The sequence below is a fragment of the Paenibacillus thiaminolyticus genome (assembly GCF_003591545.1).
GTDB lineage: Bacteria > Bacillota > Bacilli > Paenibacillales > Paenibacillaceae > Paenibacillus_B > Paenibacillus_B thiaminolyticus_A.
The window spans coordinates 115,344-173,014 of record NZ_QYZD01000005.1; the positions used below are offsets into that span (position 1 = coordinate 115,344).

The following is a 57,671-nucleotide window of genomic DNA, read 5'->3' on the forward strand; positions in this document are numbered from 1 at the left end:
GGATGGAACATATAGTTGTACAAATTTCCCTGACACTTGATCCGTAAATCGGTCAAGAAAAGAGGTGTTTCGCTCTGCATCCGTACCAACTGTCAAGTCCTCTAGGCTGCTGTGGCCAAGTACAGCAGATACGTCGCATGTTTGCATCACCTTACAGAATAAACGGACATCCGGCTCATAGACGTAATATCGCTTGCCAGGGAACCTATTCATTAACGCTTCCAGATGATAGCCGCATCCGAATCCGGTTAAAAGGACATATAATGACTCCGATACAGAATCGGACACCTGTTCTAGCCAAAGAGAAACTTCGCGTTCCACATTATAGGCGCTGTAAATATGATGCATTCGACCATCAATCTGAACAACGGGATGAAGTCGATTGTCTTTCGATACAACCATCTCCAATGAGTCCGGAATACTAGCTCCATGATCTATGATGGAGGCAAGATGGGGGAAGCGGTGGTGAATAACTTTAGCGTTAGTTTTTAATGCTTCCAATCGGAAGTTCAACCTCCTTGCTCTTGCAAAAATATTCTTCAATAATTGGGATAAACTCGTATTGAATAATATCGGCAAATCCGATCAAATTTCCCCACTCTATTTCCCCGGTCAACAACTCGAGAATCGGCTTGATCTGTGCTGTTGTATCGTCAATTAGATCCAGCGCCTCCCGTCCGACCCCTATCTCATTACCCAAGTACGCCATAAATGTCAGCGCATTGCTAATCCACTCGATCGATCCGATCAATTCCGACACGATTTCACCTGTCTCTTCCACCGCCCCCCCATATAGAGGAGCAATACGCTCTGCCACAACTCCCACCACTCTGTTCGCATAATCCTGAAAGTCATTCCAAGTGGTATAAAAGCTACGTTCCTTTGTAATAGTATGTATGACTACAGTCTGTATCTCTTCATATCTCGTTAACAACTCAGTCGCATAGTCATCATAATAGCTTACTCCATCGATATCCACACAGTAAATTAAATCATTTCTACTCAAGACTTCCCTTGATATATTTATCCAATGAGCATCCATCTCAGCGGCTGATTGAACATCATATTGGCGCGATTCATTATCTATCGAAATATTCATATTCAGCACCTCTTATACGTTTAGTAATATTATTTATATCGGATAATCTATGTCTAATGTTGAGTGCCCTTCTAATCGATATGTTGCACAAAAAAATCCTGAAGGTAGTTCTACCTTCAGGATTTTTAAGAGAAGTGATTTTATTAGCCGAGCAATTTCAATACGTTCTGCGGCGCAGAGTTAGCTTGTGCCAACATCGACGTACCTGCTTGTACGAGAATTTGATTGCGGGTGAAATCTGTCATTTCTTTCGCCATATCCGCGTTACGGATACGGGATTCAGATGCAGACAAGTTCTCGGATGTTACACCCAAGTTATTAATTGTATGCTCCAAGCGGTTTTGAACGGCACCGAAAGCAGCACGTTGCTCAGAAACTGTATTAATTGCTGCTTCAATTGTTGCAATTGCATCACGAGCATCATCTGCAGATCCCAACGAAATGTTTGCTGCTCCACTACCCCCTGTTTTAAGGTTCAAAGTTTCGGAGTCCATTTTTGCCAATTCAGCTGTCAATGTATTATCTTTACCTACGCCGATTTGGAATTGAACGCCAGAGCCCAGCTTAGCTGCACCCGAAGCTGTTCCTGCATCACCCAGAAGTTGAATACCGTTGAAGTTAGTGGACTTCGCGATATTGTCGATTTCTTCGACCAATGCGTCAACTTCTTTTTGGATATTAGCACGGTCCTTATCATCGTATGTTCCTGTAGCAGACTGGTTAGCCAACGTATTCAAACGTTGCAGCATGGAATGTACCTCTGTCAGTGCACCCTCTGCCGTTTGAATCAAAGAGATACCGTCTTGTGCGTTGCGCGTTGCTTGATTCATGCCGTTAATTTGGAAACGCATTTTCTCGGAAATCGCCAAGCCTGCCGCATCATCCGCTGCACGGTTAATACGGAAGCCGGAAGACAACTTCTCCATTGTCTTGCTCATTGCAGTGTTGTTCATACCCAAATTGCGATGAGCATTGATTGCGCCTACGTTAGTGTTAATAAACATCGACATTCTTAATCATCCTCCATGATAATTATTATTGGCCACTTCCCTGCGGCCTATTATATATATCGTAAAGAAACCATATATAGTTTATATCCCTGCACTAAAATTTTATTTTTTTTCATCAAAATAGTAAGCAACTTGCTCAGCCCGGCCCATTCCATAATAAGCATTCATTATTGTCTTGCTTTGACGGACACCTTGAACTTGAGATGTGAGTTGGCTGATTTGTCTTTCCATTTTATCAATGATCGATTGATATAAAACAAAAAGGGATTGGCAATGAATGAATTCTTGCTCTCTCTCTTCTTCGGACCGTGGTTCGGTTGGGACTGAAGCAATAAGTCGTTTAAAATCGTCCCATTTTTTCTCAAATTGTTGAAAGTAAACCTCATTCCAAGAATCTTGGTCCTTCATATCAATTAAATATTGCTGACACAAGCCGATCATTTCCTCGTACACATTAATTCTGTTATTGTCCATATGACTGCCCCGTTACCACTTCTTTGCCTATCGCTTCCCATGCTTCTTTAATTGATTGAATCACTGTTCTTGCTTCATCTAGTGGTCCAACCGACTTTTGAATATTGGCTTGTACCAATTGATCGATAACATATAAGTAGAGTGTTTTTAGATTTTTTGCGATTTCACCACCCTCACGCTCGTTTAAGCATGCAATTAACTCGTAAATAATATCCTGAACCTTCAAAATATTGCGATGAGCTGTTGAATGATGTCCTTCTGATAATTCCGATTCTGCTTGTTTGATATATTTTAATGCACCATTATATAACATAAGAATTAATTTATGCGGGGAAGCCGTTTCATATTTATTCTTCTGATAGGCCTGATACCCAGCGGCCGCATTCGTATACATTCATTCATCCCCTTTGATGAGCCTAGTTCTTCTTCTGGTTAGATAAACTAGCTAATTGCCCGTCTAGCCATGATTGTTCGTTCTTCAATTTACCTAACGCGACCTCCATCGCTGTAAATTGCCTCTTTAATTGCTCCTCCTTTAATGTCAAACGTTGCTCCATATTTGCCATAGATTCAGTAATAAAAGAAATCTCAGAGTCGTATCCGTTAACGCGAGACTGCAAAATTCCAGTAGCCTTATTTGTCCAGTTTTTCAGTTCATCACTTAATATGGTGGCAATACCCATCTTTTTGTTTCCCGCTGAGTCAGTCTCCTCCATATTAAACATGGATATTACTTTATCCGGATCTCGTTCCAAAGCTTCTTTAAATTTCTTCTCATCAAAGACAATTTGACCCGTCATCTCGGATCCTTTCTTGTCCTTATCAATTTCGAGGCCTAGATCAGCCAACGTCCCTAACCCTGCAATATTACTAGACATCCAACTGCCTAGCTCCATATCCAACTGACGTAAAGTCGAATCGCCCTGGAGAGTTGTTTTACGATAAGGCGTCTGATCATTCTTCGGCTTCTCTTCAGGCTTGGCCATGCCTTCACGGATTAGCTTACGTACTTCGTTAAAAGCATCCACAAATCCCTTAACCTTTTCAATAACTTTGTCAGAATCCTGTCCAACCGTAATCATTGCCGAAGAAGATTCTTTTTGGAGCTGTAATGTGACACCGTCAATGACACCTCTAACCTCGTTAGAGGAACTTTTAACGTTCAAACCATTGACACTTAATTCTGCATCCTGAGCCGCCTGAACCTCTTGAAAATTTCCGCCTGACAGTAGGCCAAGATCATTCAAAACATTAGCACTACCAGAAATACCAATCCCTGTTGTTCCTCCGCTTCCCTGATGGAACTTATTTTCAACACCCGTTTTTACCGATGTGAGCACTAAGGTTTTGTTCCCTGGGGATGTTTCAACCAAAGATGCAGATACTGTTTTACTATTTTTGTTAATGTCATTTTTTAAATTCTCCAGCATTTCACCATACGTTTCCCCTTTCAGCGTCACGGTAACCTCATTACCATCAGGCTGACTAAAGGTAATTGTCTGGTTTTCAAGGGAAGAAGAGTCCCCTTGGGTGCTGAACTCGTTTGCTTTAATAACATGAGACTTCGCCAACCTATCTACTGTGACCTGATAGTTTCCTGTTACGGCATTATCGGAGCCGATAGCTTTTACAGCCTGCTCGTCCGAGCTTTTGGTCGATGTCAGTTTGAAGTTCGCGTTCAAAGTTAAATCAGCAGCTTTATCTCGGAGTGTCGAAAGCTTTGTGTTCAAATTTCTAAAATAAGATTGAAAACTTGTATAATCCTGCTTTTTTTGCTCTAAATTCGTATACGGAATTCTTTCCAGCATCATTAACTTTTCGATCATCATGCCCGTGTCTAGTCCAGACGCAAGCCCTCCAATACTAAAACCCATATTATATAACCACCTTTCTTTATATTTTTTCGTCGAAAAACATGCCAATCAATTCTTTCATTTTGATAGATAACTCAATTAGAAATTCCGGAGGTAAACTTGCAATGACTTCTTGAGTAGCTTTATCAATTACTTCAACATATAAATCTTCTGCTTCATCATTATACTTAAAACGAATTTCTTTCCCTGAGTTAGCGATAGACTCATTCAGTTCCTGAACTTTTTTCTGTAAATCTTGTTTTTCCCCAGATCTCAGACGTTCACTATCGAGCGCCTCAATCTCTAAATTGGTTTTGTCCTGCTGTTCCTTTATGAGTACGTTCTTTAGCGAATGAATCGTCGCACGATGTACTTGTAAGTCTATCCCCGCGGTGTCTGTACGATGAATGCTGCTCATCTATATCCACCTCACATTTCAACACGGCTATTTTTCCTTGCATTGAATCTGCCCATGAGCATACTTCTCATTTTTTAAATTTCTTCAAAATCTCAATCATATTAATATCTTGTTTCTCATTGGCTCCCTTAGTGGTCTCTATTGCGAAAGTATTCTCCTGCACAATGCTCTCATATAATTCCTTCCGCATGATTTGCACATTTTTGGGAGCAACAAAGCCAAGCTTGACATACTCTCCTTCTACGCCAAGAACACGGACTTCGATTTCGTCGCCGATCATGACCGTCTCACCAATTTTTCGCTTCAGCACCAGCATCCTATTCTCCCCTTCCTTGAATAAAATGCCGGACGGGAAGACTAGAGTCTGTGATGATATACTGGCAGCCCTTCTGTGCTTTCGGCGAGAAGAGGACAGGGGCTCGTAAATTCACGCTAATCGCATCGTTAATGATATTAACGACAAGCATTGTTACCACTTCTTCAGGCGTTTGAACCCCCAGAACTTCCACGGTATCCTGGTCGATAGGAAAGCTATAGTTCTGAACATATTCCGCCGGAATTAATATAAAGCTCCGTTCCTCCTCCACCGCATGGAGAATATAGAAGACGGAGTCGTCGTATGGCATTAAGGCGTATCGGGTAATTGACTGAAACCCGACCATGCCTTTGACGAACTCGTAGATCTGATGAGGTTCAGGATGAAGAGCCCCATAATTGGAACTATGAATAGTAACATTTGATGCGACTGAATCATTGGTTGAGGTCATTCCCGAACAACACCTTTCGTCTGTACTTCAATTTCCGGCGGATAAACCCGAACATCGATCGCTACGCTCTGGGAAGGCAGCGCATATATACGCACTTCCTTCTGGCCCTTTTGCATGTAGCGTTCGAATGCGATCTGTCCAAAAGTCGTCTTCGACTTGGCGATATTGCCCAAACGGTCACCTTCTTGCGCCTTCTGCTGCGTAGCTTGAACAGCCGCTTGAACGGCCATGTTTTTCTGCTCGCTGGCCGCAACAGAAGGCCGCTGCAGCCCCAGCTCGTCCCATACGGGTTGCCAATCCGCCTCCATCTCTACGGGACGCAGACGAATCGTTAACTCAGCCGGCTCATAGCGGAAGGAATACGATTGAATCTGTCTCGTAATATCCGAAATATTCATAAAGATTCAACCCTTCTGCGAATTAACGAATAAAGTCAATCAGTGATACCTGCATAATCCGCGCCCCGGTGGCCAGCGCCGCCTGCATAACATTTTCTTGCGTCTTCAGGGCGATAATCGCCTCCGGCATATCGACATCGGCGACTTGTCCCCGTTCCGTCTTCAAGCTTACTTTATCATCCGCGAGACGGTTCTCCATTAGCTCAAAGCGGTTCATGCGGGCTCCAATCTCAGCCCACTGCGTGTTAATGCGGTCGGAGGAGGCGTCAATCCGCTCCAATCCATTCAACAGCCCGTCAATGTCATTCTCCTCTGCCGCTTTGATCATATCGTCCATCATCTGGAACACATTATCATTATCTTTATCGATCGGATTCGTCGTATTAACAGCCTTGCCAAATATCAATTCGCCTGTAATGCTGACCGGTACCGTAACCGCGGGACTTACATTTAACCGGTAAACCCCTTCATCCGTCGTTTCTGCCGCCGCTCCGGCACTCGTATAAGGCGGAATATCGGTCTTCTGGCCGTTGAACAGATAACGGCCGTTATAGGAGCTGTTCCCGATCATGACAAGCTGTTCCTTGAGCTGCTTCAGTTCGGCCGCATTCGCCTGGCGCGCATCATCCGGCGTCGTCCCGGTCGATCCTTGCTGCACCAACGTACGCACCCGCTTCAGCACATCGCTCGCCTGCTGCAACAAGGAATCCATTGTCCGCAGCATACCCGTTCCCATCTGCGCATTCGCGGTAAACTCATCATTGCGGTTCAGCTCGCTGTCATACCGCATCTGATAGCCGATGCCGACCGGATCATCACCTGGCCGATGAATTCGTTGACCGGAAGATAGTTTATTATTCAGATCAATCGCATTACTGTTCATATTTCGCATATTGCGAAGCAACTGCGTATTCTGCATTGCACTCGTTACGCGCATCCCTGTTCCTCCTTAAATAACCTGCTTCCTTCATTTAACGTTAACGGCCAACAACACCCATCTGATTGATAACCCGATCCAGCATCTCATCTACCGTCGTCATGTTCCGCGCCGCCGCATTATAAGCATGCTGGAAGCGAATCATGTCTGCCATCTCTTCGTCCAGCGACACGCCGCTCACCGATTGCCGGCGGAATAGCACGGAATCGACCATATCGCTCTGCACCTTGACATTTCGTTCCGCATTCGTTGCCCGCGTTCCCAGATCGCCCATAATCGCGCGGTAATAATCGTCTACCGAGCCGGTAGACAACGACGTCATATCGGCCGGATAATTGAATGACTTATCACGAAGCGAAGCCAATGCATGCGCTATCACGCTGTTTCCTTTGACTGTAACGTTCTGCCCGTTGACAGTGTCATAGCGGCCGGAAGCCGCGATATTACTGACGTTGTTCACAATGTCGGCATTCACCTGGATATTGCCGATAGAGAATTCCCCGCCGTCCGTCGTCGTAAAGAACGGTATTCCGGACTTGGCAGGGTCAGATAGGCTGTAACCAAGACTGTGCAGCCCGTTAAATCCGTTCACTTGCACCGTGGCAGGTCCCTTCAAGATCGAGCCGGCCGGAATTGTGCCGCCCGCCGGGATCGTCGCCCCATTCTCCAGCTCTACGGCGCTCTTGGCGACGAGATCCGAGGCTGCCACATAACCTGCCGCAAGCTCGACATCCACCGTGCCGGTTACCATCGTTCTAATCATCGCATTCATCTGGTTGCGCATCCGATCGACTTCGGCGAGCGATTGCGAGTAGCCATGAAGTTGTCCTGCCGTAGCGGCTACATCCGCCGTAATCGGCGTCGATTCTCCATTCTCAACGACCGTAATTCCGCCCGCTAGGATGGTAATATCTCCTCCCTCTCCATCGGTCACCTGCACATCAATGATGGTCGAGAGTTGATCAATCAACAAGTCTCGCTGATCCCTGAAATCGTTGGCATTGTCCCCCATGCCTTCCACACGCTTAATCGTATCCGTCAAACCTGCTATATTCGCAATGATATCATTCGCTTCGTTCACTTTGATGTTGATGCTGGACTGGGTATCATTCTCCAGCTTGGTCAGCGACTCATCGATATGCTTCAGCATGTTGGTAAAGTTAGAGGCCGCACCGACCACTTCGACGCGTGCACTGAGCAGAGAGGGATCGCGATTGAGGACTTCCCAGGAGTTCCAGAACTTATCCATGACGCTTCGCAAGCCATTATCCGACGGTTCATTGAAAAAACCTTCAATCGAACGGATCGTATTATCGATAATACTCCACGAACCAAGCGTCTCGTTCTCTCTGCGGAATTGAAGATCGAGGAAGCTGTCGCGGATACGGGTAATGCTGTCGTACTGCACGCCGGTCCCCAACTGCCCCGGTGCCACACTGTTATACATCCCCGGCATCGCCAGCGGCCGGGTCGCAGAGGCGTTCACCCGCTGCCGCGTATAACCGTCCGTGGAAGCATTGGCGATGTTATGTCCCAAAGTCTGCATCATTGTCGATTGGACGAACAAGGACCGCTTGCTCGTCTCCAGTCCGTGAAAGGTTGATCTCATCTTCGTTCGTTCCCTTCCTTCATTCGTCTATGCACGCGTATCCATCATGCCGGGTCTGCTGTATTGAGGAGCAGCTTGCTCCGGACGGCGGTACAACATGTCTTGATCGGAATAATCTATATGTAAATTAAGCTGATATTCGATAAAATGAATGGACTGCTGAATGAGCGTCTGGTTATGGTCATTGATGAACTTTAACTTTTCCAGCACCATCCGGATACGTTCTTGCACGGCGAGCATCTCTTGCCGCTCATTAGCTTCGAAAATCAGCTTTGTAATCTCGGTCACCGTAAGCTTCAACTGCGATTTAATTCCCTTCGATTGCAGGAACGACTGCACCGCCTCTTCCCGCTCCTGTTCCAGGGAAGCTAGCTGCTTCAAGTATTTCGACTCCTGCTGGGACAGCTTGACCAAGTTATCGATGTCGTTCTGAATAATCACCTGGGTCTTGGCTTCCCCGATACGGACGAGCTCTGAATAGATATCCTCCATGCGGCTCAATAATTCCACAATTGGCGCTGCGCTCACATTCGTTCCTCCGCTCATTCAGTTTCTTTGCGAAACAGGGGAAGTAGCTTCTCTGCAATCTTGTCGCCAGCGACATGATACGTCCCTGTCTGTACGGCCTGCTTCAGTTCAGCAATGCGCTCCTGGCGGGTCGGATTGTTCACCCGGTTCTGCGCATCCAGCATTTCCTTCGCTTCGGTCGATATCGTCACTTCATCCTTGCGGGACGATTTCTGAGAAATTCTCTCGGCCGACTGCTGCTTCTGATAATATTGGATCGCTCCGACGCGCTGCGTTTCATTAATCTTCATCATTACACCTCGTTTCACACGGCAGGCTGCCGTTCATCTGGCTCGCATCCCGTACTCGTTCCAACTTATTACCTTCTATTGTAAGGCATATCCGTATACATAGACAAAACCGATAACCTTTACTAAGATTATCGGTTCCGTGTCAAGGAAAATTTAGTTCTCATCAAAAGAAGTTGGATGCCTCGGCCTATTTGTTGCGGGACGGATCAAAAGCCTGGTACGCCCTCGTTCCAGAGGCCGCTTCTCCCTTGTCCGGCTCCTTCGCAATGCCCGCTTCCTGTATTTGCCGAACCAGCCTCGTCCGGCATGGCTCGCACATATGCCCTTCCCGAATCGGGTTGCCACACACTTCACAATCATATGCCAAATTCGGAGCCTGGTATTCTGAAATGCGCCCTTCCCGTATGAACTGCGTAATCTGGCGCGGACTGACCTTCGTCTCTTCGCTTAGCTCATGCATTGAAGCATGCTGCTGCTCGCGTAAATAGGCCACGCACCGTTCATACTCCTGTTCAATCTCCTTCAGACATGCAGGGCAGATGTCCCTGAATGCCTTGGCGAACAGCCTGCCGCAGCGCGGACAATTACCCAATTCCATCTTCTCGCCCCCTTATATGCCGTTGAATTCATCATAACTTATTCATCGACAGAAAACGAGAGGATTTTTACTAAATAATGCGTGTTCAAAAGGGAGTTCAGCAGAATAGCCTCAAAGATTCAAGCTCTCGCCCACGTGTAGCTGGCTGTATGTACCGGGATAGAAAAAGCGTCGTTCAGCTGCGAAAGCTGACGGGCACAAGCGCGGAGGGTGCTGCCTGTCGTGTACACGTCATCAATGATGAGAATGCGGAACTGCCTCCGCCGAGCAATCATTCCCACCGAGTCCGAAGTTAGAGCTCGCGCAGCAACAGCTGGGGCATACCTGTTCAACACGAAAGCTTCGGCTGCACTCCGCTCCCGCCCCCTACGCTCCTGCTTGCTCTGCTTCACCCCATCCTGCTTCCGGTCAAGCAAGGCCACGACCGGACGGCTCCAAGCCTGACCCAGCAGACGGGCCAGCCGTTCCGCCTGGTTGAACCCGCGCACCTGCAGCCGGGCGGCCGTCGACGGCACATAAGTTACGAGGTCGGGCAGCACCTTCTCTAAGGGAGTTCCCCACAGCCACTTCCTCAGCTTGCGCACTGTCCGATTATCTTCCTCATTCTCCGCAGGATAAACGGAACGGAACAGCATCGAATACGATGCCAGCATCATAGCAGCCATGACTGACTCGTACCGGATATTTCCCCGGAACTTGTAGTCCGCCAGCCATTGCTTCATCGCTTCATTATATTGGACCACGCTCCGGTTGGCGGACAATCCGTGAGAAGCTAACGGATCGCGCGCACAGTCGGGACAGCGAATGCCCCTGCCGCATGACACGCATCCGATCAATTGAATCCACGGAATATCTTTCAAGCATCTGCGGCATAGTTCATTCGTCAACGCCGCTTCTCTTATCTCCTTATAAAAGGCGGCTGCTGATGTGCCCAACGCCTGGCCGCATACATTACACGGAATCACCTGCGGCCGCAACAGCCACTGAAGCCTTCGTTCAAGCCAATGCCCCTGTGCTGCCGGTTCAGCCATTACGCCAACTCCTTTCAGAGTAGATGGGCAGCAGATAACCGCGTCGTCTCGCCAGTCGGTTCATCCCGCGAATCTGCCGCACCGCCCTGCGCTGTGCCCGATTCCATTGCCGGGAACCGAAGACAACCGTGCCCGCCGGATCATCCTTCGATCGGCCGGCCCGGCCCGCCATCTGGACGAGCGATGCTTCATCGAACAGCTTGTCATCCGCATCGAGAATGTACACGTCGCTCTTCGGCACCGTAACGCCCCGCTCCAGGATCGTCGTCGTAACCAGCATCCGAATATCCCGCTTCCGGAAGCGAAGTACCCGGTCTCCGCGCTGCGCATCCGCTGCGGAGGTCCCCTCCACCCGTACCTGCGGGAATTGCCGCTGCAGCAGTTGCACGACACCTTCCACCTGCCGGATGCGGGTGATGAAGATGAATACCTGCGCTCCCCGCCCAACCGATTCCGCCATCCGGCGAAGCAACACCCCAGGGAACGACCCGCGGGCCAGACATGACGCGACGGCCGGCATCGCAACCCTTGCCGGAACCGGCAGCGGATGCCGATGATACCGCACCGGCACCCGTGCATGCCGCAGCGTCCCACGCCTAACCTGACGCTGCATCACTTCCGGCGGCGTGGCCGACAGAAACACAAAAACGCCCCCTCGGCGACAGACACGCTCTGCCGCGCGATGGAGCATCGGATCATTATGATAAGGAAACGCATCCAGTTCATCAATAATAACGAGATCGAATGCCCGGTCGAACCGCAGCAATTGATGGGTCGTCGCCAGCGTAATTCTGCCCTCTCCCCAACGCTCGGGGCTTCCGCCATACAGCGTCACGACCCGCTCAGCCGGAAAAGCCTTCTCAATCCGCGGCTTCAGCTCCAGCACCACATCCCGCCGCGGCGTCGCCACCAGCGCCCGGCCGCCATGCAAGAGCGCATCCTCGATCAGTGGGAAGATCATTTCCGTCTTCCCCGCCCCGGTCACGGCCCAGAGCAGAAATGTGCCCGTCACAGCTTGTCTCGAATCGATCGAACGTCCGCCATCTATGTCCCGCCGCACCGAAGCGATATACCGCAGCGCATCCGTACTGGCTGCCTCCTGTGCCGGAGCCAGTCCCCATTTCGCGAGGCGCGGTCCACACTCTTCTTCTCGGGCCGCTCTCTCGGACGCTGACGCCGGCGGGCGGAAGGAAGATCCTGCTACAAGCAGCGAGCAGGATCGGATGCGTCCCAGATTCAGACAATGCGTACAAGTCCGGCATTCCATGCTGCCGCAGGAAGCGCAGGCGGATACTGTCATATCCTCCGTGCTGCCGCAGCGATTGCACCGGTACACGGCGGAAGCTGTTCGCCAACGGGACATCGCCTTGCTTGCCCATCGCTTGCCCTCTTCCTCCGCCGGCATAATGCCCGCGTGCACTTCCAGCCAGCCGTGGAGACATCCCAATTGAATAAACGTATGCCTGAGCGGAATCCATCCGTGCCAGCCCTTATCTTCCATAAGCGACACAAGCTCTTCGTCCGAGACGAGCCTGCCCTGCAGCGCTTCAGCCAGCTGCCATGCATCTGCTTGCAGTGTTCCGCGAAGCGCGCCTCCCGCTTCAGAAAGCCGCTCAAGAGCCGGCGCCCGCCTAGTGACTTTCTCTTCAATACGATACACTGCCGGGCTTTCCGCTACTCGGTACGCTTCCTGCCTTCCCTCCTTCACCGCCTGCGCATTCGGCTCCGCATCCGGGGCTTCCAATATCATCACCGTGAACCATTCCTCCTCCCCATGACGATCGGAATCGGTGAACAGGTACAACAATTCACGATAACTGTGCAGCGCATCGCGGTAATATTTCGTCCAGCCTCGCTTCCCCCACTGATCCATCTCCTCGTTCTCGATGAAGTCCTCCAGCATCGCCAACCCGATAAATATCGGCAAAGCCGGCTGGAGCACGACCAGCTTCATCCCTCTCCGCTTCCCTCCGTCCTCTGACAGCCAGTAGCCTGCATCTACACGCCAGTCCAACGTCATTCCCGTATGCCATCCGTTCTCCGACCTTACGGCGTAAACTCTTACTTGCACCCGTTCCCTCTCCTTCCTTAATTCCACGGCGCCGACATGTACAGTTGAAGCACAGCCTCATCCCGGCAAGCACCAACAGACAACAAAAAAGCACACCCCACCCGTTGTCACGGGATGGCATGTGCTTCATGCTCAACGCCTAGATTCAATGATTTACCTAGATTGTATACGATGAAGAGGAAATTGACAACCCTAATTTGGAAATATTTACAGCAGCTTACTCTTCTTCGCCTTCTGCAAAAATTTATCACTTGATTTATTAATCGTCTTTTTCAAGCCGACTCCCAGCACGAACGCAATCCCGATATAAATAAGCAGGATTAACATATGCTTCGTGACGACAGGCCACAGGATTCCCCCGACCGCTTCCCTCATAATCGTGATAGCATGGGTGAACGGTAAAAACGGATGCAGCTTCTGGAAGAAGGACGGTGTCATTTGAATCGGAAATGTCCCGCCGGAGCTCGCCAGCTGGAATACGAGCAGCACGATGGATAATGCCTTCCCGACATTCCCAAACACGGACACAAGCGTGTATACAATGGTAACGAATATAATACTGATGTATATCCCGAACAGGACAAACCAAAATTTATGAAGAACATAGGTTTTCAAAATAAACATATCGCCCAACGTGACAATCGTCGCCTGCCCGATACCCAGCGTGACAAACGTAAGCAGCCGGCCGAAATAAGCTTCATAGCTCTTGTACTCATGCTTATTCTCAATATCGACAATCAGCATCGAAATCAGGAGCAGCCCGCCGACCCATAGCGCCAACGTGGTGAAGAACGGCGACATCGCCGAACCATAGTTCGGAATCGGGAACAGCTCATGCTCTTTCAGCAGCACAGGCTCCGCGAAGAAATCACTTTCTTGCTCGACATCCCCAGTCAGCAGCTTGATGACTTCATCCAAATCGCCCGTTTCTTCAAAAGAACGAATTTTGGAGGCAATATCCCTTACCTTCCTGCTAAGTTCCGGGAACTCTCCGTTGATTTTGTCTAATTCCGTCTCGCCCAAGCGAACTTTATCCTTCACCTCGGCCAAGGCCGATTCGATTTTCGGAATCGCGCCGAACAATTCGTTTTCAATTTTCCGGACGAATTCCAATCCCTCTCTTGATTTTTCCATCGAACGGTGGAAAGCAGGGACGACATCCTTATCAATCGTCACAACCGCATCATCGATGGAGGCAGCCGCATCCTTCGTCACGGAGCTAATCTGAGTAAGCGTGTCTTTCGTTGGCTTATTCGCATCGCCGGCAAAATCGCTGGCCCGAAATAACGCATTCGATACATCTTCCATTCGTCTCTCTACGTTCCGAAGCTTCGCAATAACATCCTCAATCGCGCCGTCATCTACGGAGCGTTTCATGTTTTCCGCAACATCGATTAATTTACTTATCGCATTTCGGCTATCCTTCGTGCGCGCCGCCGCATTTCGAAGCTGATCTTCTACTTTATTAAAATCCTTGGCCAATAATTTATCCGTCAATTTCACGACGGAAACCGCGGCGTCCTGCAATTTGCTTGATTTTTCACGCGCCTCGTTAATGAGCTTCTCGATATTGCTGCGGTTTGTTTTAAATCCGGGAGCAATGACATTATCATAGCTGTCAGCCAACTGGCCGGCCATAATCTCCGCTTTGTCCAGAAATTTTCCAATCAGACTGCTCACAAGCTCCGGCACATTGTTGTTTTCAATTTCTTTATTGATTTTATCCAGCAGCTCTTGCAAGCTCCCCGCGTTCGTTTTCATGTTATTCAACATGTCAATGAGCCATTGATAATCCGTACCCGTTAATTTGGAGATGTCTTCTACTTTTTCTATCAGTTTATCGAGCGATCCCAAGCTATTTTCAAGTTGGCTTGCAGCTTCCGATAACGAGGCCGCAATCTCTTTCCATTTGTCAGCAATGGCGCTGCCATCTGCCTGCGCAAGCTGGTCCTTCGCCTTTTTGATCAGGTCTTGCACTTGGGTTAGTTGATCCCGGTATCGCTTGCCGGCCTGCTCCACATCATCCAGTGCCTTCGTCAGCGCGGGAACGATGCGATTATCCAGATCCGTTCGGAACTGTCCAATCAACTCATTGATTTTGATTGCCGTTCGCTGTATTTCCTTCAGCTTATCCACAGCAAGCTCTTTATTGTCGGCAACGGTACGGCGAGCTTTCTCCAATTGGCTATTTAAATCTTCCAATTTGTTTCTCATATCATAGAGTGAGGAGATCATGTCATTCATGACTCCGCCAGTGGTAAGGGAATGATTGACACCCTCGACTCTAGTAATTAGCTGCTGCAATGACCATATTCCCGCATTCACTTCATCGCTTTTTTTGCGCAGCTCCTGTTCCACGACGCGAAGATCAAGATTGGAATTAATCGCATCGGTCATGGCCGACATTTCGGACATCGTGTTTTGCAGGGCCTGCAGGTCCTTTTTGACCGTCGGGATGGTCTTCTCAAACGTTTCATCTCCCTTATCCAGGAGCCTTTCCACATCGGAATCAACCACATCTTTTTTATCTTTTTCGAAATCCTTGATTAAAGATAGGGCGGTTTCCGCTTTTTTGATAATGTCGTCCGCCTTAATTAAATCAACTTGACCCTTCCGAATCATGCTTTCAATTTCAGGAATGTTCTCTTCCAATTTGAAAAGATTATCCTTCATCTTCAAAATAGAAGGCTTGTTCCCTTCCAGCTCCACGCCAATCTCATTGAAAATATCAAAGATGGCGCCGTTGGCCTCTTTCACGAAATTGCTGCGGATCGTTGACGTTACGCCCGTCGCACCGGCCGATGTCACCTTTGGCGCGATGGCATTTACTTTTTCATTGATATAATAATCCAATTCCGCCTTCTCGGGATGACTCGATATGACCGAGGTGATTTTCTCAGAGAAATCCTCCGGAATGACGATGGCCGCATAATAATCCCCGTGGTTGACACCTTCCATCGCGTCCTCTTTATCTACAAACCGCCAACCTAATTTATCATTCTCCTTTAACGATTCGACGACCTTCCCGCCCACATCGATGCTTTTATCCTGGACTTCGGCGCCCTTATCCAGATTGACAACGGCTACAGCGACATCCTTCGTGTTGGCGTACGGATCCCAGGACGGAAGAATATTGAACCAGGCATATAAGGAAGGCAGAATGACTACCGCCAAGATGACAATAATTGCAGCCGGATTTTTCATAATGTTGCGAAGGTCTGTTATGTAAATTTTCAGTATATTCATCGTTCACCATACCCTATCTTAAGCTGTTAATGTAATGAATCATTTGCTATATAAATATTTCATGACTTTACAAAAAGCCACTCAGATGCCGCCATAGAGCCAAAATCCGGCGTGAATTCATCGTTATTTTCTCATCTCCAGAACCCCAGAACTAATTTGGATATTTAGTCAGTCATTCTAGCTATTATACTTGTTATAGTATCAAACTGCAAGGAGCCGCTTCTAAAATAGGTATGCAACTATCCGAATACCACTGTCTTATCAATCTCATAGAACAGAAAAAGATGCCTCCATGTACGCAAGCCTGCGTCAATAGGCTCACAGAAGCATCCTCTAACAATATGGCCTTATATCAACGTAACGCAACCCGGAATTGGTCCCGTTCGTTCAACACATTGCCTATCCGGGCTCTATTCTTCTGATTGTCCCGAACCATTTGCAGTTCATCACTTGTTCAGATAGCGCTTCCAGACATAAAAGGGACCTTACGCAGGTCCTCCGCCCGATTCAAGCGGACAACGACAAAAGCTGCTTCGGCCGGCTGGTTCGACTCCAGCTTATCCAATACCCGCTCCACTTCTTCAGGCGTTACAACATCCGCATTCCAGCTTATTCCCGCTCCCCGGACCGCACGCTCGGCGATTGCCAGCGTTGCGTCCGTCGATCCGCAGTCCAGCAGTGTCATATGCAGCTGGCACCCTCTTAACCAAGTATAGAAGCCAAAGGCCCGTACCATCCATTCGATGTGGCGTTCATCATTCTCGCTTACGATGACAACATGCATCCATGGCGCAGGACGAGAGCCCCGCATCAGCTTCTGCCACCCATGCGCGAGATGAACGGCCGCCACCGCCATCCCATAGCACCCGACAATCCAACATAGCATCGCGATCATGCGGCCACCTCCCTTTGTAACACTGTATGCCGAAGGAGATGGCAGGGTGACGGACAAGAATCGCGAATCTGTGCCGAGGGCATGAAAAAAGGACACACTTCCAGCGCCGGCAAGCCTTCTCGGCCTCAGTGCCGAGAAGCTTCGCTTGGAAATGCGTCCTCTCTTTTCATTACTACAACGATTACAAAGTGACCCAGCCGTTCTTAATGGAGTTAATGACCGCTTGCGTTCGATCGTCAACCTCCATTTTTTGCAGAATGCTGCTGACATGGTTCTTGACTGTCTTCTCGCTGATGAACAGGTATTCACCAATCATCTTATTGCTCTTGCCTTCAGCCATCAGACGGAGCACTTCCGCCTCACGGCGAGTAAGCGGGTTGTCTTCCGCCGCCACGAATCGCACGCCCGAATCATGTGAGGATTGGTTGCTCACGACGCCATGCCCATCCAGAAGCGTCATTCGCCGCAGCTGTTGAATCAGCTTGCCCGTCACCTTCGGATGAATGAACGCGTAGCCGCTGACGACCGAACGGATCGCGTTGATCAGCGACTCGGCTTCCATATCCTTGAGCAGGTAGCCAGATGCCCCCTTGCGCAGCGTCTCGAATACATAGCTCTCGTCGTCATGAATGGATAGAATGATGACTTTGACATCCGGGAAAATATCGCGAAGACGCTCGGTTGCGACGACGCCGTTCTCCACCGGCATATTGATGTCCATCAGGACGACGTCCGGCACTTCCTTGTTGCAGAATTCCACAACCTGAATCCCGTCGCCGCATTCCCCGATGACTTCCAGATCGTCCTCCATGTTCAAGATCCGCTTCAACCCTTCGCGAAAAAGCTGATGATCGTCAGCAAGGAGTACTTTGATGCTAGGCTTTTCCTGTGTTCGATGCTCCATAGATTTACTCCTCTCTCTTCTCCACATTTGTCGGAATTTGTATCACGATTCGCGTGCCGCGGTTCTCGGCAGAATAGATCTCCATGTGGCCTTCGAGCAGTTCGACACGCTCCTTCATCCCAAGCAGACCGAAATGCATATGTTCCTTCGACTTGACCTCCAGGGAATCCAGCTTGAAGCCGAATCCGTTATCCCGGATAACAACCCGTACCTCCTCCGGCTCATAGGTCAATTCACAGGTAACGTTCGTCGGATGCCCATGCTTGGCCGCATTGGTGAACGCCTCCTGCACCAGCCTGTAGATGGCCGCCTCCATCGCCGACTTCAACCGGCGTTCATGCCCCCGAATCTCGAAGGAGGTTCGAATCCGGTTCTTCTCTTCATAATCATGAATGAACTTGCGCAATGTCGGCACCAACCCCAAATCATCGAGGGCCATCGGCCGCAAATTGTATATAATCTTCCGGATTTCCTCCAGACCGAATCGCACTTGCGATCGTAAATCTACTATTTCGTTCTTCACCGATTGAAAATCCTGCTTCGTTATCATTCTTTCTACAATTTCCGTCCTCAGCACTAGATTGGCCAATGACTGAGCAGGACCGTCATGAATCTCCCGGGCGATTCGCTTGCGCTCCTCTTCCTGGGCCAGAATAATCTTCAGGCCGAGAAGCTGGCGATTCTTCGCTGATTCCAGAATGCGGGTCACTTGGCCCAGATCTCCGGACAGATATTCCAGCGCCACGCTCATCTGGGAACCAATCGTCTCCGCACGTTCAATCGATCCTTCCACGGCGCGCAGCCGCTTCTGCAGATCGTCCCTGCGGGTCTTCAGGTAGCCTTCCTTCTCACGGTATATCATCAGTTCCAGCTGCAACTGCGTTGCTTTCTCATAAGCTAGCTTAATATCCTCTTCCGTGTAGCGGACAAAGTCACGGCTTACCTCGGTCAAACGCAAACGAGCCAGACGATATTTCCGTTCCAGCTCGTCCACTTTATCGCAAATTTCCGCCGTCTGATTCAACACTTCCTGAAGCTCGTGACTCATCGTAATGGCTTCATTCCGGGAGGAATCCAATATTTCAAATATTTGATATTTGCTTTCTTCCATTACTTTGATGGCGTTCTTAATCACGCGATCAATGTTTCCGACCTGATTGTCCACTAACGCTCCGTCTCCTTGACTTTAGAGGATGAATTGGATATTCATCCTATATCATACCATATTAACGGATAGTAATGGACTTCGTTTTTTTATCCCATTTTACAGATAGGCCTAATTGTTCCGACACCAATCGCAGAGGGACTAAAGTACGACCTTGCCGGACAATCGGAGCGACATCGGACTTAGTTCTCTTCCCATTCTGAGAAAAAGACTTCTCTCCCACAGTCATCTCGATCATCGAATTGCCGCGCAGCGCAGTTACCCGCTTCGTCTTCGCATCCCAGCCAGTTTCTCCGCCGAACGCATCAATGATGGTGCGCACCGGTACGTAGGTGACGTTATTCAAGATTAACGGAGCGACATCCAGCTGCTTCTTCTCTCCGTTCAGTTGAGCTGTCTTGCTGCCTACCGTCAATTCCATCGTAGGGCGGTTCAAGACCGCATCCGTTCCGGCCGGAAGCTTGACGATAAGATTATCGATCGCAACTGTGCCCTGCGGCACCCGTTCATCTTGATCCTCTTTGGGATTATATAAATAAATGCGCTTCAGCTTCGCCGCGGATGACAGATTCAGAGCGGCCAGGTCGGCCTCTACCGTCTTCCAGCCCTCCCAGTTCACCGACTCCACGACACTGATGTAGTGCGCCTTGGAGCCGTCATGAATCTCCATACGCAAATTGTTGAAGCTGTTATCTCCATATACATCCAGCTTCATTCCGCTCGTTCCCGCCGGAAGTGTGATGCCAGTGCTGCCGTTCAGTTCCGCATAGGCGAACTTGTCGCCGCTTCCGGACGTCATGTCATAGGACAGCTTCAGCACCTTGTCATTGGCAGAGCGGCCGCCAAATCCGCCCTCCACCGTCACCTTGCCGGTTGTCGCGTTCTTCGGCAAGCCAGAGAACGATACCGGATAGCTGACTGCATTGAAGTCTTCCAGCTTCTTCTCCGCTCCCGGAGTGAGCGGAATCATCGTCCGCACGCCATCATAGCTCGCAATGGCGTACCCGATCTTGCCGCCCTCTGGCACGGAATCGACTTGAAGAACGCCGTCGGTTACCGTCCCCTTGAATCCGCGCAGCTCCCATTCGACGGATCTGGTCGGCAGTGTTGCGGTACTGCCATCCTGCAGCGTCACTTTGACCGGCAGCGTAGTCTTCGTCCCGGCGACCAGAGGCGCCGAAGAAGCGGCAATGCGGATTTCATCGACCTGATCCGCCCCGATAACCTGTACCTTCTGCGTCGTCTTCGCTCCGCCGGACGTCGCCGTTACCTCTGCGGTTCCGGACTTCATCGCTGTGAAGGCGGAGCCGTTCCATTTCAGCTTGTCATTGCTGGAGCTCCACTTGATGTCAGCGTTCGAAGCATCAACCGGATTGTAATACTGGTCATAGGCCTTCAAGCTAAAGGTTGCTTGCTGGCCGATGAACAGCGTCTTGTCTCCGGCCAAGGTCATTCCCTTGATTTCTCCCTTCGGAGCGGTTGTATACACGCCGATTCCATTGACGACCGAGCGGATATTATTGCCGCCTTCCTTCGTCTCGAAGGTCAGCTTCGTCTCCGTCTCGCCCAGCGGGCGGTTGGCCATCGTCGTCGATCCGCCCCCGTCCAGGTTGACCGCTCGCCATATACCGGCCTCTGCCAAGGCTTGCTGGAATTCCTTCAACGTCAAGCCCGAGCTGACGCTGTTCGATTGAGCCGTTACGAGGTAGGCATAGCGCCCGTCCTTCGAGTAACCGATTGCCGTTCTTGCCGTTGCCGATCCGCCGCTGATTCCGCTCGTATCGCGGGTGAAGCTGACCGTCTTGCCATTGTCGACAAGCAAGGTATGCCCGCTTATCATCATCTGGAAGGAGGAAGGATCAACCGACTGGCCATTGCTCTGCGCGATAAGATGATAATCCGCCTCCACGCTCGCCCCGACCTGCAGATTATTCCGTATGAACTGCGCCGCCGTTCCATGACCGCGCAAAATATAGCCATCCTTCGGAACCTCTATCGGCAGCGCCCCCGATTCCGATATTTGTTCCACCACGCCGTTCCGGACCAGCGCCTCGGTCGGGGTCGTCGAGGTATCATTCGGACGGACCGTTCCCTTCCATGCGCTCGTATAAATATAGAGCGCGTTGAGATGGCTGTGCTCGCCGCCCGGCTCCTTATTATATTTCATCTTGTTAATTCCCGAGAGCGGAAACGTCTGGCCATCCGCCAGCTGGATGCTGCCATCGAACCGATATTGATCGATAGTCGGCGTGCCGTCCTGCTTGACCGCAAAGGCATACATGCCCGTCAGCTCCGCAGGGCTCGTGATCAGAACCCCATCATCAATCGAGGCGCCCATCGGTACGCGATCCGAGCTCATCATCCAGAAGTCTCCGTTTACGCCGGCAACAGCGCCGGTTTCCTTCGTCATCCGCGTTACAGTCTGGCCCACCGCCGTCTGACCGTTCTGGCCTGTCATGACATCTAGCTTAATATACGGATTTTTCAGATCCGCCTCAATGATATTGAGAATGGTCGTATACGTCTTACTATTGCGAACCGTCGTATATTGATAGGTTACGAGCTTCGCCCCCGAGGTGATAATCTCCTCGCTCACCTTCTTGAGCGACTGCACAGATCCGCTCGCTTCAACGACCGCTGGAGCTCCCCAACCCCAGCCGGCTGCCGGCTGCATCAACAGTGCTCCCGACAACACCAACACAACGGCTACCCGGACACCCGGGTGCCGCTTCGGCATCCGCCCATCGGATGCTTCGATTCTCTTCATGTTTCTACTCTCCCATTTCCTTGCTAGTATGTAATATAACAACTATGAAGACAACACTACCTATAAACTCTATTAGAGGAAGTTCAAAAAGCCGCTTTTGATCACGACGTAATTCTGGATGTCACTCGGCATCGAATCTCGCATTCACTCTCAACAAGCGTATGCTTCCGAAGTATGTTTCCTGCGGAAACATTGTAGCTGCTCATGTAGTCCTGCCTACACTGCGCTGCTCCTTACAAGTTTTGCGGAGCAAAACTCGCTACGAAAGCATCAGCTTCGAGTTCTTGCAACCTTCTTGGTGCTGAAAACCGGCTTTTTGAACCTACAGCTACTACATATAGACGACTCTATTCTACTAAAAGTTGCGTTTCTGTAACCAAATATCCTATATTTCCCGGGACATATAACGACAAAAAGCCCCATCCTCTGTTCCCGACAAAGGATGGGGCTCTGAATTATAGTAAATTAGAAGCTTATCGTAATATGATCGATGGAAAGCAACAACCGGCGCAGCAGGACAGCCGCTTGCGCTCTCGTTGCAGAACCTTTCGGATCGAATCTGTCCCGCTTTACGCCTTGAATCAGTCCCGACTGGACAGCTTGAGCCACGGTTGGAGCTCCAAGTCTAGTAATCTGGTTGCTATCTTTGAATACGCTGAGCACCGTCGTTGTCGACCGAGGCAGAACATGTCCAGCAGCTTCTGACGCCCGCACCATCATCTGTGTCAGTTGCTCTCGGGTGATACTGTCGTTCGGCTTGAAGGTGCCGTCCGGGAACCCGCTGATAATGCCTGCTTTGATCGCTGCGCCGATATAGGCGCCGTTGATCGTGGAATTGCTCACATCCGGGAAGCGTCTGGCCGCTTCCGCATTCGGTTCTAATCCGAGAGCCCGTGAGATGGCAACGGCGAATTCCTCCCGCGTAATCGGCTTGTTCGGTTCGAACTTCGTGCTGCTGCGTCCTTCCATAATCATCTTGGCCGACATCGCTATCATATCATTGTTAGCCCAATGGCTCGTCACATCGACATAGACTTTGTTGCCAATCGTCAACACGGCAAGCACGCTCTTCTTCACCTTGGTTACGCCAACCGTGACCGTACCGGAGCGGTACAGCTTCGTTGGAAGATAGGCGAGCTGGCTGTTGCTCGTCTGATACTCGACAATCGCGGTCCGGTTGGCCGGTACCGAATCCGTTGTTCTAATTTTAATGACGGCTTCCATCTGTAACTCGGTCAATCCGCTGACCTGGCTACCGGAATAGCCGTATAACGTAAACTGATGCGCCTGCACTAACGCCGTCGCCTGCAACCGGCTCAACGCACTCACGATGTTGGTCTGCTGCGCTTGGGCCGGCTCAATCTCGATGAGCAGCGAAGAGTTCGAGATCGACCCTTTCAAGCTCTGCACAATCTGAATTATCGAATCGCGGCTAATCGTGATGCCGTACAGCGTGTTCCCATACTTGATAGCGAACAGCACCGGCTCCGTCGTAATATATGCGGAGTCGAATGCACTCAACGGAATGGACACCCGTGCCGCTGTCTCTCCCGAAGGCACTTCATACATCAGCTGCTTATCCGCGCCGCCCGAGGTTGCCACGAATTGGAATGCGGTCTTCAGCTTGCTCGCATCCAGCGTATAGCGGTTCACCACCTGCCCGCTAGTGGTGCGGTCTGAGGACTTCTGTGCCGCATCATCCACGAGCACGAACATGGAGTCAATGAAGGACGTATCCTTCGCCAGCTTGACGAAATTGGCCCCTGCCAAGTCCTCTAGGCTAACCGTCACATTCATATTGCTGATGGCCTTAATCTCTACGCCCGATGTCGAGCGGATCGGCTTCGCTCCGCCGGTATTATAAGTCACCGTCAGTTCATCCGTCTTCGCCGGAGGATTCAACAGCTCAATGGTGACCTTAGTGCCGCTAACAGTCACTTGTCTTACCGACAGCAGCTGGCTGCCTGCACGCACATAGAATGGTCCGTTAGACGAGAACTGCATGCTCTCCAGTGTCTTGTTGAACGTCAACACGATCGAAGGAGAGGTCCAATTCGCCGATTGCACGACTGGCGTGTCGCTGTCCGTCGTATTGCCGACAGAGATGAGATTCAGGTTCACGGCATAATTGCTATTCAAGTCCCTTAATGGCGGATTACCTCTTACATAGGACACTGTAACGATATCGGTCTTGAGCACACCCGATTGCAGCGTCAGGAACACCTGATTCTCCTTAATCTCAACCTTAGTCACATAGCGGGCTTTTTCGTTCACAAGGACTGAGAAATGGCTCACCAACGGAATCGAGTTTTTGTCTAGCGCTTTATTGTATGTCAGCGTTAGCCGATTTCCGCTAACGCCTGTCTCCGTTAACTGCGGCGGCTGCCGATCATGGCTGTTGCGCACAAAGACGCCTTCGAAGGCCGGAATCTGTCCACCACGCGTATCCTCAAGCGGATAACTGCCTGGCGTGTAGCTGATCTTGATTACATCACCATCCGAAGCATACCGATTCAGCGTGAGGTAGATGTACGACCCGCTGTTAGTAATTTTATCTACGCCAACGGTAGAACCATTGAACGTGACGGTGAACTGGCTGTATGCATGAGTAGACACGCTCTTAATAGACTCATTTAGAGAAATAGTTAACCTATCATTATAGATATAGCTTTCTCTTACATTGGACAGAGACGTGTTCACACTGTTCTCTACATTGCGGGCACTGAAAGCCGCAGCCACATTGCCCAACGTATCACGTACAAGACGGAATCGTCCGGCATAACTGATTCGGACATCCTGCCCAACAGACACGCCGCTTTCCAAAGAAACAAATACATAGTTACCTAATGTATAGGCATTCGATACCCGACGCTCCTGATTATTCACAGTAACGGTAAATTCATTTGTAGGAGGGCTTACATTCGAATCTAGCTCTTTATTATAACGCACCTGTATAACCGTACTATTGTACATCTTTATGTCTTCAATTGCCGGCGGATTACGATCGGTTAATCCGGTCGAGAAAGTCCATACATTTGTAATTCCTTGAAACTCATTTCCGGAGCGATCCTTTACCGCTGCGCGTGCAATATTTACCGTATAGACGGTATTATCCTGCAGTTTGTTTTTCGGGACAATTTTAAGTTCTCTGTCACCTTTTACGGTAACTTCTATCGTTTCTTTCACCGATGATCCTTGGCGAATCAGTTCCACGCCGTTCCCGCTATATACAATCGGCTTGTTGAATGTGGCGATAAGCTCCTTCGACGTTGATACGCCAACACTACTGCGAGAAGGATCATATGATGAGATAACCGGGGCCGAAGTATCTGCGGCAACCGTCTGGAATGGCCATGATTGCTTCGTTATGAAGTAACCGTCTACATTGCGAAAAGCCCCGTCCGGAATTTCGACAGTATAGTTTTGATTTTTAGCCAGATTTTTCAACGACCGCGATTGAATCGTATTTGTGCCTCCGCCTGTCAAAGCCGTTACCGGGATGCTGTCCTTAATCGTTCCATCTGACGCTTTTATCAAAATTTCGCCGCTGCCTTGATATGCCGGCTTATCAAATGTAAGTTCCAAACGGCTACTCTCGGATACGCCAGATCCCTCCGGAGCCTTCTTCACGAGTTGGGGCGGGGATGTATCAATCCCGCGTTTTGTCTCAAAAAACCATGACGCCTCATCCGGGTATCCCGATACCGCAATATCCTCATCATCCACAAATGGATTATTAACCATCTTGACATAATAAGCTGTACCTGCATCCAATTTATTATTTTCCGTGAATGAATAGGTAGCCACTAACCTGTTCGTTTCCAACACAAAGTCAGAAGCCTTCAGAGTTCTTACCGGTGTGCTATTATTATAAGTAAATACCTGAATTGTTCCCGAACTAGCTTTTACCGGTTGCTTAAAGGTGACTTTTAGAGTTGGAGTTACGCTGACATCCTTCTCCTTATTCGGAAATACAGCTTCCACACCTGGCGCAGATTTGACCGTAAAAGACCAGTTCTTCCCGATAAGGATCGGTTGGTTGGTCGCGTTATCTTCAAATGTGGCATCTATCGTAACCTGGTAAGTTACTCCCAACTCCAAGGCAGGTCCATTTTGCAATTTAAAGGTTAACTCATCGCTTGATACGACCTTTCCCATCCCCGAGCTTCCATCTTTATTAAAATATTGCGGGGCTCCTCCCTCTTTCATTACTACGATATGTCCAGCTACCATGGTCATTCGTTCTGGAAACTTAATGCTGATCTCTGACTTCAGCGGGACATTCCGTTCGTTTGGTGCCGGCGAGACAGTAACCTGATCTGCCGACAGATTGCTGACTATAGTCGGATTGATTGTATCCGCTTGAACGATTCCGGGTCCCCATCCTATCGCTCCACTTATTAGTATCACGATGGCAAGTAAGGCCGATAGCCATCTATTCATTTCTGTTTGCTCCTTTCCTTCCGAGAGACAGTTGTACTTTATTTGTCGGTCAGTAAGGGCGATTTTTTTAGAACCAATGTAAGTTACCTATGAAAACAAAAAACCTTCCTCCGCTTGATATAGCAGAAGAAGGTTTTCAAATTCATTATGCTCCAGCTTGCTCGCGGAGCGCATCGGCTTTGTCGGTACGTTCCCACGGAAGATCTACATCCGTACGTCCGAAGTGGCCGTAAGCAGCCGTTTGCTTGTAGATCGGACGACGCAAGTCCAGCATGCCGATAATTCCGGTCGGGCGTAAATCGAAGTTGGTTTTAATAAGTTCAACGAGCTTTTCTTCACTTACTTTGCCCGTGCCGTAAGTATCTACACTGATCGACACCGGATTCGCTACGCCGATGGCGTAAGCCAGTTGAATCTCGCATTTATCTGCCAAGCCAGCCGCGACGATGTTTTTAGCCACATAGCGGGCCGCATACGCCGCAGAACGGTCAACCTTGGTCGGATCCTTGCCGGAAAATGCACCGCCGCCATGGCGGGCATAACCGCCGTACGTATCGACGATGATTTTACGTCCGGTCAATCCGGCATCGCCTTGAGGACCTCCAATAACAAATCGTCCGGTCGGGTTAATAAAGTATTTCGTATTCTCGTCCAGCCACTCAGCCGGCACGGCAGGCGTTATAACCTGTTCACGAATATCTTTCTGGATTTGTTCCAGCGTCGCTTCTTCCGCATGCTGCGTCGATACGACAATCGTGTCTACACGAACTGGCTTGCCATCCATATATTCAATCGTAACTTGCGTTTTACCGTCAGGACGAAGGTAAGGCAGCGTTCCGTGTTTACGCACCTCGGACAGACGGCGTGCAATCCGGTGAGACAGCGCAATCGGCAGCGGCATTAATTCCGGCGTCTCATTGGAAGCGAAGCCGAACATCAAGCCTTGGTCTCCCGCTCCGATATTGGCTGTCTCTTGTTGCATTTCGCTTTCGTTACGAGTTTCAATCGCTGCATTCACCCCTTGGGCGATATCAGGGGATTGCTCATTGAGCGAGGTCAATACGGCACACGTATTATAATCGAAGCCGTACTTGGCACGTGTATATCCGATCTCCTTAATGGTATTCCGGACAATGGATGGAATATCCACATAATCCGCCTTGGTGCTGATTTCACCGATTACAAGTACCAATCCCGTCGCAACGGATACTTCACATGCAACCCGAGCGTTCGGATCATTAGCCAAAAAGGCGTCCAACACCGCATCGGAAATCTGGTCGCATATTTTATCCGGATGTCCTTCGGTGACGGACTCGGATGTAAACAGATGGCGTCCTTTCAATGACATAGGACTCGACCTCCTAACCCTTAATATGGCTCCCTCGTGAGCAGCCTAAACAAAAAATGAACCTTTTCCTTGATGGAAAAGGTTGTTATACCAGCCTTCGAAAAATCATATTACTGTATTTGTCGGGTCCTGTCAATGAATGAACAAAAAGTTCTTCTTCCTATTTTTGCCGCAATGCATGGGTAACGAGACGTTTCGTAATTTCACCGCCAACAGAGCCTGCATCACGGGAAGTCAGATGCCCCCAGTCATCGCGATGGGCCGCCGGTTGGGCGGGCATGCTACCCAGTTCAGATGCAAATTCCGCATCCATCCCCAAGTGCACGCCTTGGTGAGCCACAGGCAGTCCGAATTCGGCAGCGATCTCATACTTCATTTGATAAAGTGCATTTTTACTGTCAGGAACCAGCTTTTTTCTCGCCACGGAATGATTCCTCCTTCAGGTATTGTTATACCTATTATGCTCATCAAGAACCGAACCACCCGCAGGAAATGTTGCCCGCCCTGCCAGCTCATGTTAAATTATAGTTACAACTTCCAAATCCGCTTCCGCAGCAGTCTGGCCTCCGTTCGTTACCCCACCGCCTTTGCCAAGTTCCACCAGAACAATGGGTTTTACCTTCTCGTCAACATAACTTTTGGTAACCAATGTTCCAGGTGTAGTCGGCTCAGCTCCGCTTGCATTGACTCCCCATACCGAACCAAGAATGACTCCACCTGTTAGCATCGCTCCTACCATGACCACCTTTACGTACTTTTTCATAAAGACCTCCTTTTTATTTGCGTTTATTAAAAAAATCCCCTCATGAAGAGGGGATTCCGAGAGCTTATTTCCCAAGAATCGTGCTGTAGTAAAAACCTTGATTTGCTAATGGAATTTTTTGACCTTCAAATTTATCATGAATATAGATTTTGAATGAACCGCCCTTTATCTTTTCAAATACGCTTCCATCAAAGGACACTGTGCCATGTTGATTAGCTCCTTCTTTAAGATCGTTTTCGAATGTCAGTTCCTTCTCAAAGGACGTATTCGTAGACGTATCAACTAATTCCATGACTAATTTATGCTTGAATTCTCCCATCTCAAGCTCGTTATCTCGTTTAAGATTATAATCAAATTCAACCCGTACGCCAGTATCACTTAATGCACCATAAACATTTTTAATGCTTAAAGTGTATGGGAAAAGTTCAATGTTATACAAGTCCGGCTTCATTTGTGGCTGTTTAAATAATAGGTCCATTTGAACCGCATTAATGTAAGCAGTTGCTTCCTCTTTTGGTGCGGTAAACTTATCATTCGTCGTTCCCTCACCAATAATCAGGGTCATGTCTTCTGTGCTTAAATTTCTTGGCAACTTGGACCAAGCAACCACTAAATTTCTACCTTCCGGAGTCGTTGCCTTGTCTACTTGGATCATGTCAGCCTTATAATATTGTCCATCCTTGGACTTATAATAAGCTACCATTTGAGACAAATCAGCTTGTCTCTTTTCCATGTTCTTCATTTCTAATTCAGTGTAGACAATGTTTGACGATGTTCCAGGATAAACTTGAGTGTTTCGAACCTTAAGTTCAGCATTTCTTCCCTGTGTTTTTATTTCATGCACAGAGCCATTCGCTACCGTTGGAATTTCTTTTAGTTCTCCATAATTCATAAATTCAAAAAATTCCAAAGATTGATTGTCAGAGAATTTCTCTAATAAAGCAACTTGAATTTGGTTGTAATCTAAATAGTAAGGAATCTTCGTTACTACGTAGAGATCCAAACTTGCTTTTGGCCCGATGATCATAGACGAATCTGCAGAGATGAGCTTTGACTCTCCACTTGTGCTCGCAGAGTCAATTTTAAATACTCCCTCTATTTTAGGAAGCTGAACTGTCGAATTTCCCTTGTTTCTAATGCTTACCTTAGCCGATAGCATATCTCCATCTACCCAAGGTAAACGCTGGATATTTTCTAATGAGAGACCAAATGTCCCGTATTTATTCTCAACATGATACTCCTGTCCGATCGAGTTATTCATCAAAATCGGAGAAGGCACTTTATATATTCCTACAGGGTACTCATATTGGGTTTCTTTGGACTCAGAATCCGCTGGTTGATTGACATAAAGCGTTAACTTGTTTAAATCTACTTCTTTAGGCACCTCGACATTAAGGCGAATGCTCATCTTATCCTTGGACTTGATAGTCAAATTTTCTAGCTGTTTTGTGTCAATAGGATATTGATGATTGTCTTTCGTGAACAAAACAAATTTGTAATCAGGTATTTTAACCGATTTCGATCCAATATTTTCGATATTAAAGTTGATTACTACATTATTTTTATCGGTTCCGTGAAGGGCCCATGATGTCTGAATTTGGGTTTGAAGCTTTGTATTATCTACAGTTATAAGCTTAGTTTCATACTCATCCGTTGAAGTATTTTGAGAGTTTGCTTTTGGAAGTTGAAAAGTTGCCGTAGCAATATCTGCTTTCAACATTTCATCTTCTTTCAAAACTTGAAGCTCCAAATTGGCGAGATCAATTCCTTTTGGAATTTTCGTCATGAAACTAAGAGATTTTTTTTCATTTGGACGTAATTTCAAATCTGTACTTGCTCCATCGGCGACTAGAGGATAATTGGCCCCTTTGCTAGAACGAATAACAAATTTAGTCTTTAGGTCTTCAAGGACTTTATAACCTGTATTCTCAAAATTCAAGGTCACATTTACAAAATTATAATCTTCATTTGCAAAAGTAATAAATTCCCCAACGCTAACCTTTACAGGAATCTCATTGATGTTTACTGTTCGTGATTTTCCAGTTGGAGTCGAAGTAACATAATTTGCAGGAATCGAAAAAGAACCTAATTGTTTCTCAAAATTAGGTTTACTAAAATCCCACTTAAGAAAAGTGAAATTTAAGTCGGTTGCCTTTAAATGACGTGCAATTTTTGAATAGTAAGTAACACTTAATTGTGATTTTGGAGGAACCTTATTTACATCTTTATCACTTGTCACTAAGCTCGAACTATATACCGTCCCGCTTTTTGTTTTTACTCGTGTCCAATAATCAATTAATGGCATAGTTGTATTCTCATTATTATAGTAAGTCAACGTGTACGTTAGAATGTTAGTATTTTCTTGAGAGACAATATTTACATCTGTTAACTTTACGTAGCTTTTCGAAGTAATGTTAACCGGTTTGATGTCTGCCAAAGTATGTACTACAGGTGCTTTTTGTTGATTATTAGCGCTTGAACTTGTTTTTGCTTGAGCAGCTGAAGCATTCTCAGATAACATTAAGAAAGAGCTAGTTTGCGTCAAAACCAATGAGGCAGCTAATATTATTGCAAACGTATTTTTTTTCAATTACGAAACCTCCATTTTAAAATCTTCTTATACCATTAAACGCACCAGTCTATAAGAAAGTTTCGTTTTTTTTGTCAAAAGGAGTATTACACTTTCGTCACATTTAAAAAAGAGCTTACCATTAGGTAAGCTCTTTTGTACTAAACAAGAAATTACTTAATGTATGCCGGGAAGAAATCATCCGAACCCTCAGCTACATTACCTTCTACATCTTTGATAAATACTGCATTAGGTCTTACACGCACTTCAAGCAGTTTGTCTTTACCTTTGTATTTATCATATACTTCTTGAGTCAACTTAATTGTAATACGGTTTCCATCAACTTCTGTAACCTGGAAGTCTCTCACTTGAGTTAAAACATCTCCGCCAGCCTTAACTTCAAAGTCGTAGACGATTTGGTCTTTGTCAAGATTTGAGAGAAGAGTTTCGTTGAAAACAACATCAACTGAATAAGTGTCTTCAGTTACAGTTTTGTTTGCAAGCTCTTTTACTTCTGGCTTAATACCATCTTTAACTTCTTTATCAGATTGAGTTACTTCAACTCGCTTGCCAGAAGGTGTTACCAAAGAAGACTTCGCTTTAACAGTAACAGTTACTTTTCTTTCCGAGCTGCCGAATGTAGCATTTGCATTGAGCTTATCGGAATCAGACAAAGTAAGTTTCACTTTAGAACCATCAACAACTGCATTGGACACAGATAGTGAAGAACCACCTACTGTTTTAACTTCAAATTCCGATACAGATGCGGAACCAGACTGCAATGTTTGGTTGAATTCCACTTCAATTTCAGTTGAGGAAGTAGCCTTAACTCCCGTAACTTCAATTGCATTTGCTTCAGATGGTTTGTCGCTATCAATCAAATTGCTCAAAACGTTTCCGGCCGTATCTCTAACCAATTGAACGTAGAACTGTTGAATTTCTTCAACTTTCACATCGTCTCTTGGCATAGAAATGATTACCGATTTACGATCCGAAGAAACGCTAAATGCTGTATCGTCTGGCAATTCTTTTTTGCCACCACTTGCCAGTTCATACATGTAGTTTTTCTTCTCGATGATGGAACCTTCTCCGCTTGTAGCCATTTCCTTGCTAAAGGTTACAATGATTTTGTTCTCATCTTTAATCATTTGGACTTCTTTAAGACTAGGTCTTGATTTATTGCCAACTTCCAGTTTAGCGGAGTAAGGCATCATTACATTTTTCAACGTAGTGTTGTCTGTTACACCGTTGATTTCAAGAGTGTAATCTTTGTCTTCCTCCAGTTTTTGGAACAAAGTAATAGTAACTTTTTTGTCATCAAGCTTGATGCTTTCTTTCAGCTTAGCAACTTCTTTACCATCTTTATCTTTGATGACGTAGTTACCGTTTTTCTGTGCAGATTCAAGTTCCAAGGACTTCGAGAACTTAACTTCAATTGTTTTCAGGTCATCCTTCAATTCAGCATTGATAACTTCTGGACGAGTTTGATCAATTACTGGATTAACTTGAATTTTAGCATCACTAGCGATTGCATTGTTAGAGTAGTCTTTAACACCCGTTACATACAAATCGGTAGTGTACAGCAAACGGTTAGATTCGCTGAATTCAAATTCATACGTATCATCAGCAATAACGTTTACCTTGTTAGCATATTTTTTCGTAGATCCTTGTGTCCAGTAAACATTTCCGGCGATAACCGTAGACTTGTCAACCGGCTTGCTGAATTTCAGAGTTACTTTTTCGAAAGTAGCTTTTTCAACACTTTCGATTGTTGGAGCCACAGTGTCTTCAACTACTGTGAATTTTTGCTCTGTCAAAATGTTTTTGAAGCCAGCGAAATCCTCGACATTTTCTACCGAAAGAGTGTGCTCGCCAACAGAGATCGTGTTGTAAAGCTTGAAGATAACCGTGTTTGCAGTGATATCGGTCGAACCACCAACGATTTGGCCATCAATTTTCAGGTTGCTGTTTGTAGCTTTTTTGATCGGCTCACTGAAAGTAATTTTGACTGCTTTCGTTCCCAAAGCTTCAACTTTTTCTACTGTTGGGAGCGCAGCATCAACTGGTGTAAACTTAACATCTTTTGCTGTAATTACAGCATTTCCAGCACGTACGTTGCTTACAGTCAATTTGTACTCTTTTTGGTTTTTAAGGCCTTCGTTTTCATCGGAGCCAAGGTAAACCGTCAAAATAGCTTCGCGCTTGTCATCAGACAATTTGACGGATTTAATTTTGCCATCGTTGTTCAAAGAGTAGTTAGACTCGTCGCCACCAGTCATTGGGTCAACTTCGCCGTCGAATTTAACATGAACTTCACGGAGGTTGTCAGCTGTTACGGATTCAACCTTAGTTGCATCAGTTACAACGTAAGTAACCTTCGTAGTGTACTCTTTGCCTTTGTATTCAAACGAAATTTCTGTTTCTACATTGGCTTTCAGAGCTTCTTTCAGTTCGACTTTAACAACTTCTTTGTCGGACATCGTTACTTCAACGTTTTTCGAGTCGATAACTTTAGCGGACTCTACTTTAGGTCCTTTTGCAGCTTCGTCAGCAGCGTAAACTGCTTCTACGAGTTGTCCGCGAGTTGCGTTCGCTTTAGGATTTGCATCCTTGGAGAACAGGCCTGCGTCAACTGCAGCTTGGAAGTAGTTCTTAGCCCAATCAGAAGCGTTGTTTTGAGCGTTTTCTGGGATATCGAAGTCATATCCAAGAACCAAAACTTTAGAAGCTTCTTGAACTGTGATGTTGTCGTTCGTACCGAACAATTTCTTCGTTGTGTTTGTACCTTGCATCAAACCTTCAGCAGTAACTGCTTCGATGTACTTAGCTGCCCAGTGGTTAGGACCATAGTTTTTGTCCTTGTAGGTGTACACACCTTCTACTTCTTTCAAGCCGAGAGCTTTAACAACCACTTTCGCGAACTCAGCGCGAGTCAGGTTTTGCTCCAGCTTTGCATCGTCAGTTCCTGGGTATCCGCTAAAAATGCCAGCTTCTTTCAAAGCGTCGAATTTTTCTTGTGTCGTCTTAGCTGCATCAGCACCGAAAGCTACGTTTGCGAACATGGAGAACGCCATAGCTACGGAAAGCAGCAGCGCCAATCTTTTCTTCATAACCTTTTTGTCTCCTCCTCTAAATTGCTTCGTTTGTTGAGAATCTTGCTTAGAAGATTGATAGCTCATTTCCCTCATTCGCCGATTCACCCCCTTCCCAGAGTAAGAGCGAATTGTATTCAAAAAATAAGTCTGCAACATGGGACATGCCACAGAAACTAGTAAACAAATGAAAATAAATAGAAATGCTCATACTACTCTAGACATTATACAATGACAAACGACTAGCGTAAAGCATATTTTTGTGAAATACAGGGAATACTAATGAATTTATCCCTTTGTTTTTCAACTTCATGTATATAAACGCACGTTGCTCGAAAAAGTTGCGGCTTCTAAAAAAAAATCTCAACTTTTTCAGGTGCTTCATGAAGTCTTCAAAAACACTGCTTGTCCGCCATGCCTAGAGCATGGCTCTGCTCCACATTCCGCCGAGTTCCTTATGTACGAAGTTATGTAAGCAAGAACCATTCGGTGTTCACAAGTGACAGTATAGCGCGATTCATGTCATTCGTCACGGGCTAATGTTTACCAACGAGTGTAAGTTCACCCATGAACAACAATTTCACACAACCCCTCACAAATTTGGGGACAATTGCAGATGAAGAAGAGCCGAAGCGCAGTTCGGCTCTTCCCTCCATTACCCGTAGCAGGCACGGGTCAAACATCACTAGCTTATTTCACTTTGCCTAAAATGCGTTCGCCCATGACCGCAGCGTCGGCTCTCGTAAGATTCGACTTCGGATCGAAGCGGTAGGTCGCCTTCTTCTGGCCTTCCTGCAGCTGGTTCGGAATGCCGCTGATGATGCCGGCCTTCGTCACGGCGAGAATAGGGCTGATACTGTAGTGATCGATGAGATTCGCATCGGTGAACGTCTTCTGCAAGTTGGCGAGATCCTTATCCGGATCGCCAATCTTCAAGTTCAAAGCGCGCGAAATCATCACAGCAGCTTCTTGACGGGTCAGTTCGCCGTTCGGCATGAACAGACGCGGAGCAAGACCGCGGACAATCCCTTTGCGGGCAGCCGTCTCAATATAGCGGTAATCCCACAGCAGGTCCGGAACCTCGTAGTTGATCACATCATCGAAGGTCAAGTTGTCCTCATCGTAATCCAGCGGAATATTCAACATCTTCACGAGCATCGTCGCCATTTCGCCACGCGTAATATTGTCATATACCCCGAACTCATTCAGGTTCTTCGCCTTCATGAAGCCGCGGGACATCATCAGCTCCAGGCTCTTGCGGGCGTATTTATGCGAAATAATATCGTCATAGCTATAGCGGACCGCGAAGACGGCATAGTAGCCGAAGCCGTCGAACGGCGCCGTAATGGTCTTTTTCTTCGTATCGAGCTTACCGCCGAGATTCTCCCAAGACTTGTTCGTATTGTTCCAACGCCATACGCCGACATTACGCGCATGCTCGTTCACGATATTCGGATCATATTTAATCGTAATCGTGCCCCGTTGGGTTGGCTCCATCCACATCCGGTCGCCGCGTTCGTAGAACTTCTTCGCCTCATCATAAGGATGCGACGGGCTAACAAGCTTATAATCCTGATTCAGGACATTGTCTTCCGAGCTAAAATATCCCGCATCGATCCAATAAAGACTGGAACCGAGTCCGAAATGCGCCTTCGGCAGCAGTACGCTGCGCGCAAATTCGTCAGGATCGATCCGCCGCAGCTGGCCATCCAGGAATTCATCGCTTCCGCCGGTTACCGGCTTGCGCACGCCGACCTGGTTCTCGCGCGTAATCGTCCGCCCGTCATCCGGGTCGGCGATGCCGAACAACAGATTCTGCTTGTCGAACAATTGGATTTCCTTCGGCGTCTGACCCGGATTAGGGTTCATGTCGCGCAGCATCGTGCCTTTCGGCAGCTGGACGACCAGATCCCCTCCGAAGGTGGACAGCTTGCCGTTCTTGCCGATAGTCGTCTTGTATTGAGCACCCGGCAGCGCGGCATCCGCATAATTAACCTCGAAGCTGCCGTTAATCTTTTGCTTGCCCTGCACAACCGTAAATTTGACTGTATTTTTGCCCTTCTTGAGCGTAGTCTCGCCCCGGAAAATATCCTGTTCGCCCTTCACCAGCTCCTGCTTGCCGATAAGCACCTGATCCGCGCCTTCCGCACGAATACTTACCATTAAGAAGTTCTGGTTCACGACACTCTCTTCCGGCAGCTTCGGAGACAGAATTTCGAACGTATTCTGTTCCCGCGTAATCTCCAGCGTCTGGCGGGCTGTCGTAACCCCTTTACGCACCTCAACGGTCACATTCTTCTTGCCGGACGTCGGGAACTCCAGGCTGTGCAGCAGGAATAAGTGGGACCCTGTCGTCGTATTCTGTTCTTTGAACAGAATCGCCGGATTCGTATTCGGGCTGCCGTTAATCAACTCGTCCCCGCTCAACGTCGTGATCAGCTTGCCGTCGATATACACATTCATCGAGTCCGCGTTCTGGATTTCCATCCATACGTCAGCCGAACGTTCCTTCGTGACATACTCGTAATCTTTAATCAGCTTAAATTTCTGCTCCGTATCTTCCTTGTTCGGATTGGTTGGATCCTGCGCCACCGGCACCGGATACATCTTCACAATCGCCGGAATGTCCTTCGAGAAGAAGAATACGGTAATCGTATAGCTGATCGGAACCCCATTCGCTACCCCGTCGAACGTGATCTTGTTCGGGCCTGCAACCAGCTCGCTATCCAGGTTATGAGTGAATGTTCCATCAGTACTATTCGGACGAGTAAGCTTTTCTTTTTTTCCATTGAACGTAATAGTGAGTTTGTCCAACTCATCGTTGTTATTCAAATTAAAGTTGATCAACTGCCCTTGAATGTTAGGCAAGCCATTCGCCATATCGAAGGTCTTGCCGTCATGCACGTTCGTCAACTTAATGTATGGGCCTGGCGAATAGCTTACTTTAATCTCGTAAATCTCCCCGCCGACCTCGATTTTGAGCGTCTGATCCCCGGCTGGCATCGCATCGATCCGGATCACCGGCTCGCCGTTGACGGTTTCCAAGCCGGTAGCGCTCTGGAACTCGGTGGTCCCCACCTGCTTGCCATTTTGCCAATCGGTGATCGTAACCTTCTGACCCGTATAATTATTCAAGTCCAGCTTCAAATACAGCGGCAGCTCGAACACCGTGCTGTTCTGCGCGAACGTCGCTTCGGCGCCGAATGATACTTTGTTTCCGCTCTCCTGCGGATTGAACAGTTGCTTCACGCCCAGGATCTCGGCCGCATTCGCGTCTCTGACCGTGAAGTGATTGTTGAAGACATTCGTTTTGCCGTCATAGGCGACCTTTAAGTTCAAATTATACTTTCCGGTATCGGCCGGAGAAGCTGTGCCCGCCGTCTCATATTCATAGATGATATAAGTCGAGCCCTCTTCCTTCTTCGTCACGTTCGTGATGCCGGTCTCATTGAAAATCTCGGTGCCGTCACTGTCCTTCATGATGACCACATCGACAATCGGCGGCGCAGGCGTGTTGTTCTGCTGCGACTTCGGCACGATGAACTTCCCTTTGACCTTGCCGCTCACCGGACCAGTCACATAGTGGTTCGCCGTCGCATCAATCGCGCTGGCGCCGATAAAGGTGTCATAGCCGGTAAGAACGCCGTTGAATGAGACGACATGGCGCGTAATCGTATACGTCAGGTTGCCGTTCGTGGCCACGATGACGAGCTCGTTCAAGCCAGGTTGAAGGGCAATCCCGGAGGATACGAATGTGCCCGCGCCGCCATTGAACATTTGACGCCCGTTGAGCGTCACGGTCGTTGCGTTCGGCGCCTTCAGAGAGAGGGACGCGGTGTCGCCTTTCACAATCAGCGGCATCCCGGATTCGAGGACTCTGCCGTCCGACAGCTTGATATCCGAGATGGCCGGCACGTTACTGAACTCAACGTAGGCGCTCGCCTCAACTTGATTCCCGTTCGGCCCCTGACCGGTGACTGTTACAATATTCAAGCCGGTCTTCAGCGGAACCGCGCGGAAAATAAACGAGTTGCCGGTAATAATCGGCTTCACATCGGTTCCATACGTGGTATGAACGATTTGTCCGTCTACTTCCAATTCAACCCGATAGCCGATCGAACTCGAGGACACCCCGTTAAAGGTTCCTTTCACTTCAACCGTATCGGTATTGACCTGGGTCGGATGTCCTTCGACTGTGCTCAAATTATCAAAGTGAAAATATCTGGCACCATCTTGATCTGCTGCTCGGGCCGTATCCAGCGGAATCGACGCGGATATGAGCGCAACGACGAGCAGCAAGTACAATGGTTTAAGCCACGCACGCATTGTATCGCCTCCATATGACTGTATTGATTCCAAACGCTATATACCACCTTTTATCGGTTTCCCATCGCATATTTTTTAGAGAATTGCCAAAATCGAGTTAAATTCTTAGCGAAAATACAGTCCCGAAGCATCTGCAGAAAATGCATAAAAAAAGCCTGCCCCGCAATCGGAGCAAGCTTGGTTTTGTGTATACGCGATTCGTTTTATTTCGACCGCGAATCCGCATTCGCCTTCACGCGCATGCGATGAATCATATTCAACAGCGGCCGCTTCGTCTTGCTGACGATGCCGATGACCTCGGCGCCGAGCTGAAGCGAGACAATCAGAATACAGATGACGACAAAAGTCACCCAGTTCGCATCATGCGAAGCCGCCACCGACTGAATGATAGCAAGTACGCCGAAGAACGTGGCAATGGCATAGATGATGAGCACCGTCTTGCGGTGGCTGAATCCCAGCTCACGCAAGCAGTGATGCAAATGCCCCTTGTCCGGTGCAAAAATCGGCTTCTTCTGCACCGCTCTGCGCACGATCGCGAAGAACGTGTCCGACAAAGGAACGCCAATAATCAAGAGCGGCGTAATAAACGATACGATGGCAATCTGCTTAAAGCCGAGCAAGGACAATACCGCCAAGCTGAATCCGAGGAACAGCGAACCGGTATCCCCCATAAATATTTTTGCCGGGTGAAAGTTGAAGAACAAAAACCCGATAATGCTGCCAAGCAGCACGGCACACAGCAAGATAACCATCGGATTGCCCATGAAGACTGCCATGACGAGAATGGTGGCAATGGAAATAGCGGATACGCCAGCAGCTAGCCCGTCCAGCCCGTCAATCAGGTTAATGGCGTTCGTCACGCCCACGATCCAGAAGATCGTCAGCGGAATGGCGATCCAAGATTCGATATTCCAATACTGGTCACCGAACGGCACGTTGACGAAGTCAACCGTCAGATCGAAGCCGAATACGACGACGCAGGCGGCGATGATCTGGCCGACCAGCTTCACCTTGGCAGACAATTCAAAGCGATCATCCAGCGCACCGGTTAGCACGATAATGGCGCCACCAGAGAGCAACGCCCAAATTAAGCTGGAATCACGGTGTCCGAACAATATATCAGGAACAAATAATGCCAATAAACATAACGTGATAACAAAAGCCGCAAAAATTCCTAAGCCGCCCATTCGCGGCATAATGCGGGTGTGCACTTTACGTGCATTGGGCACGTCGACTGCACCGACTTTTATCGCGAACTTCTTAACTAGCGGCGTCAAACCAGTGGCCAGCAGCAAAGCAACCAGACCACCAACTACATATACGGTTATCATCGGTTGTTCCAACCCCCATTTATGGTACCGGATTGAATTATACTCCGTTCATAAGGGAAACACCAACAGCAGATTATGGAGCATTTTTACGAAATCATAAGCATAGGCTCCATTTCATTGCACTTTTGTCACCTTATCTTTATCGCGCATCACTTTCCAAGCGAACTTCGGTAGCGCCAGCATCCGGCCGAAGCGCTTCGGCTCCCGAAGCAGGCGGTAGAGCCATTCCAGCCGCAGCCGCTGCATCCATGCCGGGGCGCGCTTGCTTCTGCCGGAGATGACATCGAAGCTTCCCCCGACTCCCATCATTAACGGAACCTGCAGCTCATCGCGATACTTCGCAATCCACGGCTCCTGCGTATCAAGGCCCCGGGCGACGAACAGAATATCCGGAGCGGCCTCGCGAATGGAGTGAATGACCGCCTCATCCTCCGCTTCGCCGAAGAAGCCGTCACGCACTCCGACGATCTCGACCAACGGATATTGCTGGCGCAACCGTTCCGCTGCGGCGTGAACCACGTCAGGCGCCGCGCCGAGGAGAAATACCTTCCAGCGGCGCACCTCGCCTGCCTTCATCAGCTCATGCAGCAAGTCGAAGCCCGTGACCCGCTCCGCGACCGGATCGCCTACATAATTTGCGGCCCATACGATGCCTGTCCCATCCGGAATGATGAGATCGGCCTGCTTCATGACACTCATGAACTTAGCATTCTCCAATGCCTCCATCACCATGATCGGATTGGCTGTAATCAGTTGGATCGAATGCCCGCTTTCAATTACATTCCCCAGACAGGCAACCGTATCCTGCATATTCAGCTTCGAAAAGCGGATTCCATATATAGACACCGTAGGTATTTTCGCCAGACTGTTGATATGGCCCATCATGCATCACCCACTTTATTTCTTCTCATGCAGCTTGCGGACGATATGTTGCGCAGGTGTCATCGCTTCGCGCTTCAATGCTTCAATCGCGTTCCGATGGTCCTCCCGCCAGTCATCTGCACCATCTAGCAGCTTCACTAGTTCATCTGCCGCAGCCTCGCTGTCGATACTGTCCGTCGAACCGGCCGCCTTCATGCCAAGCCGGTGCAGGAACTGGTCAATCTTCGGATCATAGGATATGCCGGCCATCGGAACGTCCTGAGAGGCGGCATAGATGAGTGAATGCAGGCGCATTCCGACGAGCGCGCGGCAGCGGCTGACCTCGTACAGCATCGCCTGCGGATGCTCCTGAGCGGGGCACAGGCTCATTACCGAACCGCCGCCTTCTGCCTTATCCCCCTTGTCCAGGTCCGCATCCCCGTTCCAGGCCGGAACCTCTTCCCGCAGCAGGTCCATGACATACCGCGACGCTTCCGTATCGGCCTCCCCGTGGAACGGGAGCATGCGCAGATGCACAGGACGCTGGCGGGCCGCCTGCTTCAGCAGCTCCGCAATCGCCCGCATATCCGAGCGATCGTCCTTCCAGAAGCGAAGCGACACGCCCACGATCGGACGGCCGGCCGTATCGAAGCCCTGCCCGTCCCCTTCCGCATGCGGTCCGTTCTCCCTCATGGCTCCCCGGCCTTGAGGAAGCTCCAGCCCCATGACCGGGTCGGGAACGACATCGATGCGTTCCCGGCCCACGCCCATGCGGGCCAGCAAATCTGCCGACTCCGCATCGCGGACGGACAGATAAGCCGACTTGTTGAACACGCGCCGGATATAGGGGTAGAAGGACTCTCTTCCGACCGGCCCCACCCCTTGCGCGTAAATGAAGGTCGGCTTGCGGAACCACTGGGCCAGCTTCAATACCGCCAAATAATACGGTATCGTCTTCCAGCTTGTAGCATCCTGCAGCAGACTGCCGCCGCCGCTGATCAGGCCGTCGCATTCGCGGATCGCGCCGAGCAGCTCGACGGGCTTCATCCGATGCGCAGCTTGTACCCCGTAAAGCCTTGAGGTCGTCACCGGATCGCCCGATAGCACGATCGGTTGAATCCGGAGGCCCTCCTCCTGGCCCGCCCGCTCCAGCGCAGTCAGAATCGAGAGCAGCACGGCCTCATCCCCGCTGTTGCCGAATCCGTAATAGCCGGACAGCGCTATGCTTCGAACTTCGGCCGCCATGACTCCCAACACCTTTCAATGATAGTCCAGAGCAGCACGAAGATAAGGGCGACCACGATGCCAAGCCCGATGCCCAACACCGTGCGAATCAGCGAAATCATCACCGGAGTATGGATATGGGCGAACGTATCCACCATGGACAGCTGGCCAATGGAGCCAATGATGAACAGATAGACGCCGAAGCGGTAGCGATAAGCAATGAAGGCGCCCGCAATCAACAACGGATGGGCCATCAAGAACTCCTTATTGCGCGGACGGACGCCAATCGTATTTTCCAGCAATGCCCGGAAGGTCGCTTCCCCTGGAAGCAGCGTTCCGGCATTGCCGGTGCGGGACAGATAGAACAGTCCAACCACGCCGACGATGCCCAAAGCCACGACCCACAATACCGTAATCGGCATGAACAGCCAACGTTTGCCTTCCTTAAATACCGATTCGCCCCGATACAGGAACACATACAGCGCGGTCAACACAATCGGCACGAAATGCAGCAGGCTGACGCCGCGGAACTGCTCCAGCACTAGGCTATACGTAATGTTGTTCAACAGCGCAATCACGAACGGAACCGCCATCAGCGACAATACCGACGTACGGAGGAATAATGCGAGCGCTTTGGCCAACCGGGCTCCCCCCGCGGTAATCGTCGGGCTCATATCAACCCGCCGGACAGCGAGCACCATCGCAATCGTCGGCGCGCTGATGGCGACGCCCAAGGCGAGCGCCTGCTCCAGCAGATTCGGCTTCAGTACGAACAAGCCTGCGCTGCCGATCAAGCCGATAAGGAAGGCCGGCAGCATCACATAAGGAACGAAGAACGAAATCATCAGCGCGATCATTGCGACTCCGCCGATGAGGACCAGCAGCTTCGCATAGCGCTGCCATGGCGCATCGACGACATGGAACGCTTCCGCCTGCCCCAGCGTATATCCATTGGCTTCAATCGAAGCAATGGCATGCCCCGGTTCCTTCAAGCTGTGAAGCATATTGTCAATCGAATTGACGATTTCCGCTTTGGTGAAGTCTTTCTTCACCCCGACATTGAAATAAATCATCCGAATATTGCGGTCCTTGGTCGCGAGAGACAAGCGATCACCCAGCACATCCGGCTCATTGAACGCTTCCTGATCGGTAATGGAGTGCAGGCGGATGACATTATAGTCTGTCAAATACGCCAGCCTCTTCATTCCTTTTTGCTCCACCTTTAATCCTTCGATGGCAGCAATCGCGATATCATATTTTTTCAACAAATCAGCAAATGCAGTCAGGCTATTCATTTCCAAATCATCATTGAAGCCCTTGACCGACTCGCCGTCGAAAATAATGGTCTTCACGCCGATATCGTGATAGCTCTTCAGCAGTGCGTCCACCTGCTCCTGATTGTACGGGAGCGCGTCAGACAGACGCGGCACAATCTGGAAGCCTTTGGCGAGCAGCTGCTCAATCGCAATCGGATCCTGCGGCAGCGGCTTCATGGACGCGCTCTCTACAGGCGCCTCGATAATAAGGCCATTTCTCCCGCTCCACAAGCGCACATTAATATCGAGACCGAGGAATGTTTTCTCGATCATCGGGGACAATTGCTCCGCATACTCCGGACTCGTGAAGAGCACATATGTATAATTTTCATTAAGAGGCGGCGTCTTCTGATCAAGCAAAGCCGCATCCTGAGAGTTATACAGCATGACGCGGTTGGCATTGCGAAGCTCGGCCAACGAACTCTCGAACATGGCCATCGATACGACGCCGGCTTCCTTCAACCGATCAAGCTGTTCATTCATATAATTCGCCGGCTGAGGCGCGTAAGCAGCAGCCTCCACCAGGTTGCGATAATTCACGATCAATTCAACTTGATTCGACGATTGCTCCGTCTGAACCCGCTGGACAGCAACCGGTATGGCAGCCACCAATCCGACGATAACAAGCAGCCACAGCCACTTTTTCATGCGGCGGTTCCATCTTTCCAACTGTTGAAACACGAAGTTCCCTCCTTAATCCAATACCGGCACGGATGTCCCATGTCGATAAAGCCCGCCCACACCCGAGAGCATATGACCTCGTTCGACAGGAACAAGACATAACGATTTGATCACGGATCGCTTATCGTATAGAATAACCGAACCATGCCGAATCATTGCATGAAGATCCCGATTCCGTACCTTTCTTTTACGTGCGGTCCGCCATCGCGAACATCAACTCGCCTTCCGCGACAACCTGGTCACCGACCTTAGCTACGGCTTGCCCTTTGCCTACGCTTCCTTTCAGACGAGTAATCTCGACCGACAGCGTCAGCGTATCCCCTGGCACAACCTGTCCACGGAACCGGAAGTGATCGATGCCGGCGAAGAAGGCCAGCTTCCCTCGGTTCTGCTCCAGCTTCAAAATCGCAACGGCCCCAACCTGAGCCAACGCTTCCACAATCAATACGCCAGGCATGACCGGATAGCCCGGAAAATGTCCGGCGAAATGCGGCTCGTTCATCGTGACATTTTTGATGCCGACCGCGCGCTTGCCTTCTTCCAGCTCCACAATCCGATCCACCAGCAGAAACGGATAGCGGTGAGGGATAATTTCTTGAATTTGTTCAATATTCAGCATGTGGACATGCTCCTTTCGATAAATTCAGGACTCGCATGAATAAAAGCGGTCCTCCCCGTCTACACTAATATCATCCTTCAATGACTGCAGGCGTGAAGGTTAAGATAGAGAGCTTCCCCAAGCGGCGAGACGCTGTTACGGGAGGCTCTTTGTATTCTCATGGCTGTGAACACGCTTTTGTCGTCTGCAGGACAGACGGCTTAATCCCGGTATCCGGCTTCTCTCTAATGGTTACAGTTTTTCGCTTGGTTACAGTTTTTTCACTGCCTTTTTGTCTCGCGAGGCATGGGCTCACCGCCGTTTATGCTTCGCTCTTTCGGTTCACACGGATGACGAGGACGAGATACATAAAAGTCGTGACGAAGGAGAACAGGATAACGCCCCATAGGATGGCATGCGCTTGCGGCCATTGGAAATAAATGAACAATATAGCGATATAATACAATACCGTCGTCAGCTTGCCCATCCAATTGGCGGGAACCGTCCGCTTGCCTTTGAAATGCATCAGCGCCGCTCCCGCGATCATCCCCGCATCGCGCACCAGCATCGCCACCGCCGCAGCGATAGACAGATCGCCGGCCCACAACAATGACAGCATGACCGTCAGCATCATCAGCTTGTCCGCCAGCGGATCAAGCAACATCCCTACCGAAGTCACCATATTATGCTTGCGGGCCAGATATCCGTCGAGGATATCCGTCAGCCCCGCCAACAGCCAGATTCCGAATGCGGCGAACCGCTCACCGAAGAAGAACAAAGCCAAAAAGACGGGGATAAGAACGAATCGAACCATGGTCAGCGCATTAGGTAAATTCAAACGTAAGACCCCCAGTTCCCCCCATATTACGGTTCCTCCAACTCATTATACATGCCTGTTATTAAAATGAAAACCGCACAAAGCTCAAGCGCAGAACGGGCCAAATCAGCGCCGGAAGCCGGCGCGAGAGAGAAAAACACATAAAAAACCCCGCCAAAGCGGGGCCAGATCAGGCAAACACCAGTTGAAACAGGTGTCTCCACGTATCAAAATTGAGTGCTTCCGCTACCGTCCCCTTACCTACGACGACGTATCCGGCGATCAACCCTGCAATCAGCGTCAACACGCACGTCAGCGGAACAATAACCAGACGGACCAACCATTTGACCGAACTGCGCGACTTCTTTTTCGCGGTTCCGTTGGTTTGTCCCTCTGTTTTCTCTGTATCATTACGGCGCTGCGGCTTGCGTGCGGTCGTCCGCTCCGCCGCTCCATGAGACGGCCTCGGTGCACCCGCATTCCTTGGCTCCCGCGGAACCGTCTCCTCTCCCCGTCTGCGCGCAATGCGCTGCAGCGAGATATCCTGCTGCTCCGGCTCGTAACCCGGCAGCTTCTTCTCGTCACTCATTGCTATTCACCTGCTTCATTACGCACGCAGACTATTGGCCAGCCCCCACATCGCATCACCCGACATCAATGCCCGCGAAGCCAACTGATAGGCCCGCTGCGCCTGAATCAAATCCGCCATCTCGTCCACCATCGACACGTTCGATTCTTCCAGCATGCCCTGCATCACATAGACGTGAGGCGCATTCGGGTCCGAACGATCCCCGGTCAGATTCAAGGTCTCCACGATCGTGTTCCGATCGGCTCCCTGCGGCAGCACATACAGATTATTCTCCGTCTGCGCGAGCAGATCCGGCTTCAGCGGCCGAACCACCTTAATCTGTCCGAGCTCCTCGTCCGGCTCGCCTGTCTTCACGCCGAACACCCGGCCGGCCTCATCGATCTTCATCTCATAGCCCGCCGGAATGCGAATCTCCGTGTCGTTCGTGCTCATGACGGGATGACCTTCAGCGGAAGTAAGAATCCGTTCATCCCCATCTATTATATAATGGAAAGAACCTTCGCGCATCCATGCCGTGCCGGTTGGGGTCCCTACTTCGAACAACGCGTTCCCCTGCAAGGCCACATCGGTGCTGACTCCGGTATGCTGCAGCGAGCCTTGGCTCATATCGCGGCTCAGACCGGTCAGCATCGAGCCGTATCCGAGCGTATATCCCATCGGAGTGACCCGCCCAGGCTGCCGGAATTCTTCATTATGCTGCTGCACATTCGTCAGCACGTCGGCGAAGGATGCGGTCTTGCGTTTGTAACCCTTCGTATTCAAGTTCGCCACATTGTCCGCGATAATGTCCAGCTTCTGCTGAAGACCATTCATCGAGACTGCAGCCGAAATCATCGTCTGATTCATGTCGTTCCTCCCGCCCTGGCGTTAGACTCTGCCCACTTCATTGACCGTCTTGTCCAGCGTTCTGTCATAGAACTGCACAACCTTCTGATTCGCTTCATAGGCGCGGTATGCCGTCATCATATCCACCATCGATTGTGCCGTATCCACGTTGGAACGCTCCAGCACGCCTTGGCGAATCTCCACGGCATCGCCTGCCGCCACCGGGGTAGACTGGGCGGCGCCTTCCTGCAGCCGGAAGCGGCCATTGCCGGCCCGAAGCAGATCATTCGGATTGTCGATGCGGCTTATAAGCAGATCTCCGCCTGCGATCGCCGTGCGGTTCCGGATATCGAATAATTGTCCTTCTCCGTTCACCTGGATGAACTCCAGAGCTTGTTCATTCTCCAGGACGATCGGCGCGTTATTGCGGTTCAGTACCAATGAACCATCCGACGTCACCAGTTCATTTTGCGAATTCACATGAAAACGGCCGTCACGGGTGTACATGATCTCATCCCCGGCCTGCACCGTGAAAAAAGCTTCCGGCTGGAATACAGGATTGCCGTTCGCATCCTGGCCCTTGCCCGTCGCATCGAAGGTAACGCCTGGCACCTGGATGTCGGAGAGCAGCGCGAAATCGCCCGGTTGACTCGTCTCCAGCAGATCGCCCTGCATGAAGATCAAGCGGCTCTCTTCCGCGAATATGCCTGTGTTCAGCCGGCCGATCGTCTGGCCTTGGGCCGGATCGCTGCCCCTAAAGGTCAGCAGCATCTCAGGAAAGGATCGGCTTACTTCATTAACCGCCTTATACCCTGGCGTCTGCAGGTTAGCCACGTTATTCGTCACTGTGTCATGCCGGCGCTGCTGGGTAACCAGACCCGATGCAGCAGTGTATAATCCTCTAATCATGGAAGCTCCTCCCGTAACTGTAGACAATATACCTTGTATATCGGATTATAGGAACCGTTTCTTAATGACTTTATCCAAATTATCGAGCATCATGCCCGTTCCTTTGACGACGCAATGCATCGGATCTTCCGCGATCAGCACCGGAACCTTCAGCTCCTCGGCCAACAGCTCGTCCAATCCGTCCATCAGCGCGCCTCCCCCGGTCAGAATCACACCGCGATCGATAATATCCGCCGACAGCTCCGGCGGTGTCCGTTCCAATACCGATTTGGCGGCTACCACAATGGAGGAGATCGGATCCCACAAGGCTTCACGCACTTCATTCGACGTAATCGTCACCGTATAGGGCAGGCCGGATACCATGTCTCGGCCCCGGATATCCATCTCGCGCTCATTGCCGGATCCCGAAGGGCGAACCGTCCCGATGTTAACCTTAATATCTTCGGACGTGCGCTCCCCGATCAGCAGCTTGTACTTCTGCTTGATATAACGCATAATCGCATCGTCGAACTTGTCCCCTGCGACTTTAATAGAAGAGGCGGTCACGACATCCCCCATGGACAACACGGCCACGTCGGTCGTTCCGCCACCGATATCGACGACCATATTGCCGCTCGGCTGGAAAATATCCATGCCTGCGCCAATCGCCGCCGCCTTCGGCTCCTCTTCCAAAAATACTTCCTTCGCGCCGCTCCGCTCGGCTGCTTCCCGGATCGCTTTCTGCTCAACCGAGGTAATATTCGTCGGGGCGCAAATCAAAATCCGTGGATGCGAGTACCATTTGCGGCCGCCGACGCGCGAGATGAAATGCTTCAGCATCGTTTCCGTAATTTCAAAATCGGCAATAACGCCGTCCTTTAAGGGACGGATCGGCACAATATTGCCCGGAGTCCGTCCAACCATTCTTCTCGCTTCTTCCCCAACGGCAAGCACACGCTTAGCATCGCTCTCAATCGCCACGACGGCCGGCTCGTCGAGCACAACCCCCTTCCCCTTGACATGGATTAGAACATTCGCCGTCCCTAAGTCGATTCCGATATCCTTGCTTAGCATAAGTTCAAGAGCCTCCACATTCATTTTTCAACTGATTTTCGATGAAATCCGACCGATTCCTGCATAATATTCACTCATCGTTTACCATATCATACTAACAGCGCTGGATTCAATGAAAGAATGAAGGAGGATCTGTCTTATTCGGAACAAAGCCAGGAGGCGATTCGATCCGGCGGCGATTCGCATGTTCGGAACTGCCGGTCAGGACTTCCCTGCCGTCATCACTTCACGTTTTTTTGAGCTCGATTTCTTGTATTTGATCTTGGTCGCTTCCCCTCCCCGCAGATGGCGCACAGATTTATGGTACTCGAGAATGTGCTTCACCTGGTCCGCCAAATCGGGATTAATCTCGGGCAGCCGTTCGGTCAGATCTTTGTGTACCGTGCTCTTGGATACGCCGAACTCTTTGGCGATAGTGCGAACCGTATGCTTGGTCTCGACGATGCAGCGGCCGATTTTTATGGTCCGTTCCTTGATGTAATCGTGCACGTTCCCGCCTCCCTCTACTCGGTTTAATTGGTACATTATATGAGTAGGCCGCACACTTATGCGTTGTTGGACCGCCTGACAAGCCTGGCTTAACCGATTAATTTGACAAGACGGGGAGGAGAGCCCCGGGAGACGGGGGTGGAACCTCAACACTTGTCCTGTCCAAAAATGGCGCCGCCATGCGGAAAAATTCGGAGCCAAATACCGTGAGGAAGCGATCGCCGGAAGCCTGTCCACGGGAATAGAACCATCTGAAAAAAATTTAATCCAGGCTGTCCCGCTCCATCCCCTGGAACGGCAAGAGGCGGAAGCATGTTCGCTTCCGCCTCTTCCGGAGAATGGAGAAGATTAGTTTTTCGCCAGCAGACTCGTCGGATTAACCGGCTTGTTATTGTCGTACACTTCAAAATGCACGTGCACGCCCAATGCTTTCTCAAGCTCACTCCGTCCGGCCGTTCCAAGCGTGTCGCCCTTCTTGACCGTATCGCCTTTTGCGACTTTGACATCCGCCAGACTTTGATAGACTGTCTTCATTCCGCCGCCATGATCCACTTCCACGACGAAGCCGTTTTTCGGGTGCTGCTCCGCGCGGATAACTTTACCGCTCATCGCAGACAGGACGTCGAACGCTTTCTGATCTTTGCGGGCCAGGTCGATTCCTACATTCGGAGTGAAGGTCTGTTCGAACTCTATCACCGCCGCCGCTTGCTCTTCCTTGCTGGCCGTCTCATCATAGTAGGACATGACGACGTCTACTTCCTGTGCGTCTTTGACCGGCCATCCCAATGTCTCGTTGGATGCGACCACTTCGACCGCCTCTTCGTTGACCGTTCCCTCCGCCTGTGCTCCGGAATCTACCACCGTCTGATCGACCTGCGCCGTCTCCGCGTTCGGGTCGAGCGGCCGGTTCATATCCTGGTAGACCCACACTAACGTTAGGATGATTGCTGCTGCGGCCATGTACAAAGCAGGAAAGACCCATCGCTTGGACAACAGCTTTCTCCATGTGGAAGTGTGAACCACCTGCGCTCCCGAGATAGGTTTGGGAGCTTCCGGCGTGTTCGCTGCATTGTTAGCCGATGAACTGGTTGTGGATTTGTTTTTCGAGTTGTTTTGGTTTTGTTCACTCATTTGTGATCACCTCAGTAACCATTGTTACCGGGGCTATCCCTTTTATACGTCCAAGTTTGCTAATTTTTTAGATTCATAGTTCTCTTACGAGGATGGCCGGCCGGCCGCGGTTAATAACTTCGAAGCTTTGTCCAACTGCACCCCTGTATAATAGTAGGTCAATATCCGCTCTGCCGCAGCTCCCTGCTTCGCCATGCCCTGCGCCCCATACTGGCTCATGCCGACGCCATGGCCGTAGCCGTATGTCGTGATGCGCAGCTTGTCACCGTCCCGCTCCCAATTGAACGCGCTCGAACGCAGATTCAACTTCTCCCGCATATCCCGGCCGCTGAAGCGCATCGATCCGAATTGAACCTCACCCACCCGCTTCCCCGCGGTGCGAGAGAGGATGCGCACATCCTCCGCCAGCCCGTCCCCAGCCACTGTGCCCGAGGACGCGCTTCCAGCTCCGCCCCCGCCCTGCCGCGAGGCTTGGGCGAGACCCGGTACCGCCGCTGGAGTCAGCCCGAGCTTTTCCAGGACCTCGTTCAGCGCCAGATCCACCGTCACGGCGTACCTGGGAGATTCGGCCTGATCCCAAGGGCTGGGCACACTCTTCAAATAGGGCACTGGATTCTTCCAATAATCCTCGGCATTCTCGGTATAGCCGTTGCTCGTCGAGAAGAAGGCGGCCATAATCGGCTCACCTTGATAGGTAATCACTTGATCCCGCGTCTCATTGACAGCCCGGTTGAGTCTCGCGATCATGCCCTCCGGCCGCTTCGCCAGCTCAGCCAGCGGGATATACACCTGATGGGCGACGGTATCCGTCACGTCAGCCCCTTCAGAGATGCCGGCGGTGTCGCCTGTCCGAAGGCGGCGCACGATATACGTGCGGGCAGCGATCGCCTGCGCCTTCAGCGCCTCCAGCTCGAAGTCGGCCGGCATCTCCGCCGCCAGGACGCCGCGCGCGTATTGCTCCAGCGGGACGCTCTCTATCTTGTGGGCACTCGCTAGATAGACGCGCACTTCCGTCCCGCCCTCGGGCGTGCCCGTCATGGGCGGCGCCGGTGCCGGGCCGGGACCGGTCTCCGCAGCTGGTGGCCGATCCGCCAGCCGGTCTACCAGCCCGAGCGGCAGCAGCACCGCTAGCGCCACCAGACCTGCCGCCCAGAGGACGACTCGTCCCAGCAAGTCGTTCCTCCGGGACGATCGCCTTGCCCCGGAACCCCCCTTCCACCGCTTGGCAGACATCCGTGTCGGCAGCATCGTCATCGATTCTCCTCCTTATCCACCCAATGACTCCCTCTGTCTATGAACCCGGTGTAGAGGGAAGGGGGTAATCTACTTCCATCCTATGCTTTTTTGAGAGACGAAAGAACCGGAATCTGACAAGCTCTCTTCGCAGTCTGGCCGTGGAACGATATCGGTTACAGGCTATCCGTATCTATCGTATTTTCCGTTTTCTCGTATTCATTTTTGATTGGCAGCGGTCGATATTATGTACGGCAGCCTGCTCAAGAAATCGAAGGTGCCCGCACCAGATTGGAAAGGGAGCGCACCATTCGCTACCGCATCTTCTGTCCCGCTTCTTCGCTAATCACAGCCGACTTTTTGAACAGAGCTTGCAGGAGGATCAAATGGAGAAGGAGATGGAGAAGCAATGAAGATATCGATTTCATTGGACGGCTTTGAAGGACAGGAATTGGAAGTAAAGGCCAACGGCTTGGGCAAGTACCGGCTGTTCATCGACCGACAGCCGGTGCCCGTCGGCAAAAAGGGGCGGATGACGCTCCGGAGAAATGACGGAAAAGAAGTGATCGCGACATGGAAGAACAGCTTCATCGGGGATCTCCCGAAGCTGGTCGTAGACGGAAGCGTTATTGAATTAGCTAAGCCCTTGCCATGGTATGTCAAGGTATGGTGTGCTTTGCCGCTTGCGGTTATCGCCTTCGGCGGAGCAGTCGGCGGCGCCCTTGGCGCAATAGGGATGATAACGAACTTCGCCCTCTTCCGGACGCAGCTTCCCGTCCTAGCTAAATTCATCACGACGCTGCTTGTGACGATCGGTTGTACCGCCGGATGGTGGATAATCGCCATGGCGGTGACCGGAAGATTGTGAGGGGAAATGAGGAAGAAGCGCATAAACACAGAAAGGAACTGTCCCATATTCATTTGAATACGGCCGCAAGGGCAAGACGGGACGACAGAGAGTGTGGAGACGGGGGAAAAGACCGAAAAGAAGAAGATGGGAAAGAAGATGGGAAAGACGCAGCGGGGAAAGCGGCGGTAAATGGATGAGGCGGCGAAATCCTGCGTTTATACAGCAATTTACAAAATTTCAGCCGCTATCAGACGGAATTCCTGCAAAAGTACATCCTTTTCGCCAATTTCTGCTTTCAAGCCATTGGCGTGGCTGAAATTCATGCCGTTTTGCAGGAATTTCAGTTACCAGAGTAAACGTCACCAGGAAAAGCTGCATTTTCGCAGTTTTATCGGCAAATCGAGCTATGAGAAAAAAAGGAGGGCTATCTCACTGTAGCTAAAAAACTACTCATGGGACAGCCCCTCTTGAAGACTGATTCCGCCGCATCCGAATCTGCGCCAGGGCGAATCCAGCCCATATCCTCTATTCAAGCTATGGTGCAAGAAGTGCGATGAGGAAATCTTGCTACGCCCAGGTTGGCTGAACGCTGAACAGCGGAATCTCCTGTTCTTCCTTCACTTCCTGCGGTTGCTCCTCGATCGAGACGCGATAAATATCGGCTCCAAGCGCGGACAGCTTCTCCGCGATATTGACATAGCCGCGGTCGATATGCTGCACCCCGCTCACCTCGGTCGTTCCTTCCGCCACGAGTCCGGCACAGATTAAAGCCGCGCCTGCGCGCAGGTCTGTCGCGCATACCTTCGCTCCGACGAGCTTGGCGCCTCCCGTGACGACGGCGGTGCGTCCGTCGACCTTAATGTTCGCTGACATCAGACTGAACTCATCGACATGCATAAAGCGGTTCTCAAATACCGTCTCCGTGACGACAGAGGTGCCTTCCGCCACGAGCAGAAGCGCCATTATCTGCGACTGCATATCCGTAGGGAAGCCCGGATAAGGCAGCGTCTTCACGTCTACAGCCTTGAGCGGCCGATCGGCCCGAACCCGGATTCCATTCTCGTCCGGTTCGATCTGTACGCCCATCTCTTCCATCTTTGCAATGACTGGACCGAGATGATCTGCAATGGCTCCCTCAACGTACACGTCCCCGCCGGTCATCGCCGCGGCCACCATATAGGTGCCTGCTTCAACCCGATCCGGGATGACCGTATGCTCAGCCCCGTGCAACTGCTCTACACCTTCGATGCGAATAACTCCGGTGCCCGCGCCCCGCACCTTGGCGCCCATCTTGTTCAAATAGTTGGCCAAATCGACGATTTCCGGCTCGCGGGCCGCATTCTCAATCGTCGTCGTGCCTTCGGCTAGCGTTGCAGCCATCATAATATTTTCAGTCGCGCCGACACTCGCCACGTCCAAATAGATCTTGGCGCCCTTCAGTCGGCCGTTCACTTTCGCTTCAATGTAGCCCTGACCCAATCCAATCTGCGCACCCATCGCTTCAAAGCCCTTCAGATGCTGATCGATAGGCCGCGTTCCAATCGCACAGCCACCAGGCAAGGAGATCCGTGCCTGACCTGCGCGGGCCAGCAATGGGCCCATCACGAGGAACGACGCCCGCATCTTGCGCACCAGCTCATACGGAGCTTCATACGAGTGAAGATGCTCTGCGTTTACGCGAATGGTTTCATTGGAATATGTAAGGTTGGCTCCCAGCTTCTCCAACACATGGTGTATCGTCTTGACATCGTCGAGTGGAGGCGCGTCACATATTACACTTACGCCATGCTCTCCCAATAACGAAGCAGCGATGATCGGCAACACAGAATTCTTTGCGCCGCTTACGCGGACGGTTCCCGTCAATCGCTTGCCTCCGCGGACGATAAATTTGCTCATCATGTTTCCCTCCGCGCCTTTTTTCGCCCCATCCTCACATCACTGTACAAGATGGTAGGTCTCTCTCTTGCCCAACCCTCATCATACCACCGCCTAACGGGCCCGACAAGCGATATTTTTCGACATACCCTGCCACAATTTACTTGGGGCTACTCCCATTGTTGACATCTTTATTCGATGTTATTCGACAAGCACCGAATCCAGCCTGCCGTCCCCCACACTCTGCCAACGGCAGGGCAGCGGCAGGACGGCTGCCGGCTTGCGGTGAATGTTTTTCATTTCCTCTTACCCACAATCGCTACGCTCCAAACAGATACCGTACGGACTGCGTCCAGCCCCAGTAATCGATGAAGAATCCCGCCACTGCGCGCCCGACGATAATCGCCAGGAGCAAGTGCAGCATTTTGCCCTGCGGGCTCTGCGGATGGCGGATGAACAGATCGAGCTTGACATGCTGCAGCGACCACCAGGCGACGCCGATGCACAGCAGCGTGACGAGCATGTTCACCACTCCGCCCCAACCGACAGCTGCCGATATGTTCGACCACGAATTGTCCATAACCGATCCTCCTAATATAGAGGTTGTGCAAAAAGTCGTTACCGCAGCGCGACGAGCATCGACACGAACTCCGCACGCGTCGCCTGCCGATCCGGAGCGAAAATGTCCCCGTCCATCCCCTGGATGAGGCCCTGCTCCTTCATAGCAGCCAGCATCGGAGCGGCCCAATGGTTCACGGGCACGTCGCGGAACGGAGCCTCCGCCGGGCGCTCCGGCTTAATTCCGAGCGCCTTACCCATCATGACGGCCATCTCCGCCCGCTTGACCGGCAGACCCGGACCGAAGCGGCCGTTGCCGATTCCGCCAGTGATTCCGGCCTTCGCGACCCGGGAGACATCGGCGTAAGCCCAATGCTTCGCCGGAACATCCGTGAAGGTTGGAGCTCCCTGGATGCTTCCGCCCAACTCGAAGGCTTTGGCCAATACGGCCGCCGCTTCGGCCCGGGTAATCTGCCGGTTCGGACGGAACAGCGCCTCGTCATAGCCCGAGATCCACTTGGAACGGACAGCCTCCACAATCGCTTTCTGAGCCCAGTGGCCGCCGATATCGCGGAAGCCTTCAATCAACGGCTCGGTGCTGAAGGACAACCGGTAATATTTCGTATCGAACTTCTTGTCCGTCGTCAGGCGGACATAATACGTTCCCGGCTCCAGGACAGCGCCCGCCAATATCTGCTCCAGCTTAGCGCCGCTTTGCGCGCTGGCGATCTTCTTCTGCTCCTTCGTCATCACGGTCATACTGACATTCCGGTCGGACGGGAGGTTCTTCAATGCCACCTTGCCATAGACCGGACTCTTGACCGTGAACTGGAACCAGTCCACATCGCTGTCCTTGTCGAATACGCCGACATATTCGGTGCCTTCGCTCATCGTGACCGCTTCATACATCTTGTCGTTCGGTTCATTCGGATCGGTGTATTGCGTGATATATTCCACATGCAGCTTATACTCGCCTGCGACCGGTTCCGGATGCGCCGTGACGACATTCTGCACTTGAATATAATATTTCCCCGCGGGAAGATCGGTCAGCACGGCCGATTCCGACCGTCCCTCCTTCTCTTCGTCGATCCACTGCGTGCGAATATGCGAGCCGCGCACCTCCAGCGCCGGATCGATCCGCACCGTATCCACGCTGACCTTCAGGCGCAGCGTGCCTTTGCGCGGTAACTGAATCATATACCAGTCGACATCGCCCGTATGGCCGAATGTACCGACAATATCCTGCGTCCGGGCCGGAATCGTGTAGGCCTGGTACTGCAGGTCATTGGATTCGAACGGATCCTCGTAAATAAAGAACCGGGAAGACAGCTTATAGGACAGCAATTCTTTCCCTTCATAGCCTTGATGCTGAAGACGGATTATATTCAGGCCCTGCTTCACCGGAATAGGAGTCTTCTTGCCGCCCGCGTCGCTGTACGTCTTGCCTGCGCTCTGCTTCCCGACATAATGCGTCGCCTGGACAGTGCCCTTCCCTTGGATCCGTTCCAGCGAGAGCTGAAGCGTCCCTTCATAAGGGGCATCGACCGCGAACCATTGCGTTCGCTGATTCGGGGCAAATACACCGCTGAGCGACGTGTCGATAGGGAACACGCGCGCGCTGCCGCGAGTCGTATTCGTGCCGAAGGCTTGTTCATCGTAAGGGATGCGAAGCGCCTCGTCGATGCGGAGCAATCCGTATCCGGTCTGCCGATCCCAGCCTGGCGATTCGATATTCTGCGCGGTGCGGCGAAGATGCTCCCGAATCTGATATGGCTTTAGTCCGGGATATTTGCTCCACAGCAGGGCGGCCGCCCCGGCCGCTTGCGGCGCAGACATTGATGTTCCTTCTTCCGCCTTGTAGCCGCCGCCGAGCGCTGTCGTATAGACATGCCACGGCGCGACCAGATCGACCTCCGGCCCCGTGTTCGACCGCGGCTCTACCAGCAGATCGGGCGAGCTTCCTCCGACAGCGAGCACAGTCGGATAGGCTGCCGGATATTTGACCTCCACCTTCTCCTGGTACCGCAAGCCGTCATTGCCCGTGGCCGCGACGAGCAGGACGCCTTTTTTCTCGGCGTAATTCACGATATCTTCCATATATTTGGAATAACGATACAGTCCTACTGACATGACTACAATTTTGGCTCCGTGATCGACAGCGTACAGTATGCCTGCACCTAATTTGTCTTCATCCCCGTAGCCTTGGGCATCCAATGCCTTAATCGGCATAATCTTCGCGTTCCACAGCACCCCCGTGGTACCCTTCCCGTTATTCCCCACGGAGGCAAGCACGCCTGCTACGCTGGTGCCGTGGCCATTATCATCCATAGGCAGGCCTGCCTCCAGCAGGTTCGTGCCTTTGACGAGATTATTCTTCAGATCAGGGTGATTCAGGTCCACTCCGGTATCCACCAGCGCGATCGTAATGTTCGAGTTGCCCTTGGCCTGCGCCCAGGCCTTATCCGCCCCAATCTGCCGCAAATAGCTCTGCTGGGAATAGAGCGGATCATTGGGCTTAACGCCCGCGTTCAGCGTCCTGACAGACTGATTCGGTTGAACATATTCAACATGCTCAGACTGTCTCAGCGTCTCCAGCCACTCCCCGGCGGCGTCCGCCTGATGCGGCTTGACGATCGAAATATTGACCGCCTGCTGCTCACTCACGATGTCGCTGTTCGCCAGCAGCCGTTCATCATAATGTCCATGTTTCCATTTTACAATCCAGGAGTC

The 57,671-nt window shown here is 50.5% G+C and carries 46 protein-coding genes (2 of these 46 cut by a window edge); 1 reads left to right on the forward strand and 45 read right to left on the reverse strand.

Translation table 11 applies throughout. The features are described from left to right. The 42 genes from DQX05_RS08290 to spoIID all read right to left on the reverse strand — a co-directional run. Positions 1 to 501, reverse strand: the 5' portion of a protein-coding gene (locus tag DQX05_RS08290; RefSeq protein ID WP_119792569.1) for a motility associated factor glycosyltransferase family protein. It extends 1,371 nt beyond the left edge of the window; 501 of the gene's 1,872 nt are visible here — the first part of the coding sequence; its start codon is at positions 499 to 501; the stop codon falls past the left edge of the window. After that, entirely contained in the window at positions 482 to 1,099 is a 618-nt protein-coding gene (locus DQX05_RS08295; RefSeq protein ID WP_119792571.1) for a hypothetical protein, read from the reverse strand. Before DQX05_RS08295 ends, DQX05_RS08290 begins: the two co-directional genes overlap by 20 nt. A 143-nt stretch (positions 1,100 to 1,242) precedes the next feature. Beyond that, complete coding sequence (locus DQX05_RS08300) at positions 1,243 to 2,109, reverse strand: flagellin N-terminal helical domain-containing protein (RefSeq protein ID WP_119792573.1); 867 nt, start codon at positions 2,107 to 2,109, stop codon at positions 1,243 to 1,245. Between the two features lie 102 nt (positions 2,110 to 2,211). After that, positions 2,212 to 2,583, reverse strand: coding sequence for a flagellar protein FliT (locus DQX05_RS08305; RefSeq protein WP_119792575.1), 372 nt, complete (start codon positions 2,581 to 2,583; stop codon positions 2,212 to 2,214). Continuing rightward, complete coding sequence (fliS, locus tag DQX05_RS08310; RefSeq protein WP_119792577.1) at positions 2,573 to 2,977, reverse strand: flagellar export chaperone FliS; 405 nt, start codon at positions 2,975 to 2,977, stop codon at positions 2,573 to 2,575. The genes DQX05_RS08305 and fliS overlap by 11 nt, the downstream gene beginning before the upstream one ends. Before the next feature lie 22 nt (positions 2,978 to 2,999). Next, entirely contained in the window at positions 3,000 to 4,457 is a 1,458-nt protein-coding gene (gene fliD / locus DQX05_RS08315; RefSeq protein WP_119792579.1) for a flagellar filament capping protein FliD, read from the reverse strand. A 19-nt stretch (positions 4,458 to 4,476) separates the two neighbouring features. Beyond that, on the reverse strand, positions 4,477 to 4,854 hold the full coding sequence (locus DQX05_RS08320) for a flagellar protein FlaG (RefSeq protein ID WP_119792581.1): 378 nt from the start codon (positions 4,852 to 4,854) through the stop codon (positions 4,477 to 4,479). Between the two features lie 67 nt (positions 4,855 to 4,921). Next, a complete protein-coding gene (gene csrA / locus DQX05_RS08325) occupies positions 4,922 to 5,170 on the reverse strand; it encodes a carbon storage regulator CsrA (RefSeq protein WP_119792583.1) in 249 nt (82 codons plus the stop codon). Position 5,171: 1 nt separating this feature from the next. Then, positions 5,172 to 5,621, reverse strand: coding sequence for a flagellar assembly protein FliW (fliW, locus tag DQX05_RS08330; protein ID WP_119792585.1), 450 nt, complete (start codon positions 5,619 to 5,621; stop codon positions 5,172 to 5,174). Continuing rightward, a complete protein-coding gene (locus tag DQX05_RS08335) occupies positions 5,618 to 6,019 on the reverse strand; it encodes a DUF6470 family protein (RefSeq protein ID WP_119792587.1) in 402 nt (133 codons plus the stop codon). Before DQX05_RS08335 ends, fliW begins: the two co-directional genes overlap by 4 nt. Before the next feature lie 22 nt (positions 6,020 to 6,041). Then, a complete protein-coding gene (gene flgL / locus DQX05_RS08340; protein WP_119792589.1) occupies positions 6,042 to 6,956 on the reverse strand; it encodes a flagellar hook-associated protein FlgL in 915 nt (304 codons plus the stop codon). 40 nt (positions 6,957 to 6,996) lie between these two features. After that, on the reverse strand, positions 6,997 to 8,565 hold the full coding sequence (gene flgK, locus DQX05_RS08345) for a flagellar hook-associated protein FlgK (RefSeq protein ID WP_119792590.1): 1,569 nt from the start codon (positions 8,563 to 8,565) through the stop codon (positions 6,997 to 6,999). 27 nt (positions 8,566 to 8,592) lie between these two features. After that, a complete protein-coding gene (locus DQX05_RS08350; RefSeq protein WP_259391862.1) occupies positions 8,593 to 9,093 on the reverse strand; it encodes a flagellar protein FlgN in 501 nt (166 codons plus the stop codon). 14 nt (positions 9,094 to 9,107) lie between these two features. After that, positions 9,108 to 9,383, reverse strand: a complete 276-nt coding sequence (flgM, locus tag DQX05_RS08355; protein WP_119792594.1) for a flagellar biosynthesis anti-sigma factor FlgM — start codon at positions 9,381 to 9,383, stop codon at positions 9,108 to 9,110. A gap of 187 nt (positions 9,384 to 9,570) precedes the next feature. After that, positions 9,571 to 9,981, reverse strand: coding sequence for a TIGR03826 family flagellar region protein (locus DQX05_RS08360; RefSeq protein WP_119792596.1), 411 nt, complete (start codon positions 9,979 to 9,981; stop codon positions 9,571 to 9,573). 119 nt (positions 9,982 to 10,100) lie between these two features. Further along, positions 10,101 to 11,012 (reverse strand): ComF family protein, encoded by a 912-nt coding sequence (locus DQX05_RS08365; protein ID WP_119792598.1) that lies wholly within the window; start codon positions 11,010 to 11,012, stop codon positions 10,101 to 10,103. Beyond that, positions 11,005 to 13,083, reverse strand: coding sequence for an ATP-dependent helicase ComFA (locus DQX05_RS08370; RefSeq protein ID WP_119792600.1), 2,079 nt, complete (start codon positions 13,081 to 13,083; stop codon positions 11,005 to 11,007). Before DQX05_RS08370 ends, DQX05_RS08365 begins: the two co-directional genes overlap by 8 nt. A 207-nt stretch (positions 13,084 to 13,290) precedes the next feature. Then, positions 13,291 to 16,329: a YhgE/Pip domain-containing protein gene (locus DQX05_RS08375; RefSeq protein ID WP_119792602.1), complete on the reverse strand. Its 3,039-nt coding sequence runs from the start codon at positions 16,327 to 16,329 to the stop codon at positions 13,291 to 13,293. 454 nt (positions 16,330 to 16,783) lie between these two features. Further along, positions 16,784 to 17,224 carry a glycosyltransferase gene (locus tag DQX05_RS08380; RefSeq protein ID WP_119792604.1) on the reverse strand — a complete coding sequence of 147 codons (441 nt, stop codon included), beginning with the start codon at positions 17,222 to 17,224 and terminating at the stop codon, positions 16,784 to 16,786. A 181-nt stretch (positions 17,225 to 17,405) separates the two neighbouring features. Beyond that, on the reverse strand, positions 17,406 to 18,128 hold the full coding sequence (locus tag DQX05_RS08385) for a response regulator (RefSeq protein ID WP_119792606.1): 723 nt from the start codon (positions 18,126 to 18,128) through the stop codon (positions 17,406 to 17,408). A gap of 4 nt (positions 18,129 to 18,132) precedes the next feature. Continuing rightward, positions 18,133 to 19,293: a sensor histidine kinase gene (locus DQX05_RS08390; RefSeq protein ID WP_119792607.1), complete on the reverse strand. Its 1,161-nt coding sequence runs from the start codon at positions 19,291 to 19,293 to the stop codon at positions 18,133 to 18,135. A gap of 61 nt (positions 19,294 to 19,354) precedes the next feature. Then, complete coding sequence (locus tag DQX05_RS08395; RefSeq protein WP_119792609.1) at positions 19,355 to 22,060, reverse strand: stalk domain-containing protein; 2,706 nt, start codon at positions 22,058 to 22,060, stop codon at positions 19,355 to 19,357. Between the two features lie 465 nt (positions 22,061 to 22,525). Further along, positions 22,526 to 26,503, reverse strand: a complete 3,978-nt coding sequence (locus DQX05_RS08400; protein WP_119792611.1) for an Ig-like domain-containing protein — start codon at positions 26,501 to 26,503, stop codon at positions 22,526 to 22,528. Positions 26,504 to 26,648: 145 nt separating this feature from the next. Further along, a complete protein-coding gene (metK, locus tag DQX05_RS08405) occupies positions 26,649 to 27,851 on the reverse strand; it encodes a methionine adenosyltransferase (protein WP_119792613.1) in 1,203 nt (400 codons plus the stop codon). 160 nt (positions 27,852 to 28,011) lie between these two features. Beyond that, the gene (locus DQX05_RS08410) at positions 28,012 to 28,275 is read right to left on the reverse strand and encodes an alpha/beta-type small acid-soluble spore protein (protein ID WP_119792615.1); all 264 of its coding nucleotides are present in this window, start codon (positions 28,273 to 28,275) and stop codon (positions 28,012 to 28,014) included. A 93-nt stretch (positions 28,276 to 28,368) separates the two neighbouring features. Beyond that, a complete protein-coding gene (locus tag DQX05_RS08415) occupies positions 28,369 to 28,614 on the reverse strand; it encodes a hypothetical protein (protein ID WP_119792616.1) in 246 nt (81 codons plus the stop codon). A gap of 64 nt (positions 28,615 to 28,678) precedes the next feature. Then, entirely contained in the window at positions 28,679 to 31,204 is a 2,526-nt protein-coding gene (locus DQX05_RS08420; protein ID WP_119792618.1) for a hypothetical protein, read from the reverse strand. Positions 31,205 to 31,356: 152 nt separating this feature from the next. Further along, entirely contained in the window at positions 31,357 to 34,371 is a 3,015-nt protein-coding gene (locus DQX05_RS08425) for an Ig-like domain-containing protein (RefSeq protein ID WP_182914676.1), read from the reverse strand. Positions 34,372 to 34,965: 594 nt separating this feature from the next. Beyond that, complete coding sequence (locus DQX05_RS08430; RefSeq protein ID WP_119792622.1) at positions 34,966 to 38,601, reverse strand: S-layer homology domain-containing protein; 3,636 nt, start codon at positions 38,599 to 38,601, stop codon at positions 34,966 to 34,968. 203 nt (positions 38,602 to 38,804) lie between these two features. Continuing rightward, complete coding sequence (locus DQX05_RS08435) at positions 38,805 to 39,932, reverse strand: glycosyltransferase family 4 protein (RefSeq protein WP_087444344.1); 1,128 nt, start codon at positions 39,930 to 39,932, stop codon at positions 38,805 to 38,807. Between the two features lie 114 nt (positions 39,933 to 40,046). Continuing rightward, positions 40,047 to 40,814 carry a WecB/TagA/CpsF family glycosyltransferase gene (locus DQX05_RS08440; protein ID WP_182914684.1) on the reverse strand — a complete coding sequence of 256 codons (768 nt, stop codon included), beginning with the start codon at positions 40,812 to 40,814 and terminating at the stop codon, positions 40,047 to 40,049. A 15-nt stretch (positions 40,815 to 40,829) separates the two neighbouring features. Then, positions 40,830 to 42,038 carry a polysaccharide pyruvyl transferase CsaB gene (csaB, locus tag DQX05_RS08445; RefSeq protein WP_119792625.1) on the reverse strand — a complete coding sequence of 403 codons (1,209 nt, stop codon included), beginning with the start codon at positions 42,036 to 42,038 and terminating at the stop codon, positions 40,830 to 40,832. Continuing rightward, entirely contained in the window at positions 42,014 to 44,014 is a 2,001-nt protein-coding gene (locus DQX05_RS08450) for a DUF5693 family protein (RefSeq protein ID WP_119792627.1), read from the reverse strand. Before DQX05_RS08450 ends, csaB begins: the two co-directional genes overlap by 25 nt. A gap of 187 nt (positions 44,015 to 44,201) precedes the next feature. After that, a complete protein-coding gene (gene fabZ, locus DQX05_RS08455) occupies positions 44,202 to 44,633 on the reverse strand; it encodes a 3-hydroxyacyl-ACP dehydratase FabZ (RefSeq protein ID WP_119792629.1) in 432 nt (143 codons plus the stop codon). 301 nt (positions 44,634 to 44,934) lie between these two features. After that, a complete protein-coding gene (locus DQX05_RS08460; RefSeq protein WP_119792631.1) occupies positions 44,935 to 45,450 on the reverse strand; it encodes a CDP-alcohol phosphatidyltransferase family protein in 516 nt (171 codons plus the stop codon). 169 nt (positions 45,451 to 45,619) lie between these two features. Then, complete coding sequence (locus DQX05_RS08465) at positions 45,620 to 46,018, reverse strand: DNA-directed RNA polymerase subunit beta (protein WP_119792633.1); 399 nt, start codon at positions 46,016 to 46,018, stop codon at positions 45,620 to 45,622. Between the two features lie 18 nt (positions 46,019 to 46,036). Then, complete coding sequence (locus DQX05_RS08470; RefSeq protein ID WP_119792635.1) at positions 46,037 to 46,864, reverse strand: flagellar hook-basal body protein; 828 nt, start codon at positions 46,862 to 46,864, stop codon at positions 46,037 to 46,039. 21 nt (positions 46,865 to 46,885) lie between these two features. Beyond that, complete coding sequence (locus DQX05_RS08475) at positions 46,886 to 47,752, reverse strand: flagellar hook-basal body protein (protein WP_119792637.1); 867 nt, start codon at positions 47,750 to 47,752, stop codon at positions 46,886 to 46,888. Between the two features lie 45 nt (positions 47,753 to 47,797). Beyond that, a complete protein-coding gene (mreB, locus tag DQX05_RS08480; protein WP_119792639.1) occupies positions 47,798 to 48,805 on the reverse strand; it encodes a rod shape-determining protein in 1,008 nt (335 codons plus the stop codon). A 201-nt stretch (positions 48,806 to 49,006) separates the two neighbouring features. After that, positions 49,007 to 49,294, reverse strand: a complete 288-nt coding sequence (spoIIID, locus tag DQX05_RS08485) for a sporulation transcriptional regulator SpoIIID (protein WP_006674820.1) — start codon at positions 49,292 to 49,294, stop codon at positions 49,007 to 49,009. Positions 49,295 to 49,642: 348 nt separating this feature from the next. After that, positions 49,643 to 50,425, reverse strand: a complete 783-nt coding sequence (locus DQX05_RS08490; protein WP_119792640.1) for a M23 family metallopeptidase — start codon at positions 50,423 to 50,425, stop codon at positions 49,643 to 49,645. 84 nt (positions 50,426 to 50,509) lie between these two features. Beyond that, positions 50,510 to 51,679 carry a stage II sporulation protein D gene (gene spoIID / locus DQX05_RS08495; protein WP_119792642.1) on the reverse strand — a complete coding sequence of 390 codons (1,170 nt, stop codon included), beginning with the start codon at positions 51,677 to 51,679 and terminating at the stop codon, positions 50,510 to 50,512. A 388-nt stretch (positions 51,680 to 52,067) separates the two neighbouring features. Here spoIID and DQX05_RS08500 point away from each other — a divergent pair, with 388 nt between their 5' ends. Next, the gene (locus DQX05_RS08500; protein WP_119792644.1) at positions 52,068 to 52,526 is read left to right on the forward strand and encodes a hypothetical protein; all 459 of its coding nucleotides are present in this window, start codon (positions 52,068 to 52,070) and stop codon (positions 52,524 to 52,526) included. Positions 52,527 to 53,075: 549 nt separating this feature from the next. Here the strand turns inward: DQX05_RS08500 and murA are convergent. From murA to DQX05_RS08520, 3 genes are all read right to left on the reverse strand, one after another. Then, positions 53,076 to 54,404 carry a UDP-N-acetylglucosamine 1-carboxyvinyltransferase gene (murA, locus tag DQX05_RS08510; protein ID WP_182914685.1) on the reverse strand — a complete coding sequence of 443 codons (1,329 nt, stop codon included), beginning with the start codon at positions 54,402 to 54,404 and terminating at the stop codon, positions 53,076 to 53,078. A 298-nt stretch (positions 54,405 to 54,702) separates the two neighbouring features. After that, positions 54,703 to 54,963 carry a DUF1146 family protein gene (locus DQX05_RS08515; protein ID WP_006680135.1) on the reverse strand — a complete coding sequence of 87 codons (261 nt, stop codon included), beginning with the start codon at positions 54,961 to 54,963 and terminating at the stop codon, positions 54,703 to 54,705. A 38-nt stretch (positions 54,964 to 55,001) separates the two neighbouring features. Beyond that, positions 55,002 to 57,671, reverse strand: the 3' portion of a protein-coding gene (locus tag DQX05_RS08520) for a S8 family serine peptidase (RefSeq protein ID WP_119792650.1). 195 nt of this gene lie beyond the right edge of the window; 2,670 of the gene's 2,865 nt are visible here — the last part of the coding sequence; its start codon lies off the right edge, out of view — the gene reads right to left on this strand; its stop codon occupies positions 55,002 to 55,004.

Coding starts and splice junctions, on each gene's coding strand:
- DQX05_RS08295 (WP_119792571.1), bottom strand. CDS start 1,099: ATGAATATTTCGATAGATAATGAATCGCGCCAATATGATGTTCAATCA.
- DQX05_RS08300 (WP_119792573.1), bottom strand. CDS start 2,109: ATGTCGATGTTTATTAACACTAACGTAGGCGCAATCAATGCTCATCGC.
- DQX05_RS08305 (WP_119792575.1), bottom strand. CDS start 2,583: ATGGACAATAACAGAATTAATGTGTACGAGGAAATGATCGGCTTGTGT.
- fliS (WP_119792577.1), bottom strand. CDS start 2,977: ATGTATACGAATGCGGCCGCTGGGTATCAGGCCTATCAGAAGAATAAA.
- fliD (WP_119792579.1), bottom strand. CDS start 4,457: ATGGGTTTTAGTATTGGAGGGCTTGCGTCTGGACTAGACACGGGCATG.
- DQX05_RS08320 (WP_119792581.1), bottom strand. CDS start 4,854: ATGAGCAGCATTCATCGTACAGACACCGCGGGGATAGACTTACAAGTA.
- csrA (WP_119792583.1), bottom strand. CDS start 5,170: ATGCTGGTGCTGAAGCGAAAAATTGGTGAGACGGTCATGATCGGCGAC.
- fliW (WP_119792585.1), bottom strand. CDS start 5,621: ATGACCTCAACCAATGATTCAGTCGCATCAAATGTTACTATTCATAGT.
- DQX05_RS08335 (WP_119792587.1), bottom strand. CDS start 6,019: ATGAATATTTCGGATATTACGAGACAGATTCAATCGTATTCCTTCCGC.
- flgL (WP_119792589.1), bottom strand. CDS start 6,956: ATGCGCGTAACGAGTGCAATGCAGAATACGCAGTTGCTTCGCAATATG.
- flgK (WP_119792590.1), bottom strand. CDS start 8,565: ATGAGATCAACCTTTCACGGACTGGAGACGAGCAAGCGGTCCTTGTTC.
- flgM (WP_119792594.1), bottom strand. CDS start 9,383: ATGAAGATTAATGAAACGCAGCGCGTCGGAGCGATCCAATATTATCAG.
- DQX05_RS08360 (WP_119792596.1), bottom strand. CDS start 9,981: ATGGAATTGGGTAATTGTCCGCGCTGCGGCAGGCTGTTCGCCAAGGCA.
- DQX05_RS08365 (WP_119792598.1), bottom strand. CDS start 11,012: ATGGCTGAACCGGCAGCACAGGGGCATTGGCTTGAACGAAGGCTTCAG.
- DQX05_RS08375 (WP_119792602.1), bottom strand. CDS start 16,329: ATGAATATACTGAAAATTTACATAACAGACCTTCGCAACATTATGAAA.
- DQX05_RS08380 (WP_119792604.1), bottom strand. CDS start 17,224: ATGATCGCGATGCTATGTTGGATTGTCGGGTGCTATGGGATGGCGGTG.
- DQX05_RS08385 (WP_119792606.1), bottom strand. CDS start 18,128: ATGGAGCATCGAACACAGGAAAAGCCTAGCATCAAAGTACTCCTTGCT.
- DQX05_RS08395 (WP_119792609.1), bottom strand. CDS start 22,060: ATGAAGAGAATCGAAGCATCCGATGGGCGGATGCCGAAGCGGCACCCG.
- DQX05_RS08400 (WP_119792611.1), bottom strand. CDS start 26,503: ATGAATAGATGGCTATCGGCCTTACTTGCCATCGTGATACTAATAAGT.
- metK (WP_119792613.1), bottom strand. CDS start 27,851: ATGTCATTGAAAGGACGCCATCTGTTTACATCCGAGTCCGTCACCGAA.
- DQX05_RS08415 (WP_119792616.1), bottom strand. CDS start 28,614: ATGAAAAAGTACGTAAAGGTGGTCATGGTAGGAGCGATGCTAACAGGT.
- DQX05_RS08425 (WP_182914676.1), bottom strand. CDS start 34,371: ATGAGGGAAATGAGCTATCAATCTTCTAAGCAAGATTCTCAACAAACG.
- DQX05_RS08430 (WP_119792622.1), bottom strand. CDS start 38,601: ATGCGTGCGTGGCTTAAACCATTGTACTTGCTGCTCGTCGTTGCGCTC.
- DQX05_RS08435 (WP_087444344.1), bottom strand. CDS start 39,932: ATGATAACCGTATATGTAGTTGGTGGTCTGGTTGCTTTGCTGCTGGCC.
- DQX05_RS08440 (WP_182914684.1), bottom strand. CDS start 40,814: ATGGGCCATATCAACAGTCTGGCGAAAATACCTACGGTGTCTATATAT.
- csaB (WP_119792625.1), bottom strand. CDS start 42,038: ATGGCGGCCGAAGTTCGAAGCATAGCGCTGTCCGGCTATTACGGATTC.
- fabZ (WP_119792629.1), bottom strand. CDS start 44,633: ATGCTGAATATTGAACAAATTCAAGAAATTATCCCTCACCGCTATCCG.
- DQX05_RS08465 (WP_119792633.1), bottom strand. CDS start 46,018: ATGAGTGACGAGAAGAAGCTGCCGGGTTACGAGCCGGAGCAGCAGGAT.
- DQX05_RS08470 (WP_119792635.1), bottom strand. CDS start 46,864: ATGAATCAGACGATGATTTCGGCTGCAGTCTCGATGAATGGTCTTCAG.
- DQX05_RS08475 (WP_119792637.1), bottom strand. CDS start 47,752: ATGATTAGAGGATTATACACTGCTGCATCGGGTCTGGTTACCCAGCAG.
- mreB (WP_119792639.1), bottom strand. CDS start 48,805: ATGCTAAGCAAGGATATCGGAATCGACTTAGGGACGGCGAATGTTCTA.
- DQX05_RS08490 (WP_119792640.1), bottom strand. CDS start 50,425: ATGAGTGAACAAAACCAAAACAACTCGAAAAACAAATCCACAACCAGT.
- spoIID (WP_119792642.1), bottom strand. CDS start 51,679: ATGACGATGCTGCCGACACGGATGTCTGCCAAGCGGTGGAAGGGGGGT.
- DQX05_RS08500 (WP_119792644.1), top strand. CDS start 52,068: ATGAAGATATCGATTTCATTGGACGGCTTTGAAGGACAGGAATTGGAA.
- murA (WP_182914685.1), bottom strand. CDS start 54,404: ATGAGCAAATTTATCGTCCGCGGAGGCAAGCGATTGACGGGAACCGTC.
- DQX05_RS08515 (WP_006680135.1), bottom strand. CDS start 54,963: ATGGACAATTCGTGGTCGAACATATCGGCAGCTGTCGGTTGGGGCGGA.